The following is a 54,735-nucleotide window of genomic DNA, read 5'->3' as shown; positions in this document are numbered from 1 at the left end:
AAAGGAATTCAAACTGCTTTGGAAATGACAAATCGAAAAATTGTTTCATTGGAGGGATAACCAATTGAGAAATCACCCGAAGATTCCAATCTTAAAATTATATAATTGTCTTCTGATTTCAATACAGTGGGAGCTTGATGATCAAACAGCTCTTCACTTTCAAGAAGACTTACTGAATAAAATTCATGAAACAGGAGCAAACGGTGTGGTCATTGACTTAACATCCGTCGATATGATTGATTCATTTATCGCAAAGGTATTAGGCGATGTGATCACCATGTCCAAGCTCATGGGGGCAAAAGTTGTATTAACAGGAATACAGCCGGCAGTCGCTGTGACGCTTATTGAACTTGGCATTTCACTGGAAGAAATTCAGACAGCACTAGATCTTGAACAAGGGCTTGAGACACTGAAGCGGGAATTGGGGGAATAGATATGAAAGACCAATCCTGTGTAAAAATATTGACGGAATGGGACATAGTCGCAGCAAGACAATTGGGGCGCAATGTTGCAAAAGAACTTGGTTTTGGAACAGTTGACCAAGCAAGAATTACGACGGCCATTTCAGAATTAGCTCGTAACATCTATTTATACGCTGGTAAAGGTCAGATTTGTATAGAAGAAGTGATGGAGCGCGGAAAGCGTGGACTCAAAGTCATCGCAGCCGATGAGGGGCCTGGCATCATGGATATACGTAAAGTAATGGAAGACGGATTTTCTACATCAGGCGGACTCGGAGCAGGCTTGCCGGGCGTCAGAAGACTGATGGATGAATTTAAATTAGATTCCGCACCAGAACAAGGAACTGAGATACAAGCTGTCAAGTGGCTTCGCTAGGAGGGAAACCATGGATTTTAAGGAGGTAATGGAGCAGCGGTACCATCAGCTGCTCAGTCGTTATATCAGTGATTTAACTGAAACATCGCTTTATCAAGCTCAAAAATTTAGCCGTAAAACCATTGAGCATCAAATACCTCCTGAAGAAATAGTGAGTGTTCACCGAAAAGTGATTCAGGAGCTTTACCCTGATTTGCCGGAAGATGTCTTTCATTCACTAGACTTCTTAATTGAAGTCATGATTGGATACGGACTTGCCTACCAGGAGCATTTAACACTAAGAGGCATCCAGCAAGAAATTAAGTCGGAAATTGAAATTGCTGCAAATGTTCAGCAAACCCTTCTGGAAACGAAAATTCCAGAAGGAGATACATTTGATATCGGAGCCATCAGTGTGCCGGCAAAACAGATGAGTGGGGATTATTACCATTTCGTAACAGATCACGATACAATCAATATCGCGATTGCAGACGTCATTGGGAAAGGCATTCCAGCTGCGCTCTGTATGTCGATGATTAAGTATGCGATGGATTCCTTGCCAGAGTCAGGCAGCGGCCCAACGAAAGTGCTCAAAACCCTTAATCGTGTGGTCGAGCAAAACGTAGACCCAAGCATGTTTATCACCATGTTTTATGGCAGCTATAATAAAGAAACACATGAATTTAAGTACGCATCGGCTGGACATGAGCCGGGCTTTTTCTATTGCAAAAAAGAGAATCAATTTTACGATTTAGATGCAAAAGGTCTGGTCCTTGGAATTGCACCAGATTTTGATTATAAGCAGTATGAGAAGCATTTGGACGTAGGGGATATGGTGATCTTATTCTCTGATGGTGTCACAGAATCCAAATCGGAGGATGGCTTCCTAGAGCGTGAGGATATCAAAGCCCTGATATCTGAGAACCTATCCTATTCAGCTCAGGAAATGGTGGATTCCATCTATGACAGCTTACTCAAGCTGCAAGAATTTCAGCTGCATGATGATTTTACGTTACTTGTCCTCAAAAGGAAGGTTTAGAAAGTGCATAGACGGGTATATAAAATTCAAGGAAACAAGAATTTCGAGGTGAATGCATAATGAATATGTCTGTAAAAGAGCATCAAATAGATCAAAAAACAAAAATTAGTGTTAGTGGAGAAATCGATGTGTACTCTGCTCCTCAGCTAAGAGAAACACTCATGCCTAAAGCCGAGGCGGGAGAGCATCTAGAGATCTGTTTGAAGGATGTTACGTATATGGATAGTACAGGATTAGGTGTATTTGTTGGGTTGTTTAAAGCAGCTCAAAAAGCAGGTGGAACACTAAAGCTTGAGAACTTATCAGAGCGGCTTGTAAGGTTGTTTGAAATCACTGGACTAAAGGACATCATTGACATTTCTGCAAAGTCAGAGGGTGGGGTACAATGAACGAAACAGTAGATCTAATCGAGATGAAAATACCGGCAAAACCAGAATATGTAGGCATCATTCGTCTGACTCTTTCAGGCGTAGCGAGCCGAATGGGCTATGTCTACGAAGAGATTGAAGACTTAAAAATTGCCGTCAGTGAGGCTTGTACAAATGCAGTTCAGCATGCCTATAAAGGCGCAGATGGCGAAGATGGAGAGGTAGCGGTTCGCTTTCTTGTCTATGAAGATCGTCTAGAAATCATTGTCGCTGATAAAGGCGGTAGCTTTGACTTTAAGCAAAAGCAGGAAGACCTAGGGCCGTACACATCTGCTCATACGGTGGATCAATTGGCAGAAGGAGGTCTTGGTTTATACTTAATGCAAACATTGATGGATGAAGTCGAGGTGCAAGCAAACTCCGGAGTTACCGTGGCGATGACAAAGTTTTTAAACAGGGAGCGAGTTGACCATGACACAACCATCCAAAACTATGAAACTAACTAAAGATGAAGTGGATCGCCTCATTCAAAGCTATCAATCCAACCAAGACGAGCAGGCGCAGCTGACACTAGTTGAGTGTTATACAAACCTTGTGGATATGCTCGCGAAGAAATACTCCAAAGGAAAAAGCTTTCATGAGGATTTAAGACAAGTTGGAATGATTGGTCTACTCGGCGCAATTAAGCGTTATGATCCACTTGTCGGTAAGTCATTTGAGGCATTTGCCATTCCAACCATTATCGGGGAAATCAAACGCTTTTTACGTGATAAAACATGGAGTGTCCATGTACCAAGACGAATTAAAGAGCTTGGACCAAGAATCAAGATGGCAGTTGATCACCTGACAACGGAAACGCAAAAATCACCTAAAGTACAAGAAATTGCAGAATATCTAGATGTAACAGAAGAAGAAGTTCTTGAAACAATGGAGATGGGCAAAAGCTATCAAGCGCTGTCTGTTGACCAAGGCGTAGAGGCAGATTCTGAAGGAAGCACTGTGACGATTTTAGACGTCGTCGGCTCACAAGAAGAAGGGTACGAACGTGTAAACCAAAAAATGATGCTTGAAAGTGTGCTTCACGTTCTGACAGATAGAGAAAAAGAAATTATCAATCTCACGTATTTGCAAAATAAAAGCCAGAAAGAAACAGGCGATTTACTCGGCATATCTCAAATGCATGTATCAAGGCTGCAGCGGAAGGCAGTTAAAAAGCTACGAGATGCACTGTCAGAAGATGCGTCTATGGAGCTAGGGTAATGAAGCAGATCGAACAGCATGAGCATGTAAACGCCATTATCTATCAATCGAACAAAGAAGGAAAATCATGCTGCGGGGACAGTTTTTTTATTAAAGCAGATGATGAAGAACTAATTTGTGCTGTAGCAGACGGATTAGGCAGCGGCCAGTTCGCCAATGAATCATCTTCTTTAGTCAGCGAAATTGTCGAAGAATATGGACATGAGGATGTAATAACCCTCATTGATAGATGCAATCAAGCCATGAAAAATAAACGCGGGGCCACTGTAGCCATATTAAAGGTGAATTTTTCCCAACAGCAGTTTACCTATTGTTCGGTTGGTAACATTCGTTTTATCTTGAATGCACCTTCTGGCGACTATATTTATCCACTTCCGACATCAGGATATCTATCAGGTAAACCTAGAAAATACAAAACATACACCTATTCCTACGAAAAAGGTTCGACATTCATTATGTATTCAGACGGGCTGAATGTGCCAAACATGCGAATGTGTTTAAAGCATAGCCATTCAGTTGCAGACATCGCAAAAGAACTTGAAACATACACACAAGACAAGAAAGACGATCTCACCTATGTACTTGGTCAGCTTACATGAAATAGCTGACCTTTTTTCTGTTTTGCGGGTTTTTTTGATACACTAAAAGAGAAGACACAGTGAGAGGATGCAAAGTATGAAGACATCTGACTTTTTATTGAAACAAATTGCGACAGAATTAAAGCTTTCAACAAAACAAATTGGAAGTGTGATCCAGCTATTAGAGGATGGCAACACCGTCCCGTTTATTGCACGTTACCGGAAAGAGCAGACAGGCTCACTAGACGAGGTGCAAATTCAAACCATTTCTGAACGCTATACATATATCCAAAATGTGACGAATCGAAAAGAAGAAGTGATTCGCTTAATCGCTGAACAAGACAAATTAACAGATGAATTAAAACAGAAGATCGAACAGGCGCATAAGCTGCAAGAGGTCGAAGATTTATATCGTCCATTTAAACAAAAACGTAAAACAAAGGCAAATGTAGCCAAAGCAAAAGGACTTGAGCCGCTGGCGGAGTACTTACTGCAGCTGCCAAACGATGAGATCAAAAAGAAAGCATCGGCTTTTATCAATGAAGAAAAAGAAGTCACAACCGCAGAAGAAGCACTAGAGGGCGCCCAGCACATCATTGCTGAACAGCTTGCGGATGATCCTGATATGCGGAAATGGATTCGCAGTGAGACGTACCAAAAGGGAAGTCTTGTCACATCAGGAAAAGACGTTGAAAACGACGAGAAAAACGTCTATGAAATGTATTACGACTATCAAGAGCCGATTAAAAAAATTGTGCCTCATCGTGTACTTGCGGTCAACCGAGGCGAGAAAGAAGGGATTTTGAAAGCAACCATCGAACCACCTGCTGAAAATATTCGTTTCTACCTCGATAAACAAGTCTTAAAAGGCAAGCAAACGACGGCGAGGCCTTACATTGAAGTGGCCATTGATGATGCATACAAGCGCTTGATTCAGCCTTCAATTGAACGGGAAATACGAAAAGAGCTGACAGAAAAAGCTGAGGAACAAGCCATTCATATTTTTGCTGAAAATTTAAGAAAGCTCCTACTTCAACCGCCGATGAAAGGGAAACGTGTACTTGGGGTGGACCCTGCGTTTCGTACAGGCTGTAAATTAGCCGTCGTGGATGATACAGGAAAAGTCCATCATATTGGCGTCATTTATCCGCACCCGCCTGTGCAGAAAAAAGCGGAAGCCAAACAAAAAGTGAAAGAAATCATTCAATCATCCAACATTGAAGTCATTGCGATCGGAAACGGAACAGCCTCAAGAGAGACCGAACAATTCATCGCAGACTTGATCCAAGAGCTGGACCAGCCAGTTTCATATTTGATCGTGAATGAAGCAGGGGCAAGTGTATACTCTGCATCTGCACTGGCAAGAGAAGAGTTTCCAGACTTGCAAGTGGAAGAAAGAAGTGCCATTTCCATCGCCAGAAGGTTGCAGGACCCATTAGCAGAGCTCGTGAAAATAGATCCGAAGTCTGTCGGAGTAGGCCAATACCAACATGACGTGAGCCAAAAGCAATTAAACAGCTCGTTAACCTTCGTGGTGGAGACGGTCGTCAACCAAGTCGGTGTGAACGTTAATACAGCTTCACAGGCACTGCTGCAATATGTGTCAGGTCTTTCAAAAGCCGTCGCAGGGAACATCGTCAAGCGCCGTGAAGAGATTGGGAGATTCACAAGCAGAAAAGAGCTGAAGGATATCCCAAGGCTTGGTGCAAAGACATATGAGCAGTGTATCGGCTTCCTGCGCATCACAGATGGACAAGATCCACTTGACCGCACAGGTATTCACCCTGAAAGCTATAAAGAAACAAAACAGTTTTTACGCATGATTAAGATGACGCCAGACGATCTTGGTACAGAGCAGTTAAAAGAGAAAATCGCAGAGGTCAAGCTAGACGAAGCCGCACAGCAGCTTGACATTGGTCTAATTACACTCCAGGATATCATCGATCAACTGACAAGACCTGAGCGTGATCCGCGCGATGAAGTACCAAAACCTCTTTTGAAAACAGATGTGTTGAAATTGGAGGACTTGAAGCAAGGAATGGAGCTGCAAGGAACGGTAAGGAACGTCGTAGACTTCGGCGCATTCGTTGATATTGGTGTAAAGCAGGATGGACTTGTCCACATTTCCAAGCTAAGCAATCGCTTTGTGAAACATCCGCTTGACGTGGTATCAGTTGGTGACATTGTGACCGTATGGGTAGACTCCGTTGACCAGGCAAAAGGTCGGGTGGCTCTTTCGATGCTAAAACCAGATTAAATAAAAAACGAGGCGCACCTTAGGATGGGGTGTGCCTTGATGTGACTGAATGTTTTTTTCTATAGAAGTACCAGCATTGATTAAGCAATTTGATTTGATAATGATTTTTCTCATAAAATGCTTTCTGCATCTGATTTTTCAGCCAGTTGGGCATCGCCCATTCCTCCTTTGATCAAAACAGTGGGTGTACCTTCAATGTATGCAAAGAGGAAATTGTCCCGTTCGAGGTTTTTATAGAAAGGAACGATCTTGATTGAACGAGAGAGAGTTACAGCAGTTAACAGAAGACATTTCAGAGCAGTTCTTTGGTAAGGCGTTTCGCCATCAGGCTGTTTTCAATCCCCGTTTAAAAACGACAGGCGGGAGATATTTACTTGGAACACACAATATCGAATTGAACCGGCGATACCTAGAAGAACATGGACGAGAAGAATTAATCGGGATCATCAAGCATGAGCTGTGTCATTATCATCTGCATCTTGAGGGAAAAGGCTATCAGCATCGTGACCGTTCCTTTAAAGAGTTATTAAAACAAGTAGGAGCCCCGCGTTTTTGTACAGCGCTAAAGACCGTACAAAATAAACGACGTGGACAGAAGCGACAAGAATATGTTTGCACAGGATGCGGTCAGTATTTTATCAGGAAAAGGCGAGTTGATACCTCTCGTTATGTGTGCGGCGTCTGCAAAGGAAAATTAAAATGGCAGCGTACAATCGGTTCAGAGTGATATGCATTCCTTTATGGGATGCTTTTTTTGTGAGATGAAGTAGACATATTGAGACAAATAGAGACGCGAGTCTCATTTTGTCTCTTTTTTGATCGATGGGAATCGCTCAAATCCTAAGCTTTCAAGCGCCATGATGTTGGCACGCTTTTTGCTTGTATAGAAGTGCAAGCAAAAAAGATAGGAGGTTTTAACATGGAAATGGCACTTACAAAAGAAAAAGCCGTTTGGATGTATCAAAAAATGCAGGAGATTCGCCAATTTGAAGATCAAGTACACATGCTTTTTACAAAAGGGATCTTGCCAGGTTTTGTCCATCTTTATGCTGGTGAAGAAGCTGTTGCTGTAGGAGTCTGCGCTCATCTGAATGAACAAGACAGTATTACAAGTACACACCGTGGCCACGGTCATTGTATCGCCAAGGGCTGTGATCTAAAAGGAATGATGGCAGAAATCTATGGAAAAGTCACAGGTCTTTGTAAAGGTAAAGGTGGATCTATGCACATTGCAGATTTTGATAAAGGAATGCTCGGTGCTAACGGGATTGTTGGAGGCGGCTTTCCACTTGCGTGCGGGGCAGCCCTCACGGCTAAATATAAAAAGAAAGATAATGTAAGCGTTTGCTTTTTTGGGGATGGTGCTAATAATCAAGGGACTTTTCACGAAGGAATCAATCTCGCTGCCATCTGGAAACTGCCAGTCATTTTCATCGCAGAAAATAATGGTTACGGGGAAGCGACGCCATTTTCGTATGCTTCAAGCTGCAAATCGATTGTGGATCGAGCCGCCAGTTATGGTATTCCGGGTATTCAAGTGGATGGAAAAGATGTGACAGCCGTTTATCAAGCAGCAGAACAAGCGATAGAACGAGCAAAAAATGGAGAAGGTCCGACATTGATTGAATGCATGACATATCGGAATTATGGTCATTTTGAAGGAGACGCTCAGCGCTACAAAACCAATCAAGAAAAAACCGAACATCAAGAAGAGAAAGACGCCATCACTCTTTTTAAAAATGAATTATTAAAGCAGCAGCTGCTAACGGATCAAGAAATATCAAGTATTGAAGCGTCTGTAGCAGAAGCGATAGATGAAGCCGTTAGATTTAGTGAAGAAAGTGAATATCCAAATCAATCCGAATTATTGACCGACGTATATGTTTCGTATCAATAAATCAGAAAGGGGAGAGGGAAATGACAAGAGAAATCAGCATGTCTAGTGCTTTGAATGAAGCGATTAAACTGGCAATGAGAAGAGACGAAGATGTCATTTTAATGGGAGAAGATGTTGCAGGAGGCGCTCATGTAGATCACTTACAGGATGATGAAGCATGGGGCGGTGTTCTTGGTGTAACGAAAGGAATCGTTCAGGAATTTGGACGTGAGCGTGTCCTTGACACACCGATTAGTGAAGCCGGTTATGTAGGTGCGGCCATGGCAGCTGCTTCAACAGGATTAAGACCAATTGCGGAGCTTATGTTTAATGATTTCATCGGTACTTGTTTGGACCAAGTGCTGAACCAAGGCGCAAAATTTCGATACATGTTTGGCGGAAAAGCAGAGGTGCCTATCACGATTAGAACGACACATGGGGCGGGTTTTAGAGCAGCTGCCCAGCATTCACAAAGTTTGTATGCGCTATTTACAAGCATCCCTGGTTTGAAAGTAGTTGTGCCTTCTTCACCATATGATGCCAAAGGGCTGCTGCTGGCAGCCATCGAGGATCAGGACCCTGTCATCTTTTTTGAAGACAAGACGCTTTACAATATCACAGGAGATGTGCCGGAGAGGTATTACACATTGCCGCTTGGTCAAGCAGATGTGAAGAGGGAAGGTTCTGATGTAACCATCTTTGCCGTGGGCAAACAAGTGTATACAGCACTCGAAGCGGCAGAGCAATTGTCTGCTCAAGGTATTGAAGCGGAAGTAATTGATCCAAGAAGCTTGTCGCCGCTCGATGAGGAGGCCATTCTGACTTCAGTAGAAAAAACAAATCGACTTGTCATTGTCGATGAAGCAAATCCAAGATGCGGAATTGCCGCAGATATCTCTTCTTTGATTGCAGATAAAGGATTTGATTTACTGGACGCACCAATCAAAAAAGTGACGGCTCCTCATACACCGGTACCATTTTCTCCACCTCTTGAAGATATATATCTGCCAACACCTGATAAAGTTGTGAACACCGTATTAGAGATGATTGGCAAGAGTCATGACAAGATCTTGAACTAGAGAAAGGAGAGAGGGAGATGGCTGTCGAAGTTGTGATGCCTAAATTGGGCATGTCGATGAAAGAAGGAACGGTATCTGTTTGGAATAAAGAGGTCGGTGAGACCGTAAATAAAGGAGAAAGCATTGCAAGTATCAACTCAGAAAAAATTGAAATGGAGATCGAATCACCTGCAGAAGGAACCATATTGGATATAAAAGTACCTGAGGGAGAAGGTGTACCGCCTGGCACGGTCATCTGCTATATCGGTGAAAGAAATGAACAGGTGGGGGAAAAGAAAGATAGAGACATCCAGTCAAAACCAAAGAAAGAGAGAAAGAAAATCTCCCCTGTTGCCCGTAAAATGGCGAATAGCGCAAATCTAGACATTGATACGCTAGTGGGGACAGGACCAGGTGGAAGAATTACGAAAGAGGATGTGCTTCGTGCACTTCCTGAACGGAAAGAGAAGAAACAAAACGAGACAGTGCAACAGCCTATTAACATGATGCGGAAAACAATTGCCTCAAGAATGATGGAAAGCCTGCAAACAAGTGCACAATTAACCATTACGATGAAAGCGGACGTGACAAAACTAACAAACCTACAACAACAGCTGAATGAAACAGCCATCGCACGTTACGAGACAAAGTTGACCATCACCGATTTTGTAGCCAAAGCAGCGATCCTATCGTTGTTAGAACATCCTGCGATGAACAGTCAATATCATAACGGAGTTGTCGAAACCTTTGAGAATGTTCATCTTGGGATTGCTGCTGCGTTAGATAACGGATTGGCTGTACCGGTCATTCAGCATGCGGAGCGGTTAACGCTGATAGAGCTGGCGAAGGGCATTAAATTGTATGGTAAAAAAGCACGTGAAGGAAAGCTTCTACATGACGAAATCAAAGGTTCTACCTTTACCATCACCAATCTTGGAGCGTATGGTGTAGAGCATTTCACACCAATTTTGAATCCGCCGGAAGCGGGGATCCTTGGTGTCGGAACAATGTATGACACCCCTGTTTATCGAGAGGATGAATTGTGCAAAGGGACCATCCTACCACTCAGTCTTACGTTTGATCACCGCGTGTTGGACGGGGCGCCTGCCTCTGCATTTTTATCAACGGTCAAAGCACACTTAGAAGAACCAATATCCATTCTTTTATAGGAAGAAGGTGAATGTACCATGACACTGGTCATTATAGGAGGCGGACCAGCAGGTTATGTGGCGGCCATAACAGCCGCCCGTTTTGGCAGGGAGGTTGTGTTAATTAATCAAGGTCAGCTGGGAGGTACCTGCCTCAATGAAGGCTGTATCCCGACCAAAGCACTTTTGCAAAGCGCCGATATGTATGAGTATGTGAAATCGGCTGGACATTTTGGCATTGAGCTTCCAGAACATGAGCCTATCATTCAATGGAATGCTGTCCAAAAGCGGAAACAGTCTGTCGTCAAGCAGCTCACTGATGGTGTTCGTTACTTGATGAATAAAAACAAAATTACCGTGGTAAATGGGAAGGCTTCATTTCTATCAGCACATGAGCTATTCATAGAAAGTGAAGGGAAGTCTGAAATCATTCAAGCAAAACAAATCATTATTGCAACAGGGGCTGTGCCTGCGGCTTTACCGTTTGCACCTTTTGATGGCGAATGGATCATTCACAGCAAGGACGCCATGTCACTTTCTTCGATCCCAGATTCACTTTGTATCATTGGGGGCGGGGTGATTGGCTGTGAGTTTGCGAGCATCTTTAGCAGAATGGGATCAAAGGTTGTTATGGTTGAACGGGCAGTGCACATTTTACCAGAAGAAGATCGTGATACAGCACAATGTCTTCACGAGCAGCTCGAAGAAACGGGTGTAAACATTTTGACGTCCGCCACAGTCAAACAGCTTGATTCCACTTCAAGAAAAGTAGTGGTGGAGAATAATCAAGGAGAACGTTGTGACATCCAGTCGGATCTTTGCTTAGTGGCCATTGGCAGAATTCCGCAACTTGGAGAGTTGAATCTTGATCAGATTGGAATTGAATTTGATAGAAACGGAATCTACGTCAATGAACATATGCAAACCAATCTCCCGCATATTTATGCGTGCGGTGATGTGACAGGTGGTGTCCAGCTTGCTCATACTGCCTTTCATGAAGGGACGGTTGCGGCTTCCCATGCATCAGGTGAACATATAAAGGTCAATGAACAAGTGATTCCGAGGTGCATCTACACCTCTCCAGAAATCGCGAGTGTTGGTTTAAATGAAGAGAGTGCTAGAAAACAATATGAGGAGATTCGGATAGGGACATGTGCATTTTCTGCAAATGGAAAAGCATTAATCTTAAATCAACCAGCCGGTCACGTAAAGGTCATTGTAGAGCCGCAATATCAAGAAATATTAGGCGTTTCAATCATTGGACCGAATGCAACAGAAATGATTGGACAAGCGGCGGTGATGATGCATGCAGAGTTGACCGCTGATACATTAGAGCAGTTTATTGCGGCACATCCGACACTTTCAGAGGCAATACACGAAGCCGTTCTGCAAACCATTGGAAGAGCGGTGCACTGCTGAAAGAGACTCCTTTTCTATCCAATTGACTTCTTGGGTTAGCCAATGATAATTGAGAGCGCTTTTATGTTTATCTATAATGAATAAAAAGCCCCCAGAGGAGAGGATGGAATGAATCCGACGCCTTGTTATTTAAATACGTGGAAACGTTTTGTTCGTGAAGGTTTGCTTGATCAGTCTCGTCTGAATAAGAGAGTGGCAGAATCATGGCACAGGTGTAAACAGGCAAATGTGAATCCGTATTTAGATAAAGGACAGTCGTTGTTAGAAAAGGAACGATTCAGTGCCCAAAAAAAGAAATATTCATTATTCCTAAATGCGGCTCTTCCTTACTTAAATAAAATCAATCAGCAATTAAAAGATTCTGATATGCTGGCCTTACTCATCGATGCAGATGGTTATGTGCTAAGTCTGACAGGAAGCGAAAGAACGATGGTGGAAGCCAGAAGAATTAATTTTATGGAGGGTTCACGCTGGACTGAAACAGATGTAGGGACAAATGCGATCGGAACGGCACTCGTCATCGGAGAAGCGGTGACGATCAACGGAACGGAGCATTTTTCTATCGCCTCTCATCATTGGAGTTGTTCAGCTGCTCCAATTCGCGATGCGGACGGTACGATCATAGGGGTGATTGATATCTCCTGTATGACGGATAACAAGCACCCTTTTATGCTTGGAATGGCTTCAACAGTTGCTTATGCCATAGAGAGAGAAATTCAAGTCGAGCAAAAAAGGAGAGAGATGGAACTGATCACTCATTGTCTCCAGCAGGTGGAAGCAGATGAACCGTATGTGGTCTGTAATGAAAAAAAGCAAATTGTGTCTGCCAGCAGGTCGATTAGAGATCGATTTTCAGACTGGCATGGAATGGATGTTGATCGGCTTAAGGATCATTCATTTGTTATCCGGGGAAAGCAGATCATTCAATCAGAGCAAGATGGGAAGGTGCTAGGCATATCCCTTTCTCTTGAAGAAGCAGCGAAAAGCAGCATGACCGTTTCTTTTGCTCAATTTCCTGGGGAATCAGGAACAAGTAAGGTATTTCAACAGACGCTTAGTGAGATGAAGAGAGCGGCACAAACAGATGCTCATGTGTATATTTGGGGAGAAACAGGGACAGGGAAGGAACTCGCCGCTAGAGCCATTCACTCCGCCAGTGAAAGGCATAAAGGGCCGTTTATTGCTGTTAATTGCGGAGCCATTCCTGAAAGCCTGTTAGAAAGTGAGCTGTTTGGCTATGCTGAAGGTGCTTTTACAGGAGCAAAACGTCACGGAGCTAAAGGGAAATTTGAACAAGCCCATAAAGGAACACTCTTTCTAGATGAAATAGGAGAAATCCCATATGCGATGCAAGTAGCGCTTCTTAGGGTGATAGAAGAAAGGGCAGTCGTACCGCTCGGCGGGACACACGAAATCCCTTTGGATATTCGAATCATTACAGCGACTCACCGTAATATGAACGAACTGCTGAAGGAAGGAAAAATACGAGAAGACTTGTATTACCGTCTTCATGTCTATCCGATCAATATCCCGCCGCTTAGAGAAAGAAAAGAAGACATTCATGATTTATATCGTTATTACCAAAAGAAGCATCACTGGAATGCAGCGTTTCCTGAATTATTTTTTCAGAAATTACAGGCGTATCATTGGCCAGGAAACATAAGAGAGCTTTTTAACCTGTTTGAACATCTAAGGGTCCTCTTTCCGAAAGGCGGATGGATTGGTGAATCGCAATATGCTTCAGTATTAGAGACGATTGATCAGAAAAAACAGAAGCTGCATCCAGCGGAGCAACCCGAGACTTCAAAAGAACTCACATTCAGGGAACGCATTCAAAAGCAAACAGTGATAGACGCACTGCATAAAACAAAAGGTCATGTGTCAGAAGCAGCGAGGTTAGCAGGAGTGCCAAGAAGTACTTTTTATAAGTGGATGCGAAAGTTTCATCTGTCTTAATCTTATGAGGAAGGCTGCATCAAGGCCCTTGGTCTACGTGGAGGTCGGGGGCTTTCTGTCAAGTTAAACAAATGGCATGGAAAAAGGCTTGACTGTTATATTAGTATATGTTAAATTATAAAAGCCGTCGCAAATGAAGCAGGAATGAAACGTTTAAAAATTCTTGACACATTTTTCTGGCATAGATATAATGAAACATGTCTTATTATTCCGCAGTAGCTCAGTGGTAGAGCTATCGGCTGTTAACCGATCGGTCGTAGGTTCGAGTCCTACCTGCGGAGCCATAATGGAGAAGTACTCAAGTGGCTGAAGAGGCGCCCCTGCTAAGGGTGTAGGTCGCGTAAGCGGCGCGAGGGTTCAAATCCCTCCTTCTCCGCCATTATCATATGGCCCGTTGGTCAAGCGGTTAAGACACCGCCCTTTCACGGCGGTAACACGGGTTCGAATCCCGTACGGGTCATGTTTTCTTTTTATGTTGATTCGTTGGGCTATAGCCAAGCGGTAAGGCAACGGACTTTGACTCCGTCATGCGTTGGTTCGAATCCAGCTAGCCCAGCCATTTTTTATATATGTTTTTCTGCATAGCAGATGAGCCATTAGCTCAGTTGGTAGAGCATCTGACTTTTAATCAGAGGGTCGAAGGTTCGAGTCCTTCATGGCTCACCATTKTCAYGCGGGTGTGGCGGAATTGGCAGACGCGCTAGACTTAGGATCTAGTGTCTTTATGACGTGGGGGTTCAAGTCCCTTCACCCGCATTGTTTTTTCAAACAGTGCACTTATGAATATATGAGCACATCATACACGCGGTCGTGGCGGAATGGCAGACGCGCTAGGTTGAGGGCCTAGTGGGTGAATAACCCGTGGAGGTTCAAGTCCTCTCGGCCGCATCTAAGAAACCAAAGGTTGTAGACCTTTGGTTTTTTGTTTTATAAAACTTTAAAATAAATCAGTCCACTCACCTTGAGTAAGTGGACTTTTTTGTTTGAGATCGATATTTTTATATAATGTCGTCCAATTTTTCAGCCATAGCCTTTTGTTTGTTAGGAAATAAGTGACCATATACATCTATTGTTGTCCGAATAGATGCGTGTCCTAGTCTTCTTTGATTGTATGATATTCTTTTCCTTGATCAATTAATATTTCAAAACTTCGCTTTTAATGTTCCGTTAATCAGTACAAGTTTTTTAGTGTGGTAGTTTATTTTTCATCATGCTTACCGAAAGATTTTTCATAGGAAAAATACGCACGCATGATATTTTCTAACAAGTTTATAAGTTGAAAAGCCTTGATATTTTTTAGTAAAAATAACCTATTATACAAAATATATTCATGTTATAATATATTTTGATCAAAAACCAAATTTTAGGGGGAATTATTATGAATAAACTTAACAAGGGTTTAATTGTTTCAGTATTATCTATCTCTTCATTAGCTTTTCCAACTTTAACAAACCAAGCATCTGCCCAAGAACCTACAAATGTACAGTATAATGTACAACCTGCTAATAAACTCGCTATGGATTACCACATGCGAACGAATCGAAATATTACATTGCTAAACGGCTTCTCAAGATGGGAAATCATCCATGGCAACGATATTATTAGCATTAATTCTAGTGGAGTTGTATCTTCTCATTTTAAAACTGGCGTAGCATTGGTTTATGCCTATGATAAAAACGATAAGCGTCTCATTTATAAGATTACGGTACACAGTTCATAATTTTGTTTAGAAGGAGTGTTTATTCAACTCCTTTTAACCTTCTTTAATTACATAGATTTTTAGAAGTTGATCTCAATGCTTCCGACTCCTCCACTTGCACCACGTACAAGTAACTTTTCTCCTTTTCTAAGGTTCGCTTTATATTTTAAGGCAATAATTGCAGTAGCACCTACGCCAGGCAATGCCGCGGCTTGTATGAGATCAATCTTTATAGGAGTTTTAGATATTTTCTCAGGTGATATAGCTACATATTCAGCAGCACTACCAATTTGGTTCCTTAAATTAATAGGGAGACCCCCCACACATTATCACCTAATTGATAACTTTTTACGTTCGACCCTACTTCAACAACCTCTCCAGAAAAATCTGCTCCAGTCCCTTTAGGGAATTGATTACCCGTTAATAGTTTTAACTTACCTGATCGAAACAGTGTATCCATAGAGTTTACACTCGACCCATGTACACGAATGAGTACTTCTCCAGGTTCTATAACTGGTCTTGATATAAAATCTTCAAAAAGAACATTCGGTGATCCATAATTAGTGTATTGTGCAGCGCGCATCTTCTCATTTTTCATTTACTCACTCCATCTCCTTGAAAAAGTATTAACTTGAAGGATTTTTATAATCAATTTAGCTCTCTATTACATGGATGACACGGTTTACATATTTGATTATAATAAATGGAATTGATTTAACAAGTACGCAATATAAACTGCTTAAGGAAGGAAAAACTGACTAAGGGGTGGATAAAATATGACTGAAAGTGAGCTGAATAAAGCGATAGCTCCAGCGAGTTATGCATTAAATATATTAGCAGGAAAATGGAATTTAAAAATCTTAGCTGTACTATGTAGTTACAAGGAGATTCGATATAATGAGTTAAAGCGTAAAGTGTATGGAATTACAGGAACAATGCTCAATCAATCATTAAAGGACCTGATTGAAAACGGAATTGTTCAACGAGTTCAGTATAATGAAGTTCCATCAAGAGTAGAATATTCATTGACTGGGGCAGGACTAGAGCTGATCCCTATATTCGAACAACTTCTTTTATGGGGTGAAAACCAATTAGAAAAATCAAAGTCATAATAAAATCCATCTGCGTGAGAAGTTCGTTGGGGAATCATAGCATAGCTTCCTAACAAAGATTTTATTCACTTTAAGCTATGATGAAGAAAAACAACAAAAAATCTTGAGATTACTAGGGAAGCGCTAGAAAAGGGGATGCAAATACATGTCAATTTATCATAAAGTCATTGGAGAGGGATTTCCGATCGTGATATTGCATGGTTGGACACTTGACCATCAAGTGATGTTACATGCATTGGAACCGGTATTTGAAAAACAAAGCGGTTGGAAAAGAATATACATAGACTTACCGGGGATGGGACGTTCCAAGCCGCATCCATCTATTCAGAACTCAGATGATATGTTAGAAGCGGTATTGCGTCTTTTGGACGAGATGATCCCTGATGAACAGTTCATTGTTTGTGGTTATTCGTATGGAGGGTACATAGCTAGGGGTATTGTTCATTCACGCCGGGAAACCGTTCGTGGATTACTACTTGTGGCACCAATGACGATACCTACATTCGATGAAAGAGTCGTACCAGAGAAGACAGTTCTAAAAAGTGACAGCCACTTGATATCGCATTTGTCTTCAGAGGAGGCGGATGCATTTTGCTCCATGGCGGTTGTGCAAGGAAAAACGGAATGGGAGAGGTTTCGCGATGAAATTTACCTTCCTTCTAAACAAACAAATCATGAATTCATCAATAACATCCTTCAAAATGGGTATGGCTATACCTTCGACATTTCAGCTGAATTTCAATATCCCACGCTCATGATCACAGGGCGTCAAGACGATGTAGTCGGATATCAAGATGCGTGGCGGCTGATCGAAGACTATCCAAGGGCCACTTTTGCAGTGCTTGATATGGCTGGTCACAACCTGCAGATTGAACAACCCGATGTGTTTCATTCATTAGTCCATAACTGGTTAAACAGACTTGAGTCGGAAAATGTGAAGAAATAGATTAGATCTTGTGCAAAATTTGTGCAAATCGGAGTCAGGGGTGAATAACCCATGGAGGTTTAAGTCCTCTCGATCACCTCTAAAAAATACCGAGGGTAGTGTACCTTTGGTATTTTTTTATGTGCTCTTTTATTAGAAAGAGATCACAAGATACATCGATTGTATGCAGGGTGGAAACGTGCCCAGTCGATTTTAATATCAGTTTCTCTTTGAACAAACGACTCCACTTCAAATTAACTTAGCTGTGAAATCTTAATGACTATCCTCTAGAGAATAGTTGTTAGTCATGATGGGATGGTTTTCTAATCACCTTTTATATTGTTAAATAAAGGTGATAATGAGATAATTTGATAAAAATAAATTAAGTCGCATAAGATCAACCAAAGGAGTTATAACATGATAAAAAGGTTTTCTCTAGTTTTACTTACTCTCATGATGTCTATAGTTGTTTTGCTAGTGGCAGCCAAAAATTCCCCTGGGGATCATGTCATTTCATTTGATCAGCCTCACATCTTAATAATATCAATTGGAATAATGTTATGTTTATTCATTCCTCCGTTAGTGATGTCCTTTTTCAGTCACTTGATTGTGAGAACTATATCTAGTGTATATCAATGTTTTATTGTTCTATCTTTTCTTGGGCTCATTCCGATAGGATTTCTTATTCCAGATTTTTTAACAATTGTTGTTTCTGTTGCAGGAACTTTAGCCAGCGTAGCTAGTCTTATAGTTACTTTAAGAATTGATAGGAATAGAGATGCTAACCTTAACTAAAATAAAAATGACATCAATTTTCTAAGAGTAAAGTAATGTTTCTTATTCTTTACTTTTAAATAAAACTGACAGATGTCTGAAAAAAAGGTTTGCGTTATGAACTTATTTATTCCTTTCATGATTGAACGCCCAAAAATATCTTAAAGTCAGAGAAGAACAAAATTGAATATGATCGTTGATTTTACTCTTTTAAATCCTAAATTGCAATTATTTCCGATTCATGTTACAATAAGAATAATTATTTTTGTTCGGCGTAAAGGATAGCATGAAGAAAGACTTTTCGTCTTGAGGATACTTTGGGCAAGGATAGTATAATACATTGTGTGGTAACGCACTAGGAGGCAACAAACATGGAACAAGGTACAGTAAAATGGTTTAACGCAGAAAAAGGTTTTGGATTTATCGAACGTGAAGAAGGAGACGATGTATTCGTACATTTCTCAGCTATCCAAGGTGACGGATTCAAATCTTTAGACGAAGGTCAAAAAGTAACTTTTGACGTAGAGCAAGGTTCTCGTGGAGCTCAAGCTGCTAACGTTCAAAAAACTGCTTAATCTTCATTTTTTAAAACAGGTTCTCTGTAGAGAGCCTGTTTTTTTGTGTTTTCATTTATTTCTGCAATAAAAAACCCTACTCAGCGTACAAGTAGGGAGATGTTACAAGGTAATCGTAAAAAAATTCATGCTTCAAAGGTTTATCAACAGTATAGCATATTGGATTTACAATATGCGGAATTTGCCTAAATAAATTCTTTTTTCTTTACTGGTCGAAGATAGAGGGATTTGTTCGTAGAGAAAATGTATTCAAAAAATGGGGAAGCAGGTAGACAATATTAGCAGAAACTCTTGATTTGTTTTTCAGTGATTCCTTTGATGACTTCTAGCTCACTAATCAAATAACCATAAGCATCGTCGAGCATTTTCTTTTCGCTTGCATTCAGTTTTTTTTCTTTCTTCATTCGCATGAGATCACGTACCACTTCAGCGCCTTCTAGTATGTCGCCCGTTTTGATTTTGTCGGTGTTGATTTTATATCTCTCTTTCCATGGTAGTAACTTATCTGATGTTCCATTTTGAAAAGTGTGCATAATGTTCTTTAAGGCAAGTATATCTGTAACAGGTCTTATTCTTGACCTTGACATCTTCCTTGTAGGAATCATCACTTTCATATGGCTAACGGCCATCTTAATGACATAATACTGCTGTTTTTCATCAGAGAATTCTTTTTCTTCTATGGCTTCAATTATACCTGCTCCGTGCATTGGATAAACAATGTTATCACCAATTTGAAACATATCATCCGCCTCCATATCATGTATCTACTTTAAGGGTACCACACTTAGAGGTAAAATAATCAAATTTTTAATAATAACATGTTTATTTATTTTTTGTCAATAAATTTTGTTCTGAAAAAGAGAGATTTTTTCATGTGAATTTCGGATGGTTTTTGATCATATCCTCAAGAATCCTTGCTACAAGAAAAACAGAATATCCACCATTAAAAAAAGACCAGCCATTGAGCTGGTCTTTCCAAATAGAATTCGATCATAATGTCGAAATATCAATCACAAACCGATAACGCACATCACTATTGAGCACACGTTCATATGCTTCATCGACTTGTTTTGCGTTGATCACTTCAATCTGTGGTGCGATATTGTGAGCAGCTGCGAAATCGAGCATTTCTTGTGTTTCTTGGATGCCGCCAACGAGTGAGCCGGCGATGCTGCGACGTCCCGTAATTAATGAAAACACATGGAAGTTGTCTGGCTTTGGTGGTGCACCGACGTTCACTAATGTTCCGTCAACACGAAGTAAGGACAAATAGGCATCCACGTTGATATTGGCAGAGACGGTATTGAGAATGAGATCATATTGACCGGCTAGTGTCTGAAACGTATCAGGGTCACTTGTAGCAAAATAGTCTTTTGCACCAAATGACAGCGCCTCTTCTTTTTTATTCAAAGAGCGGCTTAATACAGTCACTTCTGCGCCAAGTGCGCGTGCAAATTGAATGGCGACATGACCTAGACCGCCCATTCCGACAATCGCCACTTTTTTGCCAGGTCCAGCCTTCCAGTGTTTTAACGGGGAATACGTTGTGATGCCGGCACAGAGAAGAGGGCTGGCGACATCGAGGGAAAGCTGGTCAGGAATATTGACAACAAATCGTTCTGTCACAACAATTTTCTGACTGTAGCCGCCGTAAGTTGGTTCTCCATCATAATCCAGGTTATTATAAGTTTGAACGACTCCTTTCTTGCAATATTGTTCATCTCCATTTTGGCAATATTCACATGTACCGCAAGAATCGACAAAACAACCGACGCCTACACGATCACCAATGTTGAATTTCGTGACAGCATCCCCAACAGCTGAAACAACTCCAGTAATCTCATGACCCGGAACCATTGGGAAAATACCGCCGCCCCATTCATCAAAGGCACTGTGGATATCTGAATGACAGATCCCGCTAAACTGAATATCAATTAAAATATCATGTGGACGAAGTGCTCTTCGTTCAATGGTTGTCCGTTCAAAGTTTGCTTTTGCATGGGAAACACTTAAAACGTTTGATTGGTGCGTCTGACACATTCTTGATCATCCTTTCAAAAGTAAGATTCGGTCCTTCCTCTATACTGTACGTCTTAAAGTGAACTTTAAGTCAACATAGAATCCTCTGATCGCCTCAATTCAGGCTTTAGCATCAGCCTTGAATCAAGATTTGAGCCAAAAGTATCTTGTCTTCTCGATAAAAATGGAGATGATGGGAAAAGGGAGATCGTCAAGTAAGAGAAAGAAGAGAAGGGTGAAAACAATGAAAATAGCACAAGCCGCCAAGCAACTCGATTTATCTACTGCTACGCTCAGGTATTATGAGAATATAGGTTTAATTAGACCGATCAGGCGTGATGAAAATGGTGTTCGTGATTATACAGCAGAAGATATTCAGTGGATAGAATTTATTAAATGTATGAGAAATGCGGGTCTGTCAATTGATGCTCTTAGAGAATATACGGCTTTATTTATCGAGGGAGAGGATCGTACATTGTCCTCAAGGAAGAGTATTTTGGTCAATGAGAGAGAAAGACTTGTAGACAAACAAAAGGAAATCGAAGAAACGATTAAACGGTTAGATTACAAGATCGAAAGTTATGAAGATATTATCCACAGTTATGAACAAAAACTAGTTCATCAATTAAAAACGAGCTCTATTTAAATGAAGAAAAACCTGTGACTTGTCACAGGTTTTGTGATGTGGTTATCTTTTTGTGTAACGCACCCAATTGTAATGAGCGTAAAGTGGAGTAACACCGTTGTAGGAGCCGAGCCATTCATCGACACCTGCACCATTCCATAAGTTCATCATAATCTTTCCCGGTGTTTGAGGGATTTGAGTAGTAGCCGTATGTTTTAATTGACCGTCCACATACCATTTAATCGAGTTAGGCTGCCAGTCGAACGCATATGTGTGATAAGAGTTTGCTGCATCAAAACCAAGGTTGACGATTTTTTCATGATTTCCGACACCATTGGTATAATAGTTAAACTGAACCTTTGTCGTATCTTTTCCTAGAAATTCGATGTCGATTTCATCCCAAGGCGTACCATCAGTCGGTCCCGTATAAGTAAAGAACGAAGACACGATCCCAACATTTTTGGCTGGTTTCATGTTTACTTCATATAGCCCATAGCCGTACGTTTGAACGGAGCGGTTTTCTCCGCAGTCAAACTTATTATAGGAGGGACTTGTGAGCGATAATCGCATTTCCCCTAACGACGTCATGGAGACATTGTTTGCGCGCCACGTACAGTTAAACATATTTCCGTTCGAGTACCCATCGGCTTTTTGCCATAACCCGGTATTATAGTTGTTGAACGGTTCATAAAACGACCCGCCCGTTTGTGCCGAGGCACTTGCAGCAAATGTGGACAAACTTAAGAATAATCCAGTGACAAGCAGCATCAACATTCGTTTTACACGGTAAGACATGTAGGCATTCCCCTCTCTTTTTGAAAGCGTTTTCTTTTTGATCATACATGATTCTCTCAAAATGGAAAATCGGTCTAAATAATGATAAACAGTGTGTTTTTTTAATAGAATGAAAAGAAAATTGATAGGTAAAAAATAATGATTGACAAAGCGGACAGTTGTCCGTAAGATAATACCGGTACAATTGTCCTAATGAAAATGAAAGAAATTTGATTTACACATAGAGATATATGCAAGGTGGATGAAGGTAAAGAAGGTGAAGCATCATGGAAAAGGATATTGGAAAGGAAATTGAAGAGGTCGCTTTTTCTTTGTTTCAAGAGTTTGGTGTAGAGAATGTCAGTATGCATAAAATTGCTAAAACAGCTGGTGTTGGACAGGGTACTCTTTACCGCCGATATGCCAATAAAAGTGATTTATGCCTTTCGATCCTTGGAGAAAAATTTGAACAACTGATCCCTGCGTTGCATCTTTACTTAAGTAAAATCAGTGATCAGCCGGTTCGTGAGCGTTTACGATATGTTCTTGAAGAAATTCATCTCATCGTCGGTCATCATTTAGATTGGATTCGCATGCTCACAATCTCTGGGAACTTAGAGCAGACAAGTAAAGTATATGATTGTCATTACAGTCAATCACTTAAACAAATCATTCGTGATTTGCTCGAGGAAGCGAAAGTAAAAGGAGAAGCGAACATACAAGACATTGAGTTGACGACATTATGTATCTCCTCTCCAATGACGCCTGAACTCATGTTTTATATTCATGAATCCGGCTACTCAATCGAAAAAATTGCACAATTCGCTGCGGAAAAACAAATTTTATCTGTTTTTCAACGACAATGAAGTGGCTCATTTCTGACTAGCCTGACTTCCTAAGATTGCTCAATATTGAAAAAGAAAAGGAGCCAACTTAATATGAACAAACAGCAAACAGAAGCTTCCGACATTCGAACGCTGCCCATTATTATTTCATTTATCACAGCTGGATTTATTGGACTGTTTAGTGAAACGGCACTCAACATGGCGCTGAGAAGTTTAACATTAGACTTTGGTATTGAAGCAACGACTGCTCAGTGGCTTACAACCGGCTATTTATTAACACTAGGGATTCTTGTTCCAATTTCTGGCCTCATTCTTCAATGGTTTACAACAAGACAGCTTTTCATAACCTCACTGGTCTTTTCGATCATCGGTACATTTATTGCGGCCGTTGCACCAGTCTTCAGTATTTTAATGGTGGCACGTGTGGTGCAGGCAGTAGGAACAGCCTTGCTCCTTCCATTGATGTTTAACACGATTTTGGTCATCATTCCGCCTCATAAAAGAGGTAGATCAATGGGGATTATCGGTCTTGTCATTATGTTTGCCCCAGCAGTTGGTCCAACGGTCTCTGGTCTTATTCTTAAATCGTTAACATGGCATTGGATTTTTTGGATTTCGCTTCCGTTATTAGTTGCTGCACTCGTATTTGGGTATATTTTTATGCAAAATATTACGGAACCCACAAGACCGAAAATCGACATTTTATCGATTGTGCTATCAACCATCGGTTTCGGTGGAATTGTGTATGGTTTTAGCAGTGCCGGTGAAGGCGGTGGCTGGAGCAGTATGCATGTGATTGTGGCGATTGTTGTAGGTGTCATTGGCATTCTTGTGTTCGCCCTAAGACAGTTAAACATGAAAGAACCGATGTTGAATTTAAGCCCATTTAAATATCCAATGTTTGTGATCGGGTTACTTCTGATTTTAGTGTGTATGATGGTGATGCTGTCTGCTATGATGATTTTGCCATTATATCTGCAAACGTCCTTGGCACTTTCTACATTTACAGCAGGTTTAATGCTATTACCAGGTGGAATTATCAATGGACTGCTATCGCCAATCATGGGTGGGCTTTTTGATAAATTTGGGCCGAAGTGGCTTGTCATCCCAGGCCTTGTCATCGTTGCAGCGACCATGTTTGGCTTCACGAACTTAAGTGTGAATACGTCCATCGGTTATATCGTGACGCTTCATATTACGTTAATGATAGGAATTGCGATGATCATGATGCCTGCCCAAACAAATGGATTGAATCAGCTGCCGCCAGAGCTATATCCGCACGGTACAGCGATTATGAATACATTGCAGCAAGTGTCAGGAGCGATTGGGACTGCGGTTGGTATCTCGATCCTTTCATCAGGAGCGCGCAGTTTTATGGAAAATGTGGCTGATCCCGCAAATCCAGTCAATCAGCTGCTCGCCTTTACAAATGGCGTCCAGCATGCCTTTATCTTTGCTGTCATTATGACAGTGATTGGTTTGGTGATTGCTTTCTTTATTAAACGAGTGAAAGTAGAACAACAAGTATCATAATATATGAAAAGCACTGAGGACTTAGCGCCGCAGTGCTTTTTTTATTTACTCATAGGGGTGAATGTTTGTTTCAAAGGAGCTGAAAATGGGGAGATAGATAAAAAGTAACGACTCTCTGACGACATTGAAGGAAAAGGCGAAATTCGTAACGAATGGATAGAGATAAAAGAATAAGATAGGAGATGAGATCATGAACTTAGACGAACAAATCAAAATGGCTGAGTCATTACGTCAACCAGCTGAAGATTCATTAGCTGGTCAATCAGAACTTAAGCCAGTCCACCCTCCTGAAGTGAACAAAATGGAATATGATATCCCAACGGGTGCTGGTGAAACAAAGGTGTGGGTATTTAAACCTGTGAAAACATTGAAACAACCCCTACCTGTTTTCGTCAATTTGCATGGGGGCGGTTTTATACTTGGAAGTGCTGAAATGGATAATCATTGGTGTCCGGTCATAGCAGATCGTGCGGAGTGTATCGTCGTCAATGTGGAATATCAGCTGGCACCGGAACACCCTTTTCCGGCCGCTCTTCATGAATGCTACGATGTGATGAAATGGTTATATGAACATCCTGATGAACTACAAATAGACCCAAATCGATTAGCCATTGGCGGTCATAGTGCAGGTGGGAACTTGGCAACAGCGGTTTGTTTGCTTGATATCCAAAAAGGGAACAAACTTCCGATTGTCTATCAAGTGCTTGACTATCCACCGCTTGATTTGGCTACTGATCCAGCACAAAAGCCAGCGTTTGAAGAAGCAATTCCAGTTGAAATGGCGAGACTGTTTAATGCCTTCTACCTGCAAGGTCAAGATCCGCACAATCCGCTCGTTTCTCCAGTCTTTGCAGAGAGAGAAGTCTTAGCACAAATGCCCCCAGCTCTTGTTATCACAGCTGAGAAGGATTCACTAGCTGAAGAAGCTGAGCATTATGCGGACAAGTTAAAAGAAGCAGGGGTAGATGTCACATACAAACAATTTAAAGGAGTCCCTCATGCGTTCACTCATGCCGGAGATTTAGAGATAGCTGAAGAGGCTTGGCATCTGATGAGCGATCAGCTTAAGAAGGCGTTTGAATAAGAAATATTCGGATATAAGTAAAAAGCACAGACCTTTTTTTCTGTGCTTTTTTTGTGTTCTTGCTGACGTCCTGAAAAGAAGTGTAGATACAACAATCACAACTGTCGATATAATAGAAAGATAGAAGACAACTAAAAAAGGAGCTAATAGAATGAAAAAAGAGACACTACAGGCATTTTGTCTTTCTTTACAAGGAGCAACCCACGACTATCAACCTGAGTGGCAGGCAGATCGTTATCATATAGGTGGAAAGATGTTCGCCATGATGGGGGGAGACGTCGATCGCAAGCCAGTCATCACTTTAAAATGTGATCCGCAACGCGCTGAAGAATTAAGAGAAATGCATGAAGGAATTATTCCCGGCTATTACATGAATAAGACGCATTGGAATTCTATTTATCTTGATGCAGATATTCCATCTTCATTTGTCGAAGAGCTAATTGAACATTCCTATCAACTGGTTTTTCACAAATTAACAAAAAAAGCTCAGCAGGCTATCCTCCAACATAATTCAAAAGAAACCGATTAAATGCTAAACGTTCAGTTGTTCATGTCTCTTTGAATCTCTTCAAAATTGACTAGAGTCACATGCTCTCGCTATACTTTAAACAGCTAGAAGATACGAATAGGGGGATATACAATGGGCTATACAGTCATTACAGGGGCAAGTTCAGGTATTGGATATGAAACGGCTTTGGCCTTTGCAGCAAGAGGAAAAAATCTGATCTTAGCTGCACGTAGGCTTGATAAACTCCAAGAACTGAAAGAAAAGATTCTAGAAACATATCCCGATATTCAAGTGAAAGTCCAGTCTGTTGATTTAACAGACAGAGAGCAAGTGTATTCTTTCTATGAGTCATTAGCTGGTGATGAGCTGGATACGTTCATTAATAATGCTGGGTTTGGCCATTTTGGTTCAATAGGAGAGCAGGATGTGAAAAAAATTGGGGACATGCTTCATCTCAATATTGAAGCGTTAACAATTTTATCCACTCTGTTTGTCCGTGATTATGAGCAAAAAGAGGGGACGCAGCTAATCAATATCTCTTCAAGAGCGGGTTATACCGTCGTCGGCAATGCTGTCACTTATTCAGCCACGAAATTTTATGTGAGCGCCTTTACAGAAGGGCTGGCCCTAGAATTGAAAGAAAAAGGAGCCAAATTACAGGCAAAAGTATTAGCGCCTGCTGCGACAGAATCGGAATTTGCAAAGCGTTCATTAGATGTCGATCAATTCGAATATGAAGGCACTATCAAGAAATATCACACATCAAAAGAAATGGCAGCGTGCTTGCTTGAGCTTTACGACAGTTCAAAAACAGTTGGTATCGTTGATGGGAAGACATTTGATTTTGAATTGAAGGACCCCATTTTTTCACACGCTGGCACAAGCATGAAATAAAAAGTTCCAATCACTGAGGATAGATTCTCTTAGTGACTCTTATTCATCATTCAAAACCCATGATCACATCAGCAGGTCACCGAGCCGAAAGATGTCTTGGATAATGTGGAGCACTGTCAACACATACTAGAATAGATAAAAACACCTACACATTAGGTGTTTTTTTTATACTTCTTTGATGAATGAAAGAATCGCAGGTCCAGTAGATGAGACTGCTGACAATTATGATCGGAAGGGATGTGGAGCTCTCAATTCCATCCATAACAAAAAGCATGACAATCATTGCTATCAGTAAGTAAGCCGCTAAATAAAGAGGATGAAAAGCCTTGGGCTGTAAAGAGAACAACAACTGTAAAGGTACCGCAAAGATGAAATAATAAACAAAAAAGATGGGAGTGTAAAACATCATAAATGCAGGATCGCCCTGAATCGGTGGATACAAACATACGAACAAGCTGAGTAAAATGGAACTGAAGAATAGTGTGAGTAGGATTTTGTAAAATGGTTGAACGGAACGCACTGTATGTACTCCTTTTTTGTAAGATTTCCTATATTTTATCATAAATGGGTTGAGAACAATTTCTGAAGTCAATTTAGGTATTATGGTATAAATAAATTTTGATAATAGTGTCCTTTTTCCTTTATTTGGTTCTGTGACTTTCACCTCATGCTGATGAATGAAGGAATGGTATAAAGTAAACCCTATAGACAGATAATTATTCATCACATTTAAGAAAAGAGATGATCTTATGAACGTAACAAAATGGTTTGGTGCTACCCTTCTTTCTGTTTCACTATTGGTGACCGCAGCTTGTGCGAACGATAGCACTCAAGAGAATAATCAAAGTAATCAAGAAAGCACTACCAGTGAAACAAAAGAAAAAAACACGGCTGTTGAGACAGGGAACAAATCTTTATCCAATATTAAGGTGTTGGCAACAGGCGGAACGATTGCCGGTAGTTCAGATAGTAATACAGATACGACTGGATATAAATCTGGTGCACTTGGAATCGATAAAGTCATTGCTTCCGTACCACAGCTGAAAGATATTGCAAATGTCACGGGTGAGCAAGTAGCGAACGTCGGCAGTGAAAATGTGGATAACGCTCTTCTTTTAAAATTAGCGAAACGAGTCAATCAGCTTTTAAATGATGATCAAGTGGATGGCATTGTGGTGACACATGGTACAGATACTTTAGAAGAAACGGCCTATTTTTTACATTTGGTTGTAAAAAGTGATAAGCCAGTGGTGGTCGTGGGTTCCATGAGGCCAGCATCTGCCATTAGTGCGGATGGCCCGCTTAACCTGTATCATGCAGTGAAAATTGCTTCGACAAAAGAAGCCAAAGGCAAAGGTGTAATGGTGACATTAAATGACCGAATTGCCTCTGCTCGTTTTATTACGAAGACAAATACCACCACAACCGATTCGTTCAAGTCTCTTGAGCAAGGGTACATTGGAGAAGTGGCGGGTGAAGTTGTCTCTTTCTATAACGAACCGACAAGAAAACATACAGCTGACAGTGAATTCGATATTTCAAAGCTAAAAGAGCTGCCGCAAGTGGATATCTTATACGGCTATCAAAATGATCAAAAGTATGTGTATGATGCTGCGGTTAAAGCAGGAGCGAAAGGCATTGTCGTTGCCGCCGCAGGAAATGGAACGATGTCAACAGAAGCGATCAATGGGGCAACAGATGCAGTGAAGAAAGACGTGGTGATCGTGAGGTCAAGCCGTGCAGGAAATGGCATTGTCACACATGAAAAAATGGATGATGAACATCATTTTGTCTCATCGGATTCATTAAATCCACAAAAAGCCCGCATTCTACTCATGCTGGCTCTGACGAAAACAAAAGATCCAGATAAAATTCAATCCTATTACGAGCAGTATTAAAAAGAAAAAGACCCGACGTATCATTGGGTCTTTTTTTATATGTGTACCTGATGTTCAGCCCGTTTTTTTAAAGAGAGTAAAATGTCTCTCCAAACATCATCTATATCAGTAAGAAAATGTCCTGCTTGCTCGATATAGTGCGTTTTGGCGTTTGGAATGTTCGGAGCAATGCTTTCTATCTCTGCAAAAGGGGCCATCTGATCCTCTTTTCCATGCCAGACATCCACAGGGATTTGTATATCTTTCATATCGAATGCCCATGACCGTGAGAGTAAATCTGGTTCATGAATACATTCATCAACCGATTGACGAGTAGCTTCGTATAAATGCATCATCATCAGCTCCAGTTGCTCATCGGTTTGAAGAAATTGCCGATCCGATGGATGTAAATGTTTGTTCCCTTTTTTCGTTAGTTTCTTGAATTTCTCTGGTTTCTTTTCAATTAGTTTTTTCTGAGCGCGATAACTTGCCTTTAAGAGCCAAGGCATTCTTTTACTGAGGAAAAAGGCAATCTTGTTCTCTTTTAGCATACTTTTAGGCGGTTTACCATCCTGAAATGGAGTGGTACTTGAGACGAGAGCAGCCGAAAGAATGCGATCTGGCAATTGATAGGCACAACCAGCAGCGAATGCCCCGCCTCCAGAGACACCAATCACTGAAAACTGGGAGATGTCAAGATGATCAGCCACTTCCTGTACGTCTTTTGCCCAGTCTAAAATGGTACGGTCAGGTTGCGGATCAGATAAACCAAAACCAGGTCTGTCTAAAGAAATGAGACGAATGCCAAGCTCTTTTGAGATTGGATCATCATCTAAAAACATCACTCTCGATCCAGGTGTCCCATGAAAAAAGAATACTGGGAATCCTTCAAGATCACCGTATTGAGACAAACCAATATGACGTCCATCTTGCAAATGAATCCTGTCCATATGATCATCCCCTTCATCGTTTATCTAGCTTACATATTCATGCATGAAAGGCCGGGTTAAGGCGTTTCTTTCGCAATTTGATAGATTTTTTCGTAAAGCGATAATAATGTTTTTAGATCTTCTTTTGAAAGCTTGGCATAGTATTTTTGAATAAGATGTAGCTGAATTTTTTCAATATCTTTATGATAGTCATGGCCCTTTTGAGCAAAATCAACAATGATTTCTCTACGGTTATGTGGATTAATCTCTCTTTTCACATATCCAAGCTGTTCAAGCTTTGATATGAGCTGGCTAGCGGCACTAGATGAAATGGAGAAATAATCAGCTAGTTCATTGATTGTTCTCGTCTTCGACCGCAGCAATTCAAGTGTCAGTTCTTGTTTGCTTGTTAAATCTGCATACTCATTTTTTAAGAATCGTTGATACTCTTCTACATAGATAGAGCCTAGTGCGTTTGAGTACTCAATGATTTTTTTACTGTAATGAATGATATCCTCATCCAATGACATCACCTCTTTTCTCCTATATTATATGCGATCTTAATATTTAAGTGAAGTTAAATGTTAAGAAAAATTAAATAAAAGAGGGATAGATGTGATGAGAAAATGACCTCTACCTCCACTTTCTCATCAACAATGGACAAAGAATACTTCCTGTTATCCCTAAGCATTCATAAAACATAGTTGGTTTGATTTTGAACATGTAGTAGGCTAAGGTGGCAATGAATAGATCATAAAAGAAAAACAAGTATACGTCCTTTTTGGTGATGGCATAAATGATCGTTTTGTTTTCACTTAGATTCACTCCTTTGGAAGTCAATGACTTTTTCATTGTATTATGGGCGATCTCCATTTATAATAAAAAAATAAACCAACTGGTCGGTTTTATTTGTCCATGTGAAGAAAAGCAAGGTAGAAGGGATTGTTCATAGATGACAAGTACACAAAGCGGGGCTGGAAAAAGTGAAAAGACGAAGCAGAAGATTGTCACCGCTTCACGTGATTTATTTGCGAAAAAAGGATATTCTGAAACATCCGTGCGAGATATTCTAGAGGCGGCTGAGATTAGTAAAGGCAACCTTTATCATCATTTTAAAGGAAAAGAGTTTTTGTTCCTTCATATTATGGAAGAGGATCATCGATTCATGATGGAGACGTGGCATGAAGAGAAACAAACGCTGCACCGGGCCATTGATAAGCTCGCAGGGTTTGCAGAGCTGCTTAGTCAAATGGGGATTAACTATCCTTTAATGAGAGCAAGTGAAGAATTCTGTGCCAGTGCATTTACATCAGATGAAGTCATGGAGCGTCTGAACAAAATTGATGTGGACTTTGATGATGTGATGAGAGACATCCTGCTTGAAGGAAACGAAGATGGCAGCTGGTCGATTCAGCATGTTGAATCAAAAGTGAAAATATTACTTTCCGTATTCTATGGATTAGACGTGTTATATAAAAATGACACGATGCAGCAGAAAAAGGAATTACAAAAAGAGGCGATCTCATTGTTTATTCACGGAATCAACCATTATGAGTAACAAGTGAGTCAGTAAAGGGGAAACAAACATCATGCAAAAACCGATTCGTGAGCAAAAAGCGGTACTTGTTATTTTATTAAGTAATATATTTATTGCGTTTTTAGGCATTGGTCTGATTATACCTGTCATGCCGCTCTTTATGAATGTCATGCATTTAACGGGCAGTACGATGGGATATCTTGTGGCGGCGTTTGCTGTTGCACAGCTTATCGCATCACCTATTGCGGGAAGATGGGTAGACCGATACGGAAGAAAGATCATGATTGTGTCTGGGCTGTTTCTATTCGCGTTATCAGAACTCGTTTTTGGCCTTGGGACACATGTGTATGTTCTGTATTTTGCAAGGCTTCTAGGCGGTATTAGTGCGGCATTTATCATGCCGGCTGTCACTGCCTATGTCGCTGATATCACAACCGTTCAAGAAAGATCAAAGGCAATGGGGTATGTATCCGCTGCTATTAGTACCGGATTTATCATCGGCCCGGGAATTGGCGGATTTATTGCAGAATATGGTGTTCGCCTGCCGTTTTTCTTTGCAGCAGGGATTGCATTTATTGCTGTGATTTCGTCTATGTTTATGCTGAAGGAACCATTAACAAAAGAAGAGCGAGAGAAACAAATGGATCAAGTGAAAGAATCGACCTTCTTTAAAGACTTGAAAAAATCGATTCATCCAAGTTATCTCATCGCCTTCATCATTGTCTTTGTGCTGGCGTTTGGACTATCTGCATATGAAACGGTCTTTAGCTTGTTTACAAATCACAAGTTTGGATTTGGCCCGAAGGATATTGCGATTATCATTACCGTCAGTTCAATTGTAGCCGTCATCATCCAAGTCCTCGTGTTTGGTAAAATGGTGAATGCGCTTGGGGAGAAACGAGTTATTCAACTATGCTTGATTGTTGGAGCAGTTCTCGCTTTTGTTTCCACAGTCGTGTCAGGCTTTATGGTTGTGCTGATCGTGACGTGTGTGATTTTCCTTGCGTTCGATTTATTGCGCCCTGCACTCACGACCTTCTTATCAAAAATCGCTGGCAATCAGCAAGGATTTGTCGCAGGGATGAACTCTACCTACACAAGTCTTGGTACGATCTTTGGCCCGGCACTTGGTGGCATTTTATTCGATCAAAATATTCATTTCCCATTCCTGTTTGCAGGTGTTGTCTTATTTCTTGGATTGGGCTTAACCCTTATTTGGAAGGGGAAGGTGACGGTTGAATCTGATTAGATAAAGGGCTCTAACTAGGGCTCTTTTTTTTGTTCCTTTTGGATAGATGATTGAAAAATAATCACAAGGTCCCTGTTGAAAAGGTATTATACATGTTAATCTAATACATGTTTTACCAAAATGCAGGAGGAGGATTTTCAATGCAAATTAAAGAGATTTTTTATATTCGGTGTATCTCGTGTTTGAGTGTTGTGCTCATTCATGCAATAGCCATTTTATCTAGCTCTCATTCATCATCTATTCTTGTAGCACTACTCATGTTCAGTACCCCGAGTTTTATTTTCATTTCTGAGTTTTTATTGGCTCATGCTTATCCGAATGGTACCCCTAAAGGATTTATGTGGAAGAGGGTGAAAGCCATCTTTTTCCCATTTGCTTTTATTGGGATTGTCGATGGTTTTTTGCATTCGGCATCGTTAAATGGAGGGGCAGCTGACTTTTTTAAAAGAGCTTCAGCAAATGTCTTATTGGGGAATTATATTGGTTATTTTGTTCTGATTATTTTTCAATTTTACTTTTTGCACATGTTTTTTCACAAAATGGCTAAGCGTACCTCAGCCAAATGGGTATTGCCGATCTCCTTTATCATCACAGTTGGTTATTTAAGTGTCATGAACCTCGTCAAAATCCCACAACCTCAATTACCTAATCCAATGTTCGGCTTAGAATGGATTCCATTTCCAGGGTGGTTGTTCTATTTTTGTTTAGCCTATTATTGTGGAGCGAATTATCAGCAGTTTATCACAAGACTTCATCGTTTTAAGTATGCCGTGTATGGACTTGTTTTGATTTCAGCAGCGACCCTTTTAAGCAATTCATATGTAGGCTTTTTCGAGTCTTCTTCTAAGAGGCCAGACGTTGTTCTTTATACAGTCAGTATTGTCTTCTTATGTTTTCTCTTGTTTTCTAAAGTGAAAAGCGTTCCACCTTTCGTAGCTGTCATTAGTCAATATTCATTCACCATCTATTTGCTTCACGGGTATTTTCTAGGTATCTCTGTGTTACTATGGGGACAATTAAAAGATTATCCATTCTTTGTAGGGACAATCATAACATCAGCACTTGCAATTGCTGGACCTATCCTATTGTCACGGATAGCAAATCATTATAAATATGGCTATATGTTTGTCGGTAAAATCAACAGAACGAGGCGAAAAACAGTCGCTTCATAAACGTTTTAAAGGGGATCTTAAGAAGATGCCCTTTTTTTGTTGCCTAAAAGTACAATGCTTCTTGCCCGAAAGTACAATTTCAATCGACCATCTCATTGCTTAGAATAAAGAGATCAAGTTCACGAAGTTGAAGAAAAAGGAGTAAGTGAATGGCAAAATTTTTATATCATTTAGGAAAAAGTGCATTTTCTAAGCCGAAACGGATGATTATCGGTTGGTTACTTGTTTTAGTAGCTGTTGTGGCGGCAACAATAGGGACAGGAGTTTCATTTAATGGCGATATGTCGATTCCAGGAACAAAGTCAGAAAAGGCAATGGATCTCTTGGAGAAAAAGTTCCCAGCAGGTGATGATGGCGGGACGATTCGTCTGATCTTTAAAGCACCTAAGGGTGAAACATTAGAAACAAAAAAAGTAAGAAACAAATTGAACGAAACGATCAAAGAAGTCAAAAAGGATAAAGCAGTCAAGCAAGTGACGGATTTATATCAGACATTTGCTATTAGTAAGGATAAGAAAATAGGGTATGCGGATATTACATACCGGGTAAAGGCGGATGAGGTAAAAACATCCTCAAAAGAGAAAGTATTAGATAGTATTAAGATTTCAAGAAAGGCTGGCATCCAAACAGAATTAGGCGGCTCCGTCACATTCTCAGAAATTGAGGTAGGCGGGATTTCGGAAGTCATAGGTATTGTCATGGCATTCTTTATTTTAGCCTTTACCTTCGCTTCACTATTGATTGCAGGACTACCGATCTTGACGGCTGTCATTGGGTTAATAATCGGTGTGATGGTCATATTAATTACCTCAAATTTTGTTGAGATGTCTGCATTTAGTCTTACATTAGCTGTGATGATTGGACTTGCAGTAGGAATTGATTATGCATTATTTATCATTTCTCGTTATCGACAGTTATTAGCAGAGGGTTACGAATTGAAAGAAGCAGCTGCTAGAGCTGTTGCTACAGCAGGCAGCGCTGTATTGTTTGCAGGTGTTACCGTCGTAATTGCACTATGCGGACTTGTATTAGTCGGTATACCATTTTTAGGCGTTATGGGTCTTGTAGCTGCATTCATGGTACTATCAGTTATGCTTGTGTCTCTCACAATTGTTCCTGCCATACTAGGGATTCTTGGTGATAAAGTAAGCCCTTCAAGAAAGAATAAATGGTTCTCTAAATTACAATCTCAACAAAAAGAAGAAGCCACAGCTTGGGGAAGGTTTATCAAGAAGTATCCAGGTAAGATCATCCTAGGTGTCATTGTATTGACTGGTCTACTCAGTTGGCCAGCACTTCATATGGAGTTGGGTCTTCCTGATAACGGCATGAAGGGGAAGGAAACAACTGAACGTAAGGGCTATGACCTGTTAGCAGAAGGGTTTGGTAAAGGGTTTAATGGGCCACTGGTTGTTATCATTGATGCCTCCCATGCAAATAACGCAATGAAATCTATTGAGAAAACAACAAAAGTATTAGAGAAGATGGATGGCATCAAACAAATGGCACCGCCTGTTCCTAATCCATCGGGTAAGTACGCCATGCTGACCATCTTACCGAAAAGCGGTCCAGAAGATAAGGCGACAAAGCAATTAGTCAAAGATATACGAAATGAATCTAGTCAGACTGCTGCAAAGTATGATACGAAATTACTTGTTACTGGTTCTACGGCAGTTAATATAGATATTTCAGATAGACTCAGTGAAGCGTTACCGAAATTTGCAGGAGTCATTATTGGATTTGCTTTGATTTTGATGATTCTTGTGTTTAGATCCTTCCTTGTTCCATTAAAAGCGGTTTTAGGATTCCTTATGACATTGACCGCTACACTAGGTTTTTCTGTCTTTGTTTTACAGGATGGACACCTTGCGCCATTGTTTGGAATACCAGCAAATGGCCCATTGTTAAACTTTATGCCTGTACTAGTAACAGGAATATTATTTGGTCTTGCAATGGATTATGAGGTCTTTTTAGTCAGTCGAATGAGAGAAGATTTCCTTCTATCAGGTGATGCGAAAAAGTCCGTTGTATCAGGTTTGAAGCACAGTGGAAGAGTAGTGACTGCCGCAGGCTTAATCATGATCTTCGTCTTTGCTAGTTTTATCTTTGCAGATGACTTGATTATCAAAACAATGGGGTTAACGTTGGCATTCGGTGTTCTGTTTGATGCATTTGTCATAAGAATGACTTTTATCCCAGCTTGTATGATGCTGATCGGACGAGCTGCTTGGTACTTACCCAAATGGTTTGAAAGATGGCTTCCACGTATAGACATTGAAGGTGAGTCTATTTCTCAGAAGGATGAGAAAGAAGAGAAGGTGATTTAGTCACTGATAGTCTTACATGGTATGATTGATGATACCGCCATTACCTCGATAAAGGGTGGGCGGTATTTTTTGAGTGAATATGAGGCTCGGATGGTGATATTTATGGCGAAACGACGGGTAGACCCTTTTAATGAAATGATCTATTCGCGAATTCCAACATTATTATGGGTGATTCTTGTTTATATTGCAGCAATGATATTTCAGTTTATAACCACCCCATTAGCACTTTCTGGCCTGTTTTTTTCTGCACTTATTGCCATACATCTGATTCTGCATTGGTGGTCATTTTACTGGTTTCGGCAGAATCCATGGGTATATTTTCTGATTCAAGGAATAGTGATTCTACTTTGTGTTTCAGTCATGCAGGCGGCTTCCCCTGTGATCTTAATTGGTCTGTTACCGGTACTAATAGCGCAAAGTATTGGGGTATATTATCATACATTGAAGGTGATTTTGACAGGGCTTAGTTTTTATGTTCTTTTTTTTCTTGCCCTTATTTTGGTCAATGATACAGATGATTTGACCGTATACATTCCTATTTTGTTTTTGATTCTGATTGTAGTCATCGCATACTCCATTTTATTTTTTAGACAAGTCAAAGCTAGAATTCGTACACAAACATTTTTAAAGGAACTTGAATTGGCACATCAACAAGTGGAAGAGCTGACACTTGCTAATGAGCGTCAAAGAATGGCGAGAGATTTACATGATACCCTTGCACAAGGGCTGGCAGGTATTATTATGCAGCTAGAAGCGGTCCATGCCCATTTAGAGAATCAGAATGTTGAGCGTGCTCAAAGCATTATTAAAGGTTCAATGAGCCATGCGCGGACGACATTAGGTGAGGCGAGATTGGTCATTGACGACCTTCGAACATACAGCCAGGATCAATATGACTTAGCTGATTCTGTGAAAGATGAAGTGAATCGGTTTATGACGGCGACGAATATTCCAGTTCATACAAAAGTGGCTGTCTCTTATCAAGTGTCCCCTTTCCTCATCGAACATACTGTATACATTGTCAGTGAATGTTTGACGAATATTGCCAAGCATGCCAAAGCAAGTAAGGTCGAATTGATGATGAAGCAACAAGATGATCACATCTCCTTGCAAATCACAGACAATGGAGTGGGTTTTGATGAGAAAAAACAAGAATCCACTTCCGGGCATTACGGTCTAATTGGTATGTCAGAACGTGCCCGACTGCTTGATGCACAGCTACACTTGAAAAGCGAAAAAAATGAAGGTACACAAGTGACGGTAACCATACCTTTGAAAAAGGAGTAAAAACAATGTCTTATCAAATTGTGATTGTCGATGATCATTTTGTTGTTAGAGAAGGATTAAAATTAATTCTTGAGACAGATCAACGATTTGATGTTGTTGGTGAAGCAGAAGATGGAGCAAAGGGTTTAGATATCTTGAAAGAGAAGGCTCCAGACCTTGTATTACTTGACCTCAACATGCCTAACATGAGTGGGCTTGAGATGTTAAAAGAGATGCAGTCTCTTCAATTAAAAGTACCGGTCCTGATTCTCACTACCTATAACGAAGAGAAATTAATGATTGAAGGGCTGCAACTTGGAGCAAAGGGCTATCTTTTAAAGGATGCCAGCAGAGAAAATTTATTTTATACAATTGAAGCAGCTATCAGAGGGGATATTCTTCTTCAAGCAAACGTCGCTGCTAAAGTATTTGAATCAACAGAGCATCAAGTGACTCCGACCCATTTGAAAAAAGAAATAAACATGCTGACTGAAAAAGAGATGCTTGTCTTGCAAGCAGTGGCTAGAGGATATCGAAGTAAGGAAATTGCATTTGATATGGGGATTTCCGAGAGAACTGTCAAAGCTCATTTAACAAATATTTATCAAAAGCTGGAGGTCACTTCAAGAGCGGAAGCAATTAAAGCAGCAGTGGAATTAGGGGTGATTCATTTTTAGAGAGAATGAGTTAGCAGCAGAATAATAGACAAGAGACCTTTCAAATAAGGTCTCTTTTTTTTAAGGCTGCGGCTTCAGGTGATTCAGTGCCTGCGCCAGTTTTTGATTTTGTTGCTTTTTGTAAAATAGAAAGGCGATGATATGGCCTACTAATGTGAGAAAGGCTATACCGATAAAATAAGGCATGATCCATTCGAGCAGTGTAGTCGAATATAAAGCGACGGCTCCTACTTGAAACCCTAAATTGACGACAGTGGAGATGAGAATGTTGGTGGGTGCTGGAAAGGTAAAGTAGTTCCATAGTAAAGGATACATGACCCCAAAGACGATGCCTGCCAGAGTACCGATGCCAATGATGTGCCACACGTAATGAAAAGGGATAGAGGATGACCATTGAGTGATTGACAGGATGAGTGTCAGCCATACGATAGAGACAAAAGCTGTTTGCATAAATTGATGTTTTAGTTCCTTGATCATTTGAATCGCTCCTTTATATATTTGGCGTAATGACGACTGACGGTGTAGCTGTTTTTCGAGATGGTTTCGACCTCTAAGCGAGCGTACGTACCAGCGACAAAGCTGTCGACTTGCGCTAAATTGAGAATGACTGCATTGTTGATACGATAGAAATGTTCACGCTCTAACGACTTCAGATCCTTCAGCCGTTTACTGAGAAAATACGTCGTACCCTGAGTCGTGATCACCTTTGACAGATGTCCAAGCGCAGAGATCGCTTCAATTTGTTCTAATGGTAAAAGAGACTGCCGATCATTTTTTGGATCTTTGACCGTTAGAGGTGTACTAGTCTCCATCATTGATGCCATCTTTTGTAAACGTTCTTGATTATGTGGATGGCTGATGACGTCTACTTCCGTCACATCCTTTTCTTGATTCCAGATCAAACGAAATTTCATTCATAAACCTCCTCTCACAATGAGCATAGCAATAGATGAAAGCGAATGCGATTGAATGTTGCTTTGATGCAGAAGAATTCTTTTTGTTGCAAAGATTCACCGCGTGTCTGCGGCTTTCCTTTATAATGAAAATATACTCGTTCGTGAATGGAGGAATGATGTTGTATCTTGTAGATCAACAAAGGACAGGAGCGGTAAAAGAGGAAATTCGGCGGATTGATCCTGCCTATCCAGTGTTCGTAGATGCGATACTCGATGGCGTGATACAAGGAGATTTATATGTGGATCACCGAGATCACCCGTGTGTCTATTTTGCAGGGACAACAACCGGCATTTATTATGTCGCAGGCAAGACAGAAGCAGCACTCTCATTATGTTCAACGTTCATTGTGGATGTTTATAAAAAGCAAAAAAGAGAGAACGGACGTTTCACTTTGTTTTCAGCAAATCCAGCATCAGATGAGATGATGAAAAAATGCTTCGGTTCCCAACTGAATGAAATGCAAAGACATACGTATTCTTATGACTTGACCTCTCCTGATCTGATTTTGCCTAATCAAGACGAAATGATCAAACGCACGAATGAACAAGTCATTGCCGCAAGCAAAGTATTCCCATCCAGCTATTATGAAGCACATTGGGGAGGAGTAGATCACTTTTTATCTAATGGCATCGGAGTTGCCATCTTAAATGGTGAAGATGTGGTCAGTGAATGTGTCTCTATTTTTTTAAGTGAAAAACGTGTGGAAATCGATATTTGGACAGATGAAGCCTGCCGTGGAAAAGGGTTGGCTTTGTTAGCAGCTCAGCAAATGATCAGCATCTGTGTTGAAAAAGGGAAGACACCGCATTGGGATTGCGATGTCCATCATGCAGCCTCGGCCAAATTGGCAGAGAAGCTAGGTTTTCATTGGACAAAGACGTATCGTTTATTTTATGCCTCACGCTGAAAAGGTTTTGAGATACCAAGCATCCATGGCAGAATGCTCTGAGCCTTCAATCGGTGCAGGAAGAAGAGAGAAGTCATACCGTTGATAAAGACCAGTAGCAGCTGTTAATTCACTGCGGGTTTCTAAATAACAAGCATCGTAGTATGTAGCAGCATATTGCAGGGCCATATCCATCAGTTTCTTGCCCGCACCTTTGCCTTGTGCTTTTGGGCTTAAATAAAGCTTTTGCAGCTCACAAATGCCATCTGTGAAAGGGGCAATGCCAACGCCACCAACAATTTCACCATGTTTTTCGGCAATCCAATAGGCTGCATGAGTCAATGATTGATAGTAATCGAAAAGCTGATCAAGGTGTGGGTCTGTGTAGGCTGTACCTTCAATCGCAAGATTCGCTGATTCTAATGACTGGCGGATAATGGCCGCGATAAAAGGATTGTCCTGCTTTTGAATCGGTCTAATATTCATTGGAAAAACCTCCGTTGTCATAGGATAAAAAAGAAAAGGAGTTGATGCGATATGTTCTGGCTACAAACCGCTATTTTTACTGTCATTGTACTCTGTCTCTCGTGGTGGGCAGGAAAAAGACGCAGGCATCGCCATGCCGGGCTGATTGTTCCGATATGTATCACCTTGTTTGGATTGCTGTTATTGATCGGCAGTTTCTTCATTGGCAGATGGGAAGGGATGGCGCTCAGCATATCAAGCGTCTCTATCGTTCTCTCTTCTATCATTTGTTTGACCATCGTTACAGGGGTTCATTTGTTTAAAAAAGATGACCCATCGTAGGCTGGGACATCTTTATGATTTGATTCTATCGTATTCCTCACGAAGGATGCCCATCATGATGACATCCGAATAAGCACCGTTGAAATAGAGCGCTTGACGTCTTTTTCCTTCATATTGAAATCCGGCTTTCTCATAGCTTCGAAAGGCTCGTGGGTTATGGGAAAAAACTTCAAGCTCAAGCCGATTGAGTTCTAACGTCTCAAAGGCAAATGTTTGAACCATCCGAACAGCCTCAGTACCATACCCTTTGTGAAAATGCTCTGGACCATGCAGCGCAATGCGGAAACTTGCCGTATGGTTTATCGGATCAATATCCACAATCGCCGCATCCCCGATCATTTCTTTCGTGTCTAGCAAACAAATAGCAAAGTCTCGTCTACTGTCATCCAGCAGAAAACGGGTATAGGCTGAACGAATTTCTTCTAGTGTGAACGTTTTGCGTGTGCCAGTCATATAAAGTGTTTCTGCATGCTGGCATCCCCTATGAATACCAGGATAATCTTTTTCTTCAATCGGTCTCAAAAATAATCGAGTCATGATGGATCAGCCTCCTCTATATATCGGGAGATTTCAATTAAGTTCATATCAGGATCACGGATATAAATGGATTCAATCGGACCTAATGCACCAGAACGTCTGACCGGGCCTTCTTCAATTGGAACAACCTGCTTTCGAAGATGAAGCAATAAACTGTCTATATCTAAATCGGTGATAAAACACAAGTCAGCAGATCCAGGCTGGGGATGAGCAGCTTTTGGTTCAAATTCATGACCCGCTTCATGAAGGTTAATCTTTTGTAAGCCAAAACGAAGGGCTTTACGGCCTTTTCCAAAAGTTTCTTCCTTCATTCCTAATACGTTTGTATAAAAGCGAATGGTTTCCTCCATATGTTGAACAGTCAACACGATATGATCAAGTCGTCGTATCATCAGTCTCTCCTCCAAGTATGATCATTGTTTGAACTGCTTCTATTATATCATCACTTGAAGAAGATACTTTATTTGATCACGGTTTTATAACTCCAGCTTTCTAGGGACATGTCTTCTCCGTGCAGTACTCTCTCATCAAACTCCGTCCACCCATTTTTTCGATAGAAATGACGATTGGCCTCGTTGTGTGTAATCAGTGTGAACAGTCCGCCGCCTTGCCGGGCGATAAAGGGGAAAAGACATTGCTTTAACATACGGCTTCCAAGTTTTTTTCCTTGTTGGTCTTTTGCAACGACAAGAGCTTCTAAATACCAGTAAGGTTTCTTTAAGGAAGAACACGCTTTTTTTGCCTCCTTTAACATACGGAACACATGCTGAATCGCCGATATGCCGCCAGTAAAGAGCAGCTTTAACCCACCAGATAACACATAATCCATGAGTCCTGGCTCAGGAAGACGGGGATGTTTTAACAGGGCGGCAGACACAATTTTCTCGTTCTCAACCCCGACCAAACAGATTTGATGCTGAAAATATACCTTTGTATTGACCAAATGCAACTGCCGGGCGAAAGCAGAACGCTTGGTAACCTTTTCGCATAATAAATCAAAAAATGAATAGTTCTGAAATGAATCATCTAACAATGCTGCCACTTGAGGCAGTTCATCCTCTCTAGCAAGTCTGAATTGAAGCATATGATGGCCCTCCTTTTTTTGAACAGATATAGATTATTGAACATATGTCTATTATAATAATAGGAAAATAAACCGAACATCGGCAATGAATGATCTCTTGTTCATAAATAGACAGGTATAGCCAGATTGTTCAAAAATGGAGGGTGTTTGATGAAGGACAGACGAACAATCAAAACCAAAAAGGCGATACGGGAAAGCTTTCTTGAGCTTTTAAAGGAAAAAGATGTTCAACAAATTACAGTATCAGAGCTATCTAGAAGAGCGGATTTAGGAAGAGGGACCTTTTATTTGCACTACCAAGATGTATTTGATTTGCATGAACAGCTTGAGAAGGAACTATTCGATCAGCTTGGCGGACTATACGATGAATCGTTTCCAAGCCAGGACCCGCTTGATATGCTGTCCTTTTTAAATAAAACAACTGAGTATTTAAAAGAAAAACAATTCATGATGACGTTGTTTGTCAAACCGAATAGCCCAACGACGAATCAATTCAAATCGTTTTTTAAAGAAAAAATCATGAAAGAGTGGCAGCTTGATCAGCGGCAAATTACGGAGCATGAACAGATTGTGGCCTCATTTGTTGTGTCTGGTGTTGTTGGTGTACTGGAGGAATGGATTCATGAAGGGATGACAGTCGAAGCGGGGCAGCTTGCACACATCTTGTACAAGCTTCTTATGAAGGTAGAACAGGAATCGTAAGAAACAAATGGATCATATATCATTTATCTATTCTTTCTGTTAAAATGGGAATATACGTTCTTATTTCAGGCGGGGAGTGGTGAGATTGAAAAGGAAATTACTATTTTATGGGGCAGTGAGCATTGATGGATATTTAGCAAGGGATGATCACCGTTTAGATTGGCTCATAGGAACAGAGGGCGAAGAGGATACGAGATATGAGGAATTTTATGCTTCAGTCGATACGCTGATCATGGGACGGAACACATATGAACAGGTTCTAAAGCTCTCACCTGATGGGTTTCCTTATGAAGACAAGACATGTTATATCGTTTCTCGCACTTTACAAGACAGCCATACAGGAACCCGTATCATTCGTGAAGATGTTCTCTCATTTATCCACAACTTAAAAAATGAAAAAGGGCAGCATATCTGGATAGTAGGAGGCGGGGAACTGCTTCAAGCATTATTAAAAGAAAAATTAGTCGATGAGCTGTATCTCCAAATCGCACCTGTCATGATTGGAAAAGGAATCCCTCTTTTCCCTCCAACTGATCAGGAATCTAGATTTTCATTACAACAAGTGAATCAATACAAACAAATTGCTGAAATGCATTTTGTGTCAAAAGAAGACCACTGAATCACAGGGGTCTTTTTTTTAATCAAACAAACACGTTGACAAGAAAATATCCTAGTGTTAGGATAAATTTATCCTAGTTTTAGGATTTATTGAAAAAGGAGTAGTTGCCATGGTGCAGCAAGATCAGGAATTAGACTTAAGGCTTTTCCGAGTGTGGATGAAAGCCTACCATGCCCTTTTTGCAAACATCCAAAAAGACATTGAACGTTATGATATCGGATTTGAAAACTTTCAAATTCTTGAATTACTGTATAGTAAGGGACCGCATCCCGTTCAAAAAATTAGTGAGATTCTATCCATTCCAAGTGGGAGCATCACCTATGTGGTCAACAAATTAGAAAAACAAGAATTAGTCAAAAGACAATGTGCACCTTCTGATAAACGTGTATTCCATGTATTACTGACAGATAAAGGGAAGCAGCTATTTGACGATATTTTTCCAAAACATACAGATGTCATTTCACAAAATCTGTCCTTTATCGAAACAGAGGAAAAAGAACAGCTCATTGAATGGTTGAAAAAAATCGGTTTAGGTGCAAAACAACTTCACGAAAAGGGGAAACAAGATGACACACAGCTTTGATACATTGGTACGTGAAAGACGATCAGCATCAAATTTTTTGTCGAATATCTCGATTTCGAGAGAAGAGCTTAATAGTATCTTTGAAGAAGTGAAGCTGGCACCTTCAGCCTTTAATTTACAGCATACGCAATATGTCGTCGTCCAATCAGAAGCGCTTAAAGAGCAAGTAAGAGATGCTGCATTTGGACAATATAAGGTGCATTCCGCTTCAGCAGCGATCATTGTACTCGGCGATCCGAAAGCTTATGAGCAAGCAGGAAACATTTATGAAGGCCTAAAAATGCTCGGCATCTTAAATGCGCAACAATATGAGGAAATGGTCAGAGAGACGATGAGTTTTTATGTGCAGAGAGGATCAGACTTTCAGAAAGAAGAGGCGATTCGCAATGCTTCATTATCTGCCATGCTATTTATGCTTGCCGCCAAAAACAAGGGATGGGATACTTGCCCAATGATCGGCTTTGACCCCGAAGCAATGAAAAAGGTGTTAAACATCGAATCAGATTTGGTTCCTGTATTAATGATCACGCTCGGAAAAGAAAAAGTAGAGAGCAGACAAGCGAGAGGCTATCGCAAGCCGGTCTCTGAATTTGTGACATATTTATAAGATAGGGGGTTCCATTCATGGAACTAGGAATTAGTACATTTGTAGAAACAACACCTGATTTTCAAACAGGAAAAACAGTCAGCCACGCACAGCGTATTCGTGAAGTAGTAGAAGAAATTATTTTAGCAGATCAAGTGGGTCTCGACGTTTTTGGTGTAGGAGAGCATCATCGTGAAGATTTTGCCGCATCAAATCCAGCAGTCGTATTAGCAGCTGCGGCAACGCAAACAAAGAATATTCGTCTGACAAGTGCCGTAACTGTTCTTTCATCGGCAGATCCTGTTCGTGTGTTTCAAGATTTTGCGACATTAGATGGCCTTTCTAATGGGCGTGCAGAGATCATGGCTGGCCGCGGATCATTTATTGAATCGTTCCCGCTTTTTGGCTATGACTTAGATGATTATGAAGAATTATTTGAAGAAAAACTAGATTTACTGTTGAAATTACAACAGTCAGAGCGTGTGACGTGGAGCGGTAAGCACCGTCCTTCCATTCAGGATGTCGGCGTATACCCAAGACCTGTTCAAGATCCGCTTCCCATCTGGATTGGCAGTGGAGGAAACAGAGAATCTGTCGTACGTGCTGGATTATTAGGATTACCACTTGTCCTTGCCATTATTGGCGGCAGCCCTAGACAGTTCGCACCGCTAGTGCAGCTCTACAAGCAAGCTGCGATTCACGCTGGACATGATCCTGAGAAATTAACGGTGGCATCCCATTCACATGGATTTGTTGCGGAGGAAACAGAATTGGCAGCAGATCAATTCTTCCCTTCTACACAGCATGTCATGAATACATTAGCAAGAGAACGAGGCTGGGGACCTTATACCCGTTCTACATTCGATGCAGCAAGAACATTAGAAGGTGCATTGTATGTAGGAGATCCAGATGCCGTGGCAGAGAAAGTGATTCATCTGCGAAAAAATGTAGGCATTACGCGCTTCATGCTGCACGTACCGGTCGGTTCGATGCCGCATGATCAAGTGCTGAAAGCTATTGAGTTATTTGGAAAAGAAGTGGCCCCTAAAGTAAGAGAAGAGGTTGCCCGCTGGGAAGCCGAACAAGCATAACAAAAAAGTCGATCAAGGGAATAGGCTTGATCGACTTTTTCTTATGCTTAAGGATCAATAACACATGGTTTCACTGTAGGGCATGAAGCAGCAGAAGCAAAAGGTGTGGCCGTCAAGGTGAAGAGGAAAACAAGTTGAAAACAGATAAGCCATTTTTTCATGAAATCACCTCCGTTATCAATTGTTTCACTAGAACGAGGTGAGGATAAAAGCATAGAAGTATGTAACACCCTCCATCCAGCATAAGACAATCATATCATAATCTTCAAAAAAATGAAAAAATAACTTACTAAAGTTCTAAATTATGGTATGGTTAATATGTTCAACAAAAAAAGGGAGGGATTTTTTGTATGAAAAAGGTCATAACTTCTGTTTTGGTTGGAGCAATTGTTTTAACGGGTGCGGGTGTCACCGCTGTCCCGGTAGAAGCGAAGGGGAAAGTAAACAGTGAAGTAACGGTACAAGCAAGTCGAACCGTCTCAGAAACGAGAACATATACGACGTCAAACATCCCATCAAGTATTACATATGCAAAGGATGGATGGGTCGGTATTCTCTATCAATCATCAATTGAAGAGTTAGGTTTAGGAAAATATAGAGTTACCTTTACTGGAACGGTTGTACGCGATCCAGGATTTAATTAAATAAAATGTAAAGCTGACAGGTGGACAAGCCTGTCAGCTTTTTTTAATGGGGATAATAAAGAATCATTTGCATCCGTACCATCTGTTCTCCTGATTGTTTATACTCATGGGCACGGTCAGCTTTAAACCGAATCGAGTCGCCAGCTTGTAATGTGTATTGCTCATCACCGATTGATAAATCAAGTGCTCCCTCAAATACGGTAATCAATTCCTCTGTACCGCCGATATGTTCTTCCGCACTTAACGACCCATGAGGATCAATTTCTACCTGATAGACTTCAAATTTTCTCAGGTCATCAAATGGGAACGTCGTATATACCCGATACCTTCCCTCGTCCTCTGTTAAAACTTGTCCGTCTTCTTTTCGCACAAACTTAATCTCAGGCTGCGGTGCGTATATGAGTTCACTAAAAGACACCTTCAACCCATTGGCGATTTTCCACAGAGTGGTGATGGTTGGTGTGGATTCTCCTCTTTCGATTTGCCCAATCATCGTTTTACTCACACTTGTTACCTCAGCCATCTTTTCTAGGCTTAATTTCTTTTGCTCTCTTAGCAGTTTGACATTTCTAGCAATAATTGATTGTACATCCTCCATCAAAAAACTCCTTTCTTTTATTTACTTTATAACGACCGAATAGTACAATGAAACGTAATATACGCAATAAAGACTTTTGGGTCTAAATAACGTATGAAAAGGAGGGAACGATTTGATTGTTTCCATGTTGATTTATGCTTTTGTTACCAGCTTCACCCCTGGGCCGAATAATATCATGGCGATGGTCTTTACGAATAAATATGGGGTCAAGCAAACATTTCGATTTTGTTTAGGGGTTGGGATCGGATTTTTGGTCATTTTATGTTTGAGCGGTTTCTTTAATCTCATTCTTTATCAAGTCATGCCGAAAATAGACTGGGTCATGGCTTTCATCGGAGCCGGTTACATGATCTATTTGGCTGTTAAAATCATGAAAAGTAAAGGCGGAGATGACGAAACATTAGACCGCTATAATCATTTTATCCCGGGGATGCTGCTGCAATTTATTAATCCGAAAGCCATTTTGTATGGGTTAACCGTCATTTCCACTTTTGTTCTGCCGTATGGACAGTCCAATATGCAATACATGTTGTTGACGCTGATTCTCGCCATCATTGGTTTTTTAGGCACATTTAGCTGGAGTTTATTTGGCTCTGTATTCAAGCGTTTTTTAACTCTTTATCAGCGGCCGTTCCAGTTCGTCATGGGGCTGCTGCTTATGTATAGTGCGATTTCGATGATCTGGAGTTATGTCATGTAAGCGGTCAGGAGACTGGCCGCTGCCTGCCCATCACAACCGTATCATAATACATGCCGTCCGCCAGCCGTTTATCTTTTTTTAACAAGCCTTCAATCTCAAAGCCATAGTGTTCATATAAACGAATGGCTTTTTGATTGGTTTCCATTACTTGAAGTGACATCTTTTGAATGCCTTGCTGATCTGCCCAGTCGATCGATGTAGCTAAAAGTTCTTTCCCGATGTGATAGCCCCAAGCGGCCTTCTGTACGGCGACGCCAAACGTTACTTTGTGAGCAGAGCGCTTAAGAGAATGTCCTTCGCATCTTGAAAAACAGACAATGTCTCCTTCAATATCTGCAACTAAAAAGAGATGACGGCATTCATTGGAATCCTCTTGAATCAACGCCTCGAACCCTTTCTCATCAATAAAAGCTTCACCCGGTTCACGATCTAAATATTCGGTTTCACCATCGATTTTCAGTCTGAGAGTTGATAACTGTTTGGCATCTGCTAATGCAGCAGAGCGAATACGATAGGTCACACCACGTACAGTGAACATACTTTCAGAAATGATCATTGAACAGACCACCAACCTTTCATTCCATTATGTCTATCATACCTGAAACGCGCACACAGCACACTCAGATGTTTTGTCATGTGCAAAAAGGCTAAATAAACAGTATCAAACGTGGAGGTGGAACAAATGAGTGAACAAAATGGACATATGGATAAAGCGAAAGGAAAAACAAATCAAGTCAAAGGTCAAGTGAAAGAAAAACTTGGCGAAGCGACAGATCGTGAAAACCTGAAAGCAGAAGGAAAGAAAGATCAAGTAAAAGGAAAGCTTCAAGATAAAAAAGGTGACGTGAAAAATAAGCTGAATCAGTAGTTTGCGCATACTTGCAGGTACTCGCCCCATGTATCCATCATCACATTCCTTTCATCAATAAAATCAATAGGTGTGTGAAAAGAATTGATTATAAATTCTTGCTTCCGTCATGTAGACTTTAAATAGAAGACATGAACAAGGGAGATGGATGAAATGGAGCAAGTATGGGGGAAAGTTGACGAGTATATCAAAGACAAATTGATGGCCAAAGATGACGTATTGGAGCAAACTCTTATCAAGAATAAGCAAGCCGGGTTACCAGAAATAGATGTGTCGCCGGCCCAAGGAAAACTACTTTATTTGTTAGCAAAAACCAAGGGTGCAAAGCGCATTTTAGAAATCGGTACACTTGGCGGTTATAGTACCATTTGGCTTGCCCGTGCACTTGAATCGGATGGAGAACTCATGACATTAGAGGCTGTCAGTCATCATGCAGAAACCGCACAGCAAAACATAGACAGAGCAGGCCTAGCAGAACGTGTCACCATTTTACAAGGAAAAGCGTTAGATACTTTATCTCAGTTAAAAGAGCAGGATACGCTTCCGTTCGATTTGATTTTCATTGATGCAGACAAACCAAACAACCCGCAATATTTGAAGTGGGCGTTACATTTCTCAAAAAAGGGAACAGTCATTATTGCAGACAATGTGGTCAGAAATGGGGCAGTTCTCCATGCCTCTGATCAAGATGAGCGAGTGAAGGGAACGCGTGAATTTTTCGATTTACTCAAACAAGAGTCGAGAATTGAGGCAACCGCTATTCAAACTGTTGGCGAAAAAGGCTATGACGGCTTTGTATACGGTATCGTAAAATGAAAAAAGCTTAACCGCATCCGGTTAAGCTTTTTCTATTAGAAAAACCATCTAGCTGTGCCCATCAGCATGACGCCTACTAGAACGGTGAGGGACAAGCTTTTTGTCCAAACAGCGATTAACACAGTTGGAACCAAGACAGCAAGGTACATCCAGTGAATGGTGACGCCTGCTGTAGTATGTATGAATAGATGCTCTGCAATCAAAGCGGTAAATATACAAATGGGGATAAATGATAACCATTTGAGCACCACTTCTGGCATCTGTATACTCCTTACAAATAAAAATGGAACGACTCTTGGGATGATGGTCACAATCATACAGCCAAGAATGAGCCATAACATAAAACTGCTAATCATTTATCTGTCACCACCCCAATAGTGGCAACAAGCACAGTTGCCAACAAAACAGCCACGTGTGAAGGAACAAAATGAAGCAGCACAAACATCGCAACAAACATATATAAAACAAGTGATAAGCGATGGGTGAGCTTATTTTTTGGCACCGTCTGTAAAGAAAGAATGAGCAGCGCAGCAAACATCGCGGATAGGGCAAAATCAAGACCAAGCGCCTCTGGATTTGAAATCCAGTGTCCGAATATTCCGCCAAGTGTACACGCAGCAATCCAGCATAAATAAGCTGTAATGTTCAGTCCATGCATCCATCTGTTATTCAATTTTCCTTGCTGTGCTAATTTATTCATCGCTACGCCAAAGGATTCATCAGTAAGCAGAAGACCAAATCCGATGTTCTGCTTTACAGAGTAGCGTGTAAAATGGGGGGCAAGCGTAAGGCTGAGTAACAAATGCCGTAAATTGACAATGAACGTGGTGAAAATAATAGCGGAAAGAGGGCTTCCTGTCACAAGTAATGCACAGATGATAAACTGTGAAGCGCCAGCATAAATAAAGATAGATAACAGCGCGATTTCCCATATACTTAACTGCGAACTAATGCCAACAATTCCAAAGGCAAACCCAATGCTCATATAACCAAGCAAGGTTGGCACACAATCTTTTATTCCCTCAAGAAACGGTTCGTTTCCGGCAGTGGGAATGTGTTTCCTAGCTTCAACATCCAAATACCTCTACTCCTTTTCTATGTAAACATCAATTGTTTTACTTACTATAAGAAAACGAATTCATCATGTCAATCCTATTGAACTTCTATTATATGAAGAAACATGGCGATAAAAAGGATTGAAGTGAACCAGATTTTGTTATAAAGTAATCAGAAAATAAACACAATTGGGGTGACTGATATGCAATGGAAGCCTTTATTTGAACATGATGTACCAAATCACCTCCGTCCATAACGGAGAGTGATCTCCGTTTGTGGATATCGCAGTGAATATATCCAGTAACGGAGGGGAAAAAATGAATGGAAAATATATAGGAGCCCTCTACTTAGCGTTAGCTGCTAGTATTTGGGGCGGTATGTATGTAGTGGTCAAAGTAACAGTTGCGGTTGTCCCGCCACTTGAGCTCGTCTGGATGAGATATGCAATAGCTGGAGTCGTTCTTGTGTTCACGATTTGGCGTTTGGGTTACTCTTTTCGGTTAGACAAAAAGGATATCCCGCTGATTGTGGCGATTGGATTGATTGGCAACTTTCTCTCGATCGTGACCCAAGAAATTGGCACAATGTATACGTCTGCACAAATGGGTGCCGTCATCACATCGGCCACACCTGCTTTTATGGTGCTTTTCGCTTTCTTTCTATTAAAAGAATCTTTCACAATGAGAAAGTGTGTCTCCATTCTGCTTGCTACAGTAGGTGTGCTGACGATGATTGGGCCTGTCGCTGTTCAAACGGATGAGTTTGTTGGTGGTCTTTCACTGGTTATTGCTGCATTAACATGGGCACTCATGTCTGTTCTTTTGAAACGAGTTCCAGGAAAGTATCCTCAAGTAGTGACGACAACATATGCGATCATTGTGGCCTTTATCGTATTAACACCACCTGTCTTGTTTCGTTTGCCTCATCTGGATGTGCATCAAATGGCAAGACCGGAAATATGGGGCGGCATTCTGTATCTAGGTATCATCTCAACGGCCCTTGCTTTCTTTTTGTGGAATAGAGGGCTTCAACTGATGGACGCTTCAAGCGGTGGTCTGTTTTTCTTCTTTCAACCAATCGTTGGTACGGTCCTTGGATGGCTGCTTCTAGGTGAAGAGATGGGCTTACGTTCGTTTGTTGGGATTTTGTGTATTTTCGCAGGTGTATATACTGTCCTGCGTCAGAGAGAGTAAGACGAGATTCCCCTTGAAGAAGGGGAATTTTCTTTACAATGAATAGATGAGAGATTCATAGAAGGTGGAGGTGAGCAGGATGATCCAGTATCCATTTTTGCAAAAAGGACAAACGATTGGGGTGACAGCACCGTCCTCAGGTGTACAACCCTCTTTGCATGAGATGTTTCAACTGTCTTGCGATCGGATGAAAAAAAGAGGCTATGAAGTCATATGTGGAGAGACAGTATGGCAGCAGGAAAAAGCGAAATCAGCCCCTGCAATCAAGCGAGCAAATGAGTTACAGTGGATGATGACTTGTCATGAGATTGACCACATCATCCCGCCATGGGGCGGACAGCTGCTTATTGAAGTGTTAGAGCATCTTGATTTCTCAGTGATGCAAAAAAAGTGGATTCTTGGTTACTCAGATACAAGTCTCCTTCTATTAGCTTTGACATTAAACACAGGCATTGCGACAGCGCATGGACCGAACCTGGTGGATCTTCAGGGGGAAGAGCTTGATCAGGTGACTTCTATGTGGGAACAAATACTTTCCACTCCAGAGAAAAAGGACGTTACTCAATTTTCTTCTGATATGTATCAAAAGGAATGGCAGTATGACCATCCAAGCATTCATGTCTTTCATTTAACCGAACCAACCGCATGGCGTACTGTTGATCACTTAGAGACGACGATGAAGGGAAGACTGATGGGTGGCTGTATTGATGTGATTCGGCACTTAGCTGGCACGCCTTTTGGAGATGTCAAAGCTTTTCAAGAAACATACCTGAAAGGTGAACCCATTCTATGGTATTTTGAAAACTGTGAATTAAATGCTGCGAGTATGAAGAGGTCTCTTGTCCAATTAAAACTAGCAGGCTGGTTTGATCATTGCTCTGGCATCATGTTTGGCAGGAGTGCAGTGGACACTCCTGTGGAAGGATATGAATATACGGATCTATATGGAGAATTGCATAAGGAATTACAAATACCAATTGTTTACGATATTGATTGTGGACACGTACCGCCTCAAATGACCCTCATTAACGGAGCATATGCGGAGGTGCAGTTGCAGCAAGAAGGTAAAGCCGTGCTGAAGCAGACATTTTTGCCATAAAAAAAGGAAAGGGCGACCCCTTTCCTTCATAAAAAACATTACATTCCTTTTGTTTCTTCACCTGCTTTTGGAACTTCCCATGCAGACTCTCGGAATACTTTTTCCCATTTAGAAACAACAATACAGGCAACCGCATGTCCAGGAACATTCACGCCTGTTCGAGCCATATCCATAATCCGGTCAACCCCGGCGATAATAGCGACACCTTCTGCTGGCAGACCTACTGCATGAGCTGTTGCCAAAAGAACGACAAGTGAGCCAGACGGGACAGCTGCAATGCCTTTACTTGTTAAAACAAGGACAAGCATCATGAGGAGCTGCTGTGATAAACTCATATCGACGCCAAACGCTTGTGCAAGAAACACACAGGAAACCGATAAATATAAACTTGAACCATCACAATTAAGAGAAAGACCTGACGGGATGACGAAGGAAACAATTCTTTTCGGACAGCCGTATTTCTCCATCCGTGACATGAGCTGTGGAAGAACAGTTTCTGTACTTGTAGTAGAAAAGGCCACTAAAAACAAATCCCAAATCATTTTCAACACTTCGAAGTAGTTAAAACGGAAGATCAGTGCGACAAGAGGGAACAAAACAAATAGAATAATAAACAATCCTAAGAAGACAGTGCCAACAAGTTTCATCATAGGAATGAGTAAAACAATGCCGTATTGTCCGACAGAAGCTGCCATTAATGCTAAAACTCCAATAGGAGCTGTCACCATGACCATTTGTGTGAGCTTAAACATAATTTGTGCTACTGATTCAAAGAAGGTAAGGACAGGAGCGGAAGCTTTCCCAATGCCGCTTGCGGCTACACCGAATAAAATAGCGAAGAAAATCACTGCTAGTAAATCATTCTGAGCCATGACATCGATGATATTGGTTGGAATGATGTCTAAAACCATCTGTTTAAAATCGACGACCTTTTGAGTATAACCATCGAGTTCCCCAATATCTTTCTTAGCTAATTGAGAGAAATCGAGTCCAACGCCTGGCTTTAACACGTTGGCCAATAAAAGCCCGATTCCAAGAACGATGGTCGTAATGACTTCAAACCAAATGATTGTCTTTAATCCGAGACTACCCATTTTCTTCATTCCACCACTGCCAGCTGCGCCGATGACAATCGTAGAGAAAACAATAGGGACTACAATCATTTTAATCAATCGGATAAAGCCATCCCCAATGGGCCGCAGTGCCATTCCGAAATCAGGGAAGAAGTGGCCGATAAGAGCTCCTATCACCAAAGCGATCATGATTTGAAAAGCGACAAACTTTTTCATCATCTCCTACCTCCTTTAAATGCATGGAAAATATTAAGAATTTTCCAATAAATAAAAATTCTAGGTGACCATGTTTTGTCCTCCTTTGGATTTAGAAAGATTTTATTTAAGAATCATTAGAATTATGAAGAAAGAAATGAAAATAGGGCGATTGAAACTCTATTTATCTAACAAAAGAGCACTTCTTAAAAAACATGAAACTTTTTTAGAAAAATGTATTGACCCTTTTGCGTGATTCATGGTATATTTTTATTCGTCGCTGATGACGCATCTGAAACACTGATGCTCAGACAGATACGATAAACAAACTTCAAAAAGATGTTGACTTAATAAAAACGATATGTTAAGATAATTAAGTCGCCTGATTAAGCGCCCGTAGCTCAATTGGATAGAGCGTTTGACTACGGATCAAAAGGTTAGGGGTTCGACTCCTCTCGGGCGCGC

At 40.9% G+C, this 54,735-nt stretch carries 64 protein-coding genes, 8 tRNA genes and 1 pseudogene (1 of these 73 only partly in view); 54 read left to right on the top strand and 19 right to left on the bottom strand.

What is annotated here, in order from left to right; all coding sequences use genetic code 11:
* The 9 genes from ACTJJQ_RS17400 to ACTJJQ_RS17360 form a co-directional block, all read left to right on the top strand.
* A protein-coding gene (locus ACTJJQ_RS17400; RefSeq protein ID WP_058336383.1) for an RsbT co-antagonist protein RsbRA crosses the window boundary here: on the top strand, positions 1–60 show its 3' portion. The gene continues 771 nt to the left of window position 1, outside the view; 60 of the gene's 831 nt are visible here — the last part of the coding sequence; the start codon falls outside the window, past its left edge; its stop codon occupies positions 58–60.
* Positions 61–64: 4 nt separating this feature from the next.
* Positions 65–433 (top strand): RsbT antagonist protein RsbS, encoded by a 369-nt coding sequence (gene rsbS / locus ACTJJQ_RS17395; RefSeq protein WP_003214235.1) that lies wholly within the window; start codon positions 65–67, stop codon positions 431–433.
* A 2-nt stretch (positions 434–435) separates the two neighbouring features.
* Positions 436–837 carry an anti-sigma regulatory factor gene (locus ACTJJQ_RS17390; protein WP_003214085.1) on the top strand — a complete coding sequence of 134 codons (402 nt, stop codon included), beginning with the start codon at positions 436–438 and terminating at the stop codon, positions 835–837.
* A gap of 10 nt (positions 838–847) precedes the next feature.
* Positions 848–1,855, top strand: coding sequence for a PP2C family protein-serine/threonine phosphatase (locus tag ACTJJQ_RS17385; protein ID WP_017358394.1), 1,008 nt, complete (start codon positions 848–850; stop codon positions 1,853–1,855).
* Between the two features lie 59 nt (positions 1,856–1,914).
* On the top strand, positions 1,915–2,244 hold the full coding sequence (locus tag ACTJJQ_RS17380; RefSeq protein ID WP_017358393.1) for an anti-sigma factor antagonist: 330 nt from the start codon (positions 1,915–1,917) through the stop codon (positions 2,242–2,244).
* Positions 2,241–2,729 (top strand): anti-sigma B factor RsbW, encoded by a 489-nt coding sequence (rsbW, locus tag ACTJJQ_RS17375; RefSeq protein WP_048001251.1) that lies wholly within the window; start codon positions 2,241–2,243, stop codon positions 2,727–2,729. Before ACTJJQ_RS17380 ends, rsbW begins: the two co-directional genes overlap by 4 nt.
* The gene (gene sigB, locus ACTJJQ_RS17370; RefSeq protein ID WP_012009000.1) at positions 2,695–3,483 is read left to right on the top strand and encodes an RNA polymerase sigma factor SigB; all 789 of its coding nucleotides are present in this window, start codon (positions 2,695–2,697) and stop codon (positions 3,481–3,483) included. The genes rsbW and sigB overlap by 35 nt, the downstream gene beginning before the upstream one ends.
* A complete protein-coding gene (locus ACTJJQ_RS17365; protein WP_024719202.1) occupies positions 3,483–4,082 on the top strand; it encodes a PP2C family serine/threonine-protein phosphatase in 600 nt (199 codons plus the stop codon). Before sigB ends, ACTJJQ_RS17365 begins: the two co-directional genes overlap by 1 nt.
* A 76-nt stretch (positions 4,083–4,158) precedes the next feature.
* Positions 4,159–6,318 (top strand): Tex family protein, encoded by a 2,160-nt coding sequence (locus ACTJJQ_RS17360; protein ID WP_406886851.1) that lies wholly within the window; start codon positions 4,159–4,161, stop codon positions 6,316–6,318.
* Between the two features lie 19 nt (positions 6,319–6,337).
* On the opposite strand, the gene cmpA is transcribed toward ACTJJQ_RS17360, so the two are convergent.
* Positions 6,338–6,472: a cortex morphogenetic protein CmpA gene (cmpA, locus tag ACTJJQ_RS17355; protein WP_008346893.1), complete on the bottom strand. Its 135-nt coding sequence runs from the start codon at positions 6,470–6,472 to the stop codon at positions 6,338–6,340.
* 99 nt (positions 6,473–6,571) lie between these two features.
* Here cmpA and ACTJJQ_RS17350 point away from each other — a divergent pair, with 99 nt between their 5' ends.
* The 13 genes from ACTJJQ_RS17350 (at position 6,572) to ACTJJQ_RS17290 (ending at position 14,663) form a co-directional block, all read left to right on the top strand.
* Positions 6,572–7,045 (top strand): SprT family protein, encoded by a 474-nt coding sequence (locus tag ACTJJQ_RS17350; RefSeq protein ID WP_035704229.1) that lies wholly within the window; start codon positions 6,572–6,574, stop codon positions 7,043–7,045.
* A 192-nt stretch (positions 7,046–7,237) separates the two neighbouring features.
* Complete coding sequence (locus ACTJJQ_RS17345) at positions 7,238–8,215, top strand: thiamine pyrophosphate-dependent dehydrogenase E1 component subunit alpha (RefSeq protein WP_406886852.1); 978 nt, start codon at positions 7,238–7,240, stop codon at positions 8,213–8,215.
* Between the two features lie 20 nt (positions 8,216–8,235).
* Positions 8,236–9,273 (top strand): alpha-ketoacid dehydrogenase subunit beta, encoded by a 1,038-nt coding sequence (locus ACTJJQ_RS17340; RefSeq protein WP_098680548.1) that lies wholly within the window; start codon positions 8,236–8,238, stop codon positions 9,271–9,273.
* A 17-nt stretch (positions 9,274–9,290) separates the two neighbouring features.
* Positions 9,291–10,421 (top strand): dihydrolipoamide acetyltransferase family protein, encoded by a 1,131-nt coding sequence (locus ACTJJQ_RS17335; protein ID WP_406886853.1) that lies wholly within the window; start codon positions 9,291–9,293, stop codon positions 10,419–10,421.
* 18 nt (positions 10,422–10,439) lie between these two features.
* On the top strand, positions 10,440–11,819 hold the full coding sequence (gene lpdA / locus ACTJJQ_RS17330) for a dihydrolipoyl dehydrogenase (protein ID WP_256689028.1): 1,380 nt from the start codon (positions 10,440–10,442) through the stop codon (positions 11,817–11,819).
* Positions 11,820–11,927: 108 nt separating this feature from the next.
* A complete protein-coding gene (locus tag ACTJJQ_RS17325) occupies positions 11,928–13,775 on the top strand; it encodes a sigma-54-dependent Fis family transcriptional regulator (RefSeq protein ID WP_440600444.1) in 1,848 nt (615 codons plus the stop codon).
* Between the two features lie 209 nt (positions 13,776–13,984).
* A tRNA-Asn gene (locus ACTJJQ_RS17320) sits at positions 13,985–14,059 on the top strand.
* A 4-nt stretch (positions 14,060–14,063) separates the two neighbouring features.
* Positions 14,064–14,154 (top strand) — tRNA-Ser (locus tag ACTJJQ_RS17315).
* Positions 14,155–14,163: 9 nt separating this feature from the next.
* Positions 14,164–14,235 (top strand) — tRNA-Glu (locus ACTJJQ_RS17310).
* 24 nt (positions 14,236–14,259) lie between these two features.
* A tRNA-Gln gene (locus ACTJJQ_RS17305) sits at positions 14,260–14,334 on the top strand.
* Between the two features lie 31 nt (positions 14,335–14,365).
* Positions 14,366–14,441, top strand: a tRNA-Lys gene (locus tag ACTJJQ_RS17300).
* A 7-nt stretch (positions 14,442–14,448) separates the two neighbouring features.
* Positions 14,449–14,531: transfer RNA gene (locus ACTJJQ_RS17295), tRNA-Leu, on the top strand.
* Between the two features lie 48 nt (positions 14,532–14,579).
* A tRNA-Leu gene (locus tag ACTJJQ_RS17290) sits at positions 14,580–14,663 on the top strand.
* A 110-nt stretch (positions 14,664–14,773) separates the two neighbouring features.
* On the opposite strand, the pseudogene ACTJJQ_RS17285 reads toward ACTJJQ_RS17290, so the two are convergent.
* Positions 14,774–14,916 (bottom strand): annotated as a pseudogene (locus tag ACTJJQ_RS17285) (tyrosine-type recombinase/integrase); the annotation flags it as partial.
* Between the two features lie 237 nt (positions 14,917–15,153).
* On the opposite strand from ACTJJQ_RS17285, the gene ACTJJQ_RS17280 reads away from it, so the two are divergent.
* Positions 15,154–15,495 (top strand): hypothetical protein, encoded by a 342-nt coding sequence (locus ACTJJQ_RS17280; protein ID WP_109718374.1) that lies wholly within the window; start codon positions 15,154–15,156, stop codon positions 15,493–15,495.
* A 277-nt stretch (positions 15,496–15,772) separates the two neighbouring features.
* On the opposite strand, the gene ACTJJQ_RS17275 is transcribed toward ACTJJQ_RS17280, so the two are convergent.
* On the bottom strand, positions 15,773–16,072 hold the full coding sequence (locus tag ACTJJQ_RS17275) for an alcohol dehydrogenase catalytic domain-containing protein (RefSeq protein WP_235655740.1): 300 nt from the start codon (positions 16,070–16,072) through the stop codon (positions 15,773–15,775).
* 178 nt (positions 16,073–16,250) lie between these two features.
* On the opposite strand from ACTJJQ_RS17275, the gene ACTJJQ_RS17270 reads away from it, so the two are divergent.
* The 4 genes from ACTJJQ_RS17270 to ACTJJQ_RS17255 all read left to right on the top strand — a co-directional run bounded on the left by ACTJJQ_RS17270 (position 16,251) and on the right by ACTJJQ_RS17255 (position 18,860).
* On the top strand, positions 16,251–16,586 hold the full coding sequence (locus ACTJJQ_RS17270; RefSeq protein ID WP_034666063.1) for a winged helix-turn-helix transcriptional regulator: 336 nt from the start codon (positions 16,251–16,253) through the stop codon (positions 16,584–16,586).
* Positions 16,587–16,731: 145 nt separating this feature from the next.
* On the top strand, positions 16,732–17,532 hold the full coding sequence (locus ACTJJQ_RS17265; protein WP_338704675.1) for an alpha/beta fold hydrolase: 801 nt from the start codon (positions 16,732–16,734) through the stop codon (positions 17,530–17,532).
* A gap of 396 nt (positions 17,533–17,928) precedes the next feature.
* On the top strand, positions 17,929–18,306 hold the full coding sequence (locus ACTJJQ_RS17260; RefSeq protein WP_039169855.1) for a hypothetical protein: 378 nt from the start codon (positions 17,929–17,931) through the stop codon (positions 18,304–18,306).
* 350 nt (positions 18,307–18,656) lie between these two features.
* Complete coding sequence (locus tag ACTJJQ_RS17255; RefSeq protein WP_003214229.1) at positions 18,657–18,860, top strand: cold-shock protein; 204 nt, start codon at positions 18,657–18,659, stop codon at positions 18,858–18,860.
* A 278-nt stretch (positions 18,861–19,138) separates the two neighbouring features.
* Here the strand turns inward: ACTJJQ_RS17255 and ACTJJQ_RS17250 are convergent, their stop codons facing one another.
* Entirely contained in the window at positions 19,139–19,600 is a 462-nt protein-coding gene (locus ACTJJQ_RS17250) for a CarD family transcriptional regulator (RefSeq protein WP_047947007.1), read from the bottom strand.
* Between the two features lie 250 nt (positions 19,601–19,850).
* Positions 19,851–20,900: an NAD(P)-dependent alcohol dehydrogenase gene (locus tag ACTJJQ_RS17245; RefSeq protein ID WP_281201680.1), complete on the bottom strand. Its 1,050-nt coding sequence runs from the start codon at positions 20,898–20,900 to the stop codon at positions 19,851–19,853.
* A gap of 223 nt (positions 20,901–21,123) precedes the next feature.
* On the opposite strand from ACTJJQ_RS17245, the gene ACTJJQ_RS17240 reads away from it, so the two are divergent.
* Positions 21,124–21,525 carry a MerR family transcriptional regulator gene (locus tag ACTJJQ_RS17240; RefSeq protein ID WP_440600443.1) on the top strand — a complete coding sequence of 134 codons (402 nt, stop codon included), beginning with the start codon at positions 21,124–21,126 and terminating at the stop codon, positions 21,523–21,525.
* A 42-nt stretch (positions 21,526–21,567) separates the two neighbouring features.
* On the opposite strand, the gene bglS is transcribed toward ACTJJQ_RS17240, so the two are convergent.
* A complete protein-coding gene (bglS, locus tag ACTJJQ_RS17235; protein ID WP_047947368.1) occupies positions 21,568–22,299 on the bottom strand; it encodes a beta-glucanase in 732 nt (243 codons plus the stop codon).
* Between the two features lie 266 nt (positions 22,300–22,565).
* Here bglS and ACTJJQ_RS17230 point away from each other — a divergent pair, with 266 nt between their 5' ends.
* From ACTJJQ_RS17230 to ACTJJQ_RS17205, 6 genes are all read left to right on the top strand, one after another.
* Positions 22,566–23,144 carry a TetR/AcrR family transcriptional regulator gene (locus tag ACTJJQ_RS17230; RefSeq protein ID WP_284724861.1) on the top strand — a complete coding sequence of 193 codons (579 nt, stop codon included), beginning with the start codon at positions 22,566–22,568 and terminating at the stop codon, positions 23,142–23,144.
* Between the two features lie 72 nt (positions 23,145–23,216).
* A complete protein-coding gene (locus ACTJJQ_RS17225) occupies positions 23,217–24,656 on the top strand; it encodes a DHA2 family efflux MFS transporter permease subunit (RefSeq protein ID WP_440600442.1) in 1,440 nt (479 codons plus the stop codon).
* Between the two features lie 190 nt (positions 24,657–24,846).
* On the top strand, positions 24,847–25,740 hold the full coding sequence (locus tag ACTJJQ_RS17220) for an alpha/beta hydrolase (protein WP_019743361.1): 894 nt from the start codon (positions 24,847–24,849) through the stop codon (positions 25,738–25,740).
* A gap of 151 nt (positions 25,741–25,891) precedes the next feature.
* On the top strand, positions 25,892–26,269 hold the full coding sequence (locus tag ACTJJQ_RS17215; RefSeq protein WP_048001239.1) for an MmcQ/YjbR family DNA-binding protein: 378 nt from the start codon (positions 25,892–25,894) through the stop codon (positions 26,267–26,269).
* A 111-nt stretch (positions 26,270–26,380) separates the two neighbouring features.
* Positions 26,381–27,142: an SDR family NAD(P)-dependent oxidoreductase gene (locus ACTJJQ_RS17210; protein ID WP_041507603.1), complete on the top strand. Its 762-nt coding sequence runs from the start codon at positions 26,381–26,383 to the stop codon at positions 27,140–27,142.
* Positions 27,143–27,891: 749 nt separating this feature from the next.
* Complete coding sequence (locus ACTJJQ_RS17205) at positions 27,892–29,040, top strand: type II asparaginase (RefSeq protein WP_024719179.1); 1,149 nt, start codon at positions 27,892–27,894, stop codon at positions 29,038–29,040.
* A gap of 35 nt (positions 29,041–29,075) precedes the next feature.
* Here the strand turns inward: ACTJJQ_RS17205 and ACTJJQ_RS17200 are convergent, their stop codons facing one another.
* Together ACTJJQ_RS17200 and ACTJJQ_RS17195 are read right to left on the bottom strand one after the other, a co-directional pair.
* Positions 29,076–29,969: an alpha/beta fold hydrolase gene (locus tag ACTJJQ_RS17200; RefSeq protein WP_024719178.1), complete on the bottom strand. Its 894-nt coding sequence runs from the start codon at positions 29,967–29,969 to the stop codon at positions 29,076–29,078.
* 56 nt (positions 29,970–30,025) lie between these two features.
* Positions 30,026–30,478: a MarR family winged helix-turn-helix transcriptional regulator gene (locus ACTJJQ_RS17195; protein WP_019743356.1), complete on the bottom strand. Its 453-nt coding sequence runs from the start codon at positions 30,476–30,478 to the stop codon at positions 30,026–30,028.
* A 422-nt stretch (positions 30,479–30,900) separates the two neighbouring features.
* Between ACTJJQ_RS17195 and ACTJJQ_RS17190 the strand changes: the two genes are divergently transcribed.
* From ACTJJQ_RS17190 to ACTJJQ_RS17165, 6 genes are all read left to right on the top strand, one after another.
* Positions 30,901–31,506, top strand: coding sequence for a TetR/AcrR family transcriptional regulator (locus tag ACTJJQ_RS17190; protein WP_096881055.1), 606 nt, complete (start codon positions 30,901–30,903; stop codon positions 31,504–31,506).
* A 31-nt stretch (positions 31,507–31,537) separates the two neighbouring features.
* A complete protein-coding gene (locus tag ACTJJQ_RS17185) occupies positions 31,538–32,734 on the top strand; it encodes an MFS transporter (protein ID WP_301232033.1) in 1,197 nt (398 codons plus the stop codon).
* Positions 32,735–32,874: 140 nt separating this feature from the next.
* Positions 32,875–33,906: an acyltransferase family protein gene (locus ACTJJQ_RS17180; protein WP_096881057.1), complete on the top strand. Its 1,032-nt coding sequence runs from the start codon at positions 32,875–32,877 to the stop codon at positions 33,904–33,906.
* A 149-nt stretch (positions 33,907–34,055) separates the two neighbouring features.
* Complete coding sequence (locus tag ACTJJQ_RS17175) at positions 34,056–36,233, top strand: MMPL family transporter (protein ID WP_144668406.1); 2,178 nt, start codon at positions 34,056–34,058, stop codon at positions 36,231–36,233.
* A gap of 102 nt (positions 36,234–36,335) precedes the next feature.
* Positions 36,336–37,520 (top strand): sensor histidine kinase, encoded by a 1,185-nt coding sequence (locus tag ACTJJQ_RS17170; RefSeq protein WP_072368474.1) that lies wholly within the window; start codon positions 36,336–36,338, stop codon positions 37,518–37,520.
* Between the two features lie 5 nt (positions 37,521–37,525).
* The gene (locus ACTJJQ_RS17165; protein WP_017358441.1) at positions 37,526–38,176 is read left to right on the top strand and encodes a response regulator; all 651 of its coding nucleotides are present in this window, start codon (positions 37,526–37,528) and stop codon (positions 38,174–38,176) included.
* A gap of 60 nt (positions 38,177–38,236) precedes the next feature.
* Here ACTJJQ_RS17165 and ACTJJQ_RS17160 read toward each other — a convergent pair whose 3' ends face one another.
* Both ACTJJQ_RS17160 and ACTJJQ_RS17155 read right to left on the bottom strand, forming a co-directional pair.
* Entirely contained in the window at positions 38,237–38,653 is a 417-nt protein-coding gene (locus ACTJJQ_RS17160) for a hypothetical protein (RefSeq protein ID WP_072368465.1), read from the bottom strand.
* Positions 38,650–39,090: a LytTR family DNA-binding domain-containing protein gene (locus tag ACTJJQ_RS17155; RefSeq protein WP_440600441.1), complete on the bottom strand. Its 441-nt coding sequence runs from the start codon at positions 39,088–39,090 to the stop codon at positions 38,650–38,652. The genes ACTJJQ_RS17160 and ACTJJQ_RS17155 overlap by 4 nt, the downstream gene beginning before the upstream one ends.
* A 161-nt stretch (positions 39,091–39,251) precedes the next feature.
* On the opposite strand from ACTJJQ_RS17155, the gene ACTJJQ_RS17150 reads away from it, so the two are divergent.
* A complete protein-coding gene (locus tag ACTJJQ_RS17150; protein ID WP_440600448.1) occupies positions 39,252–40,040 on the top strand; it encodes a GNAT family N-acetyltransferase in 789 nt (262 codons plus the stop codon).
* Here the strand turns inward: ACTJJQ_RS17150 and ACTJJQ_RS17145 are convergent.
* Complete coding sequence (locus ACTJJQ_RS17145) at positions 40,032–40,505, bottom strand: GNAT family N-acetyltransferase (protein ID WP_440600440.1); 474 nt, start codon at positions 40,503–40,505, stop codon at positions 40,032–40,034. The genes ACTJJQ_RS17150 and ACTJJQ_RS17145 overlap by 9 nt on opposite strands.
* A gap of 51 nt (positions 40,506–40,556) precedes the next feature.
* Between ACTJJQ_RS17145 and ACTJJQ_RS17140 the strand changes: the two genes are divergently transcribed.
* Positions 40,557–40,826 carry a YesK-like family protein gene (locus ACTJJQ_RS17140; protein WP_335352441.1) on the top strand — a complete coding sequence of 90 codons (270 nt, stop codon included), beginning with the start codon at positions 40,557–40,559 and terminating at the stop codon, positions 40,824–40,826.
* Positions 40,827–40,838: 12 nt separating this feature from the next.
* Here the strand turns inward: ACTJJQ_RS17140 and ACTJJQ_RS17135 are convergent, their stop codons facing one another.
* The 3 genes from ACTJJQ_RS17135 to ACTJJQ_RS17125 form a co-directional block, all read right to left on the bottom strand.
* Positions 40,839–41,363 carry a GNAT family N-acetyltransferase gene (locus ACTJJQ_RS17135; RefSeq protein WP_024719169.1) on the bottom strand — a complete coding sequence of 175 codons (525 nt, stop codon included), beginning with the start codon at positions 41,361–41,363 and terminating at the stop codon, positions 40,839–40,841.
* A complete protein-coding gene (locus ACTJJQ_RS17130) occupies positions 41,360–41,755 on the bottom strand; it encodes a VOC family protein (RefSeq protein ID WP_058336361.1) in 396 nt (131 codons plus the stop codon). Before ACTJJQ_RS17130 ends, ACTJJQ_RS17135 begins: the two co-directional genes overlap by 4 nt.
* A 68-nt stretch (positions 41,756–41,823) precedes the next feature.
* On the bottom strand, positions 41,824–42,447 hold the full coding sequence (locus ACTJJQ_RS17125) for a GNAT family N-acetyltransferase (RefSeq protein ID WP_041507615.1): 624 nt from the start codon (positions 42,445–42,447) through the stop codon (positions 41,824–41,826).
* A 150-nt stretch (positions 42,448–42,597) separates the two neighbouring features.
* Between ACTJJQ_RS17125 and ACTJJQ_RS17120 the strand changes: the two genes are divergently transcribed.
* The 6 genes from ACTJJQ_RS17120 (at position 42,598) to ACTJJQ_RS17095 (ending at position 46,672) form a co-directional block, all read left to right on the top strand.
* Positions 42,598–43,149 carry a TetR/AcrR family transcriptional regulator gene (locus tag ACTJJQ_RS17120; protein ID WP_024719167.1) on the top strand — a complete coding sequence of 184 codons (552 nt, stop codon included), beginning with the start codon at positions 42,598–42,600 and terminating at the stop codon, positions 43,147–43,149.
* Positions 43,150–43,228: 79 nt separating this feature from the next.
* Positions 43,229–43,768 (top strand): dihydrofolate reductase family protein, encoded by a 540-nt coding sequence (locus tag ACTJJQ_RS17115; RefSeq protein ID WP_440600439.1) that lies wholly within the window; start codon positions 43,229–43,231, stop codon positions 43,766–43,768.
* 109 nt (positions 43,769–43,877) lie between these two features.
* Entirely contained in the window at positions 43,878–44,351 is a 474-nt protein-coding gene (locus ACTJJQ_RS17110; RefSeq protein WP_007496406.1) for a MarR family winged helix-turn-helix transcriptional regulator, read from the top strand.
* A complete protein-coding gene (locus ACTJJQ_RS17105; protein WP_242731645.1) occupies positions 44,335–44,958 on the top strand; it encodes a nitroreductase family protein in 624 nt (207 codons plus the stop codon). The genes ACTJJQ_RS17110 and ACTJJQ_RS17105 overlap by 17 nt, the downstream gene beginning before the upstream one ends.
* A gap of 17 nt (positions 44,959–44,975) precedes the next feature.
* Positions 44,976–46,028 (top strand): LLM class flavin-dependent oxidoreductase, encoded by a 1,053-nt coding sequence (locus tag ACTJJQ_RS17100; RefSeq protein ID WP_024719164.1) that lies wholly within the window; start codon positions 44,976–44,978, stop codon positions 46,026–46,028.
* Positions 46,029–46,378: 350 nt separating this feature from the next.
* Complete coding sequence (locus ACTJJQ_RS17095; RefSeq protein ID WP_008346693.1) at positions 46,379–46,672, top strand: hypothetical protein; 294 nt, start codon at positions 46,379–46,381, stop codon at positions 46,670–46,672.
* A 43-nt stretch (positions 46,673–46,715) separates the two neighbouring features.
* Here ACTJJQ_RS17095 and ACTJJQ_RS17090 read toward each other — a convergent pair whose 3' ends face one another.
* Positions 46,716–47,270, bottom strand: a complete 555-nt coding sequence (locus ACTJJQ_RS17090) for a helix-turn-helix domain-containing protein (RefSeq protein ID WP_008346691.1) — start codon at positions 47,268–47,270, stop codon at positions 46,716–46,718.
* Between the two features lie 112 nt (positions 47,271–47,382).
* Here ACTJJQ_RS17090 and ACTJJQ_RS17085 point away from each other — a divergent pair, with 112 nt between their 5' ends.
* Positions 47,383–47,970: a LysE family transporter gene (locus ACTJJQ_RS17085; RefSeq protein ID WP_024719161.1), complete on the top strand. Its 588-nt coding sequence runs from the start codon at positions 47,383–47,385 to the stop codon at positions 47,968–47,970.
* A gap of 4 nt (positions 47,971–47,974) precedes the next feature.
* Here ACTJJQ_RS17085 and ACTJJQ_RS17080 read toward each other — a convergent pair whose 3' ends face one another.
* Positions 47,975–48,526 (bottom strand): GNAT family N-acetyltransferase, encoded by a 552-nt coding sequence (locus tag ACTJJQ_RS17080; protein ID WP_217967503.1) that lies wholly within the window; start codon positions 48,524–48,526, stop codon positions 47,975–47,977.
* A gap of 126 nt (positions 48,527–48,652) precedes the next feature.
* On the opposite strand from ACTJJQ_RS17080, the gene ACTJJQ_RS17075 reads away from it, so the two are divergent.
* Both ACTJJQ_RS17075 and ACTJJQ_RS17070 read left to right on the top strand, forming a co-directional pair.
* A complete protein-coding gene (locus ACTJJQ_RS17075; RefSeq protein ID WP_024719159.1) occupies positions 48,653–48,838 on the top strand; it encodes a CsbD family protein in 186 nt (61 codons plus the stop codon).
* A gap of 153 nt (positions 48,839–48,991) precedes the next feature.
* Positions 48,992–49,654: an O-methyltransferase gene (locus tag ACTJJQ_RS17070; RefSeq protein ID WP_081091382.1), complete on the top strand. Its 663-nt coding sequence runs from the start codon at positions 48,992–48,994 to the stop codon at positions 49,652–49,654.
* Positions 49,655–49,689: 35 nt separating this feature from the next.
* Here the strand turns inward: ACTJJQ_RS17070 and ACTJJQ_RS17065 are convergent, their stop codons facing one another.
* A complete protein-coding gene (locus tag ACTJJQ_RS17065) occupies positions 49,690–50,010 on the bottom strand; it encodes an AzlD domain-containing protein (protein WP_008346681.1) in 321 nt (106 codons plus the stop codon).
* Positions 50,007–50,732, bottom strand: a complete 726-nt coding sequence (locus tag ACTJJQ_RS17060; protein ID WP_007496390.1) for an AzlC family ABC transporter permease — start codon at positions 50,730–50,732, stop codon at positions 50,007–50,009. The genes ACTJJQ_RS17065 and ACTJJQ_RS17060 overlap by 4 nt, the downstream gene beginning before the upstream one ends.
* Positions 50,733–51,027: 295 nt before the next feature.
* Between ACTJJQ_RS17060 and ACTJJQ_RS17055 the strand changes: the two genes are divergently transcribed.
* Together ACTJJQ_RS17055 and ACTJJQ_RS17050 are read left to right on the top strand one after the other, a co-directional pair.
* Complete coding sequence (locus ACTJJQ_RS17055) at positions 51,028–51,903, top strand: DMT family transporter (RefSeq protein ID WP_440600438.1); 876 nt, start codon at positions 51,028–51,030, stop codon at positions 51,901–51,903.
* 79 nt (positions 51,904–51,982) lie between these two features.
* The gene (locus ACTJJQ_RS17050) at positions 51,983–53,002 is read left to right on the top strand and encodes a S66 family peptidase (protein WP_440600437.1); all 1,020 of its coding nucleotides are present in this window, start codon (positions 51,983–51,985) and stop codon (positions 53,000–53,002) included.
* A 38-nt stretch (positions 53,003–53,040) separates the two neighbouring features.
* Here the strand turns inward: ACTJJQ_RS17050 and gltP are convergent, their stop codons facing one another.
* Positions 53,041–54,291, bottom strand: coding sequence for a glutamate-aspartate/proton symporter GltP (gltP, locus tag ACTJJQ_RS17045; protein ID WP_024719154.1), 1,251 nt, complete (start codon positions 54,289–54,291; stop codon positions 53,041–53,043).
* Between the two features lie 369 nt (positions 54,292–54,660).
* Here gltP and ACTJJQ_RS17040 point away from each other — a divergent pair.
* Positions 54,661–54,734 (top strand) — tRNA-Arg (locus ACTJJQ_RS17040).
* Position 54,735 lies beyond the last annotated feature (1 nt).

Origin of the sequence: Bacillus sp. 22483 (assembly GCF_052044605.1) — a bacterium.
In the GTDB taxonomy this organism is placed as follows: domain Bacteria; phylum Bacillota; class Bacilli; order Bacillales; family Bacillaceae; genus Bacillus; species Bacillus altitudinis.
This window is presented reverse-complemented; position numbering and strand designations above follow the sequence as displayed.

Bases quoted from the DNA above. Each gene is read 5' to 3' on its own strand.
- ACTJJQ_RS17160 (WP_072368465.1), bottom strand. From the start codon at position 38,653: ATGATCAAGGAACTAAAACATCAATTTATGCAAACAGCTTTTGTCTCT.
- ACTJJQ_RS17065 (WP_008346681.1), bottom strand. From the start codon at position 50,010: ATGATTAGCAGTTTTATGTTATGGCTCATTCTTGGCTGTATGATTGTG.
- ACTJJQ_RS17265 (WP_338704675.1), top strand. From the start codon at position 16,732: ATGTCAATTTATCATAAAGTCATTGGAGAGGGATTTCCGATCGTGATA.
- ACTJJQ_RS17240 (WP_440600443.1), top strand. From the start codon at position 21,124: ATGAAAATAGCACAAGCCGCCAAGCAACTCGATTTATCTACTGCTACG.
- ACTJJQ_RS17390 (WP_003214085.1), top strand. From the start codon at position 436: ATGAAAGACCAATCCTGTGTAAAAATATTGACGGAATGGGACATAGTC.
- ACTJJQ_RS17260 (WP_039169855.1), top strand. From the start codon at position 17,929: ATGATAAAAAGGTTTTCTCTAGTTTTACTTACTCTCATGATGTCTATA.
- ACTJJQ_RS17050 (WP_440600437.1), top strand. From the start codon at position 51,983: ATGATCCAGTATCCATTTTTGCAAAAAGGACAAACGATTGGGGTGACA.
- ACTJJQ_RS17340 (WP_098680548.1), top strand. From the start codon at position 8,236: ATGACAAGAGAAATCAGCATGTCTAGTGCTTTGAATGAAGCGATTAAA.
- ACTJJQ_RS17335 (WP_406886853.1), top strand. From the start codon at position 9,291: ATGGCTGTCGAAGTTGTGATGCCTAAATTGGGCATGTCGATGAAAGAA.
- ACTJJQ_RS17255 (WP_003214229.1), top strand. From the start codon at position 18,657: ATGGAACAAGGTACAGTAAAATGGTTTAACGCAGAAAAAGGTTTTGGA.
- ACTJJQ_RS17190 (WP_096881055.1), top strand. From the start codon at position 30,901: ATGACAAGTACACAAAGCGGGGCTGGAAAAAGTGAAAAGACGAAGCAG.
- ACTJJQ_RS17380 (WP_017358393.1), top strand. From the start codon at position 1,915: ATGAATATGTCTGTAAAAGAGCATCAAATAGATCAAAAAACAAAAATT.
- ACTJJQ_RS17385 (WP_017358394.1), top strand. From the start codon at position 848: ATGGATTTTAAGGAGGTAATGGAGCAGCGGTACCATCAGCTGCTCAGT.
- ACTJJQ_RS17055 (WP_440600438.1), top strand. From the start codon at position 51,028: ATGAATGGAAAATATATAGGAGCCCTCTACTTAGCGTTAGCTGCTAGT.
- ACTJJQ_RS17280 (WP_109718374.1), top strand. From the start codon at position 15,154: ATGAATAAACTTAACAAGGGTTTAATTGTTTCAGTATTATCTATCTCT.
- ACTJJQ_RS17200 (WP_024719178.1), bottom strand. From the start codon at position 29,969: ATGGACAGGATTCATTTGCAAGATGGACGTCATATTGGTTTGTCTCAA.
- ACTJJQ_RS17230 (WP_284724861.1), top strand. From the start codon at position 22,566: ATGGAAAAGGATATTGGAAAGGAAATTGAAGAGGTCGCTTTTTCTTTG.
- rsbW (WP_048001251.1), top strand. From the start codon at position 2,241: ATGAACGAAACAGTAGATCTAATCGAGATGAAAATACCGGCAAAACCA.
- ACTJJQ_RS17360 (WP_406886851.1), top strand. From the start codon at position 4,159: ATGAAGACATCTGACTTTTTATTGAAACAAATTGCGACAGAATTAAAG.
- ACTJJQ_RS17195 (WP_019743356.1), bottom strand. From the start codon at position 30,478: ATGTCATTGGATGAGGATATCATTCATTACAGTAAAAAAATCATTGAG.
- ACTJJQ_RS17110 (WP_007496406.1), top strand. From the start codon at position 43,878: ATGGTGCAGCAAGATCAGGAATTAGACTTAAGGCTTTTCCGAGTGTGG.
- ACTJJQ_RS17140 (WP_335352441.1), top strand. From the start codon at position 40,557: ATGTTCTGGCTACAAACCGCTATTTTTACTGTCATTGTACTCTGTCTC.
- ACTJJQ_RS17365 (WP_024719202.1), top strand. From the start codon at position 3,483: ATGAAGCAGATCGAACAGCATGAGCATGTAAACGCCATTATCTATCAA.
- ACTJJQ_RS17135 (WP_024719169.1), bottom strand. From the start codon at position 41,363: ATGACTCGATTATTTTTGAGACCGATTGAAGAAAAAGATTATCCTGGT.
- ACTJJQ_RS17270 (WP_034666063.1), top strand. From the start codon at position 16,251: ATGACTGAAAGTGAGCTGAATAAAGCGATAGCTCCAGCGAGTTATGCA.
- bglS (WP_047947368.1), bottom strand. From the start codon at position 22,299: ATGTCTTACCGTGTAAAACGAATGTTGATGCTGCTTGTCACTGGATTA.
- ACTJJQ_RS17155 (WP_440600441.1), bottom strand. From the start codon at position 39,090: ATGAAATTTCGTTTGATCTGGAATCAAGAAAAGGATGTGACGGAAGTA.
- ACTJJQ_RS17170 (WP_072368474.1), top strand. From the start codon at position 36,336: ATGGCGAAACGACGGGTAGACCCTTTTAATGAAATGATCTATTCGCGA.
- ACTJJQ_RS17220 (WP_019743361.1), top strand. From the start codon at position 24,847: ATGAACTTAGACGAACAAATCAAAATGGCTGAGTCATTACGTCAACCA.
- ACTJJQ_RS17165 (WP_017358441.1), top strand. From the start codon at position 37,526: ATGTCTTATCAAATTGTGATTGTCGATGATCATTTTGTTGTTAGAGAA.
- ACTJJQ_RS17180 (WP_096881057.1), top strand. From the start codon at position 32,875: ATGCAAATTAAAGAGATTTTTTATATTCGGTGTATCTCGTGTTTGAGT.
- ACTJJQ_RS17345 (WP_406886852.1), top strand. From the start codon at position 7,238: ATGGAAATGGCACTTACAAAAGAAAAAGCCGTTTGGATGTATCAAAAA.
- ACTJJQ_RS17090 (WP_008346691.1), bottom strand. From the start codon at position 47,270: ATGGAGGATGTACAATCAATTATTGCTAGAAATGTCAAACTGCTAAGA.
- ACTJJQ_RS17250 (WP_047947007.1), bottom strand. From the start codon at position 19,600: ATGTTTCAAATTGGTGATAACATTGTTTATCCAATGCACGGAGCAGGT.
- ACTJJQ_RS17095 (WP_008346693.1), top strand. From the start codon at position 46,379: ATGAAAAAGGTCATAACTTCTGTTTTGGTTGGAGCAATTGTTTTAACG.
- ACTJJQ_RS17225 (WP_440600442.1), top strand. From the start codon at position 23,217: ATGAACAAACAGCAAACAGAAGCTTCCGACATTCGAACGCTGCCCATT.
- ACTJJQ_RS17100 (WP_024719164.1), top strand. From the start codon at position 44,976: ATGGAACTAGGAATTAGTACATTTGTAGAAACAACACCTGATTTTCAA.
- ACTJJQ_RS17145 (WP_440600440.1), bottom strand. From the start codon at position 40,505: ATGAATATTAGACCGATTCAAAAGCAGGACAATCCTTTTATCGCGGCC.
- gltP (WP_024719154.1), bottom strand. From the start codon at position 54,291: ATGAAAAAGTTTGTCGCTTTTCAAATCATGATCGCTTTGGTGATAGGA.
- sigB (WP_012009000.1), top strand. From the start codon at position 2,695: ATGACACAACCATCCAAAACTATGAAACTAACTAAAGATGAAGTGGAT.
- ACTJJQ_RS17205 (WP_024719179.1), top strand. From the start codon at position 27,892: ATGAACGTAACAAAATGGTTTGGTGCTACCCTTCTTTCTGTTTCACTA.
- ACTJJQ_RS17125 (WP_041507615.1), bottom strand. From the start codon at position 42,447: ATGCTTCAATTCAGACTTGCTAGAGAGGATGAACTGCCTCAAGTGGCA.
- ACTJJQ_RS17075 (WP_024719159.1), top strand. From the start codon at position 48,653: ATGAGTGAACAAAATGGACATATGGATAAAGCGAAAGGAAAAACAAAT.
- ACTJJQ_RS17245 (WP_281201680.1), bottom strand. From the start codon at position 20,900: ATGTGTCAGACGCACCAATCAAACGTTTTAAGTGTTTCCCATGCAAAA.
- ACTJJQ_RS17080 (WP_217967503.1), bottom strand. From the start codon at position 48,526: ATGATCATTTCTGAAAGTATGTTCACTGTACGTGGTGTGACCTATCGT.
- ACTJJQ_RS17185 (WP_301232033.1), top strand. From the start codon at position 31,538: ATGCAAAAACCGATTCGTGAGCAAAAAGCGGTACTTGTTATTTTATTA.
- cmpA (WP_008346893.1), bottom strand. From the start codon at position 6,472: ATGCCCAACTGGCTGAAAAATCAGATGCAGAAAGCATTTTATGAGAAA.
- ACTJJQ_RS17215 (WP_048001239.1), top strand. From the start codon at position 25,892: ATGAAAAAAGAGACACTACAGGCATTTTGTCTTTCTTTACAAGGAGCA.
- ACTJJQ_RS17120 (WP_024719167.1), top strand. From the start codon at position 42,598: ATGAAGGACAGACGAACAATCAAAACCAAAAAGGCGATACGGGAAAGC.
- ACTJJQ_RS17175 (WP_144668406.1), top strand. From the start codon at position 34,056: ATGGCAAAATTTTTATATCATTTAGGAAAAAGTGCATTTTCTAAGCCG.
- ACTJJQ_RS17210 (WP_041507603.1), top strand. From the start codon at position 26,381: ATGGGCTATACAGTCATTACAGGGGCAAGTTCAGGTATTGGATATGAA.
- ACTJJQ_RS17105 (WP_242731645.1), top strand. From the start codon at position 44,335: ATGACACACAGCTTTGATACATTGGTACGTGAAAGACGATCAGCATCA.
- ACTJJQ_RS17275 (WP_235655740.1), bottom strand. From the start codon at position 16,072: ATGAAAAATGAGAAGATGCGCGCTGCACAATACACTAATTATGGATCA.
- lpdA (WP_256689028.1), top strand. From the start codon at position 10,440: ATGACACTGGTCATTATAGGAGGCGGACCAGCAGGTTATGTGGCGGCC.
- ACTJJQ_RS17325 (WP_440600444.1), top strand. From the start codon at position 11,928: ATGAATCCGACGCCTTGTTATTTAAATACGTGGAAACGTTTTGTTCGT.
- ACTJJQ_RS17130 (WP_058336361.1), bottom strand. From the start codon at position 41,755: ATGATACGACGACTTGATCATATCGTGTTGACTGTTCAACATATGGAG.
- ACTJJQ_RS17070 (WP_081091382.1), top strand. From the start codon at position 48,992: ATGGAGCAAGTATGGGGGAAAGTTGACGAGTATATCAAAGACAAATTG.